Source organism: Chloracidobacterium sp. (assembly GCA_016716305.1).
Lineage (GTDB): Bacteria > Acidobacteriota > Blastocatellia > Pyrinomonadales > Pyrinomonadaceae > OLB17.
Window position 1 is genome coordinate 2,184,290 of sequence record JADJWP010000002.1, and the last position, 57,420, is coordinate 2,241,709.

Genomic DNA, 57,420 nt, shown 5'->3' on the forward strand with positions numbered 1-57,420 from the left:
CCGGTCTTTGGCAACGGGGCATTTGCGATCGGAACACCGGGTGCACCGGGCAATTTCGAGTTCCGTTTTCCCGATTTCCCGAACCTGCCTGGTGAATTGCCTAACGTTCAAGGAATTCCACTTCCCAAAGGCGATGGCGGAGATGTTTTTGTGTTTCGAGGGATGGGCTCACGGCAGATCGGTGTAGGCGTCGTTGGTTTGACCAGGCAGTTAAGTGAATACTTCAACGTAAAGGGCGGTGTTTTGGTGAATAACGTACGCCCCGATTCACCAGCGTTCAAAGCAGGCTTGAAGGCCGGCGACATCATTGTTGAGGTTGACAGAAAAGAGATCTCGAACGATATCGAACTGATCCGTGCTATATCCGAAAAGAAGGATGGAGACGTTGAAGTGACATATGTCCGCGGTGGCAATCGGCAAACGGTCAAAATTACTCCGGAAGAGGTAAAAGGCGGATTCGATCGCATGTGGACCGTTCCTGAAGCTCCGAACTCTCCGGACCGAATGAGACTCGCAAGGCCAGGAAATCCGATTCCGCTGAATCAACTCATGGTTCCCGGTCGGATCCTTTGATTCGGTCGGCACCCATACAAAAAAGGCGGCTTGTCCGCCTTTTTTAGTTCTTTTGCCTACGGACGCTCTCTTTGTACAATTCGTTGGCTTCGCTGCTGTGGTCACGAGCCTTTTCCATCAATTCACGATAACGCTCACTTCGCTGCTCAAAGTCTGTCTTTACGGTTTCGCGGCTCTGGGCGTTTTTCGGATCATAATTATCCCGCAGTGACCTTGCCGCCTGTCGATACTGTTCGAAAGCTTCAAGCTGCTTTTTTATCGCTTCCTCCTTGAGCCGTAAGTATTCCGCGAAATCACTGTTGATCTGCATATCCTGGGCTTCACGGATCTTATCAAGAGCGCTATTACCATCATTTGTACCTTCGTTGATAAGTTGAACCACATCCGCTGAGATCCTCTTAACTTCAACCTCGTTGTTGGCTTCAAGCGCCGCCTTCAATTCCTGGCGCTTTCCCTCATTCGCTTTGTAGAGTACTCGGATCTTATGTAGGTCTTGGTTAGCCGCTTCGATAAGTTTGGCTGCTTCGGCCGTCTCGTCTACCGGCCCAAGCAACCCACCGCCCGAGCTTTTGCACGACGCAGCGAACGTCATCGCGAGGATCGCAAACCAAAGAGCCGTTGTTCTAGTTCCGTGAAACAACCCCATCTAAGCTAATTTACCACAGGCTCGGCTATCGCGACGCCGCCATTTCCTCGTCTCCTCCAGATAAATCCATCAAGGATATAGTGAGTAAGCTGTGGAACGGCCAACAAAGGCACAAACCACATCTTCCACTCGTTCAAATTCCAATTTTCGCCGAAGAGCCATGTCCGTTCGTGCCAAACACCCCGACTCCAAAAAAGCTCTTCGATGTACGCTAAAGCCCAAAGCGTAGCTAGAAACACGATCCAATTACTGGTCAACCCTCGATATAGCGAACCCGACGATGCACGCCTCATCTGTGCATAGACGTAGATCAAAGCGAAATAGGGAACACCGTGGATTATCACGTTGGTAACCGTGAACGCGTAGTCTGAATTAAAGACCACGATGCCAACATACCAGCATATCGCCGTGGTCGCTACGACGATATCTTTGCCAATATTCAAGAAACCGCGATTCAAATATAAGAATATAGATCTAGCGAAGTACAAGGTGAGCGCAAAAACATAGATCGGAAAGAGAATGTCCTCGACAATTACGGGAAGCTGGACAAAGTCGTTCTCAACGAACCAATTAAAATTGCGCGGAAGAGACGTCATCCAAAACGCCAATGGGTAAACGGTCGCCAGATAAACGGCTGACGCGTCGATCCACCATGTCCATTTCTCGGTTTCCCCAAGCTTTCGGCGGTATAACGCAACCCAGCCATATTGCTGCCGGACGAAATGAAACACCGCAATGACGGCAAGTGCCCTCCAGAACGTAAGCTCTCCCTCCGAATACAGTGCCACGCCAACCGCATAACCAAGTATCGGTACCAGCGTGTAAAGCCAAAAACGACGCTTGTATTCCCCAATGTCAAAATAGACCCGAAAGCTTGTCGACCAAACATGAGCAACGTCTATAAGCAAGATCGCGGTGACCCAGGTCCAATCGGGCGAAGCTTCGTCCAAAACACCCAAGCGCCATCCAACCGCCAGAAGCAGCAAAGACACGACGGCACTTCCGAGAAAGACCGACAGATCAATATTTCTCGAAAACAGCCAGATATTTTCTCGCTCAATAGTCGGCTTCATCGGTATACCTGTTGATCGCCGCAAAGAGATCTAGAACTCTAGGCGAACTGCGGTCCAAGAAACTAGCCCTGAAACTATCTTCCATGCCTCGCTCAATGACCATTCCCGCCAGAAAGTCGATGATCGCGGGTCTTCTCTTAGCGTCGATTCCCTCAAGGATGAATTCGAAATCATTCTGGTTATCGAGGCCCCACGAAAGAAAAAGTACGGCTGCTTCTTGTCCCGGTGCACCGTCCACCGTTAATAGCCACGTGCGCAGTTCTTCCGGTCGTCCCGTTAAATCATACTTTTTCAATTTTAATTTGGTTCCTTCCTGACACCATTGAATGCTCCACTTTTTCTCCAAAACAAAGTACTCAGCCTGAACAAATACAGCTGTTGCGCAGAGAAGCATTAACGCACAGAACAGCGATATTCCTATCTTTATAGATTTCATTCCGGAATGGCGTCTGCCGCCCGCAGGCCGTGATAAAACGCTTCTTCGAATAATGCGATGCCGCTTAGATCAGTGTGCGCAAAATGGATATTTCGATACGGTTTTAAGGCCTTTTTGCGTTCACTACCCCAGATAAAGCCGGGCCTCGGGCTGATCATGGCATGTCCCCAGCGCATTATATCAATACGTTCGCAAAGGTCGTATATTTCCGGGTGGGCTCGGGCAACGTCGGTGAGGCAAACGTCCGCAAGTTCACGCCATTCGTAGTTCAATAGTTTTGTCCGGCCATCTTCCTCATGACACATCGGATAATAATACGTCCAAACGGCCCGGCCGTGATCAATTCCCTTTTGGTGGGTCGCGTTAACATATCCGAGGGACGGGCTCTCGTAAAGAACGTTGTCCCAGGCTAGTGGAAAATCGCGAGCGAATCGGGGCCTCGGTCGGTCGTTCAGTTGGAGATTTGCAACGAACCAGGAATTACTTTGGAACGCGGCCGCGTCAAAAGGACGTTCCTCGGCAAATCCTCGAATAACATACGGTGATGAGAATATCGGCGAGGCAAAAATGACGCTCTCGCAATGAAACCCGCGAAGCTCGCCGTCAGCGAGGCAGATCACATCAGCACCTTTATCTTTCGGAAGTATAGAGACTACGGCATGCGAAGGACGCGAGTTTTCCGCTGATTTCTCGGCCAAATGACGCACAAATCGCCCGTTACCCTCCGGAAACGTGATGAACGGCTGTGACTCATTTCCGCCTGCACGGACCCGCGAACAAAAATAAAAAAGGCCTGCCCAAGCGGACGTCTGTTCAAGCTTTAGTCCATAATCGTCACGGCAGGCATAATCGCAATACCAAAACAAACGTTCAGAACTGAAGCCCTTTTGTATCAGCCATTCGCTGAAGTTCAGCTTATCGAGGGCGGTAACCTCGGAATCGTCAGAACATTTGGCAGAAGGAACAACAAATGCGCGCCGCCCGGTACCATCGCGCCAGTTGACCCAATAGTCGATTTGCTTTTCAAATTCTCGAAGATCACGTTTATCATGCTCGCTCTCGCCTACATGAAGATATAGGCCTTCGTACCATCGGCCTTTATAGAACACCCGCTCTTCCGGTTCACGACACAAAAACTGCTCTTTGACGACAAGATCACCCGAGCTGTTGCGGCCGTCTGACAATTCCATTTCATCCAGCAATTCGATCAATTCGCCGTTCTCGCGAAACGGTACGGGCAGATAATGAGCACCCCACGGATAACCGACCGGTTCTCCGGTTCCAGAACGCGACGTCCCACCAAGATCTCTCTCGAGCTCTAAGAGTACAAAGTCCGTAATGTTCCGCTTTCTCAGTTTCCACGCTGCTGCGAGACCTGCGACGCCGGCACCGACGATCGCGACCCGACAATTTTGCCAACTGCCCTCTGGAACTTCGAAGGAACGGCCTTCGCGCAGAATGTGACCAAGCTGCCAATTTGCTCCAACGAACTCGCCGCTTGGAAAGCGCGTTGGCCTTACCGAATCGCGACATGCTGCCATTGCAAGCGGAGCGCCTAGAAAGGTTGCTAGCAATTCGCGCCGCGAGATTCTCACGTTTTATTCGAACCTCCGCCATTCAGACTCGTAATAACGGACCAACGCCTGATTATCAAGACGGTTGATCTCAACCTCACCGTCGGGCATCGTCATATCGAGCGGAAATTCGAACATTGATGAGAATGAGGTCTCGTTGAGAAACTTCAGCTCGATCCCGTCCGGTGGCTTCTTAGGTGTTTCAAAAGGATGGCGTTTCGCCAGTGCATACCCCCAAACTCCGAAACTCGGGACGGTAGTCTGGAATGGCCGTACCGTAAAGCCGGCTGCCTCAAGCGTCTTGATGATCGACCAAAACGAGCGGCGTGCATAAAGCGGAGACGTGCACTGAATGACCACCGCAGCCTCAGGCTGAAGCCTCGCCTGAAGGAGATTGTAGAACCGTGTCGAGTAGAGCTTGCCGAGAGCGAAGTTGTTCGGGTCCGGAAAATCGACGATCGCGATATCAAACTGCGCACTGTCAGTACCATCGGCCCAAACGAATGCATCGGCATTTATCACGCTGACCCGGGGATCATCCATTGAACCGCCGTTGAGTTCGCCAAGGGCCGGAAGTTCTTTAGAGAGCCCCGTCATAAGAGGATCAAGATCGACCAATGTCACGCTCTCGACTGACGGATATTTCAATATTTCTCGAACCGCCAGCCCGTCACCGCCGCCGAGGACCAGAATACGTCGCGGTGATCCGCTAAACGCCGCAAATGCAGGATGCACCAATGCCTCATGATATCGATACTCATCGAACGAGTTGTATTGAAGGTTTCCGTTCAAAAAGAGCGAATGGCCAAGTTTTCCGCGAGTGACGACGATCCTCTGGTACGGCGAGCTTTTCGCATAAATGATCTGATCCGGAAAAAGGGCATCCTCGGCAAGCGTCGTAAGTGTATCAGCCTTTATGAACGCGATGATCAGAACGACCAGGACCACACCGCCCTTTACGCGAAGCATCGTCAATTTTCTCGTAGCGATCAGGGGTTCAAGCAGCCATGTACCCCAGACACCGACGAGCGCGTTTAGCATTCCGAACAAAAGTGAGGTCCTGTTCAGGCCCAGCTTTGGGACAAGAAAGATGGGGAACATCAGAGACGCAACCAGGGCACCAATATAATCAAGAGCTAGCACCCTTGAAACCAGGTCCTTAAAGTCCAATTCGTCTTTCAGGATCCGCATCAATAGCGGGATCTCGAGTCCGACAAGACCGCCGATGATAAAGACCATCGAATATAGGATCAGCCCAAAATAAGAGACGTTGGCGAAGGAAAGAAACAGTAGCGGGGCCGAAAGTCCGCCGATGATCGCAACCGCAAGCTCGATGTCGACGAATTTTTCAGCAAGATTTTTGTCGAGGAACCCAGAAAGCCAGGAGCCAACACCCATCGCGAAAAGATAGATGCCGATTATTAGCGAAAACTGGGTTACCGAATCGCCGAGAACGTAACTGGAAACGGTCGCTGCGAGGAGTTCGTAGATCAAGCCGCAAGTGGCAATGATCACGACGTTGAGGAATAAAAGTGGAACGCGCTTCATATCAACGGAGAATGGAAAAAACTGAATGGAAAAGGAAATCAACTGCGGTCACTTCCCATTCTCCATTGTCCGCCGGAGGAACTCGGAACTAGCCATTGATAGCTGCGGCTACGATCAACGCTATTCCAAGGATCATTGCACCTATTACGATCGCGAGTGCGGTATTGTGATCTTCCTCGATCTCTTTTCGGATCGAGAACGGCGTTACCTTGTCCATTATAAAGAAAGCAATCGCGAAAACGACCAATCCGATCAAAACGAAGATCAGCGTTGTTACGAGAACTTCAAGTAGTTGATCGAGCTTTACGACCGCTGCTAGAACGGGCGCATCAAAGATCTTCATCGACATCTATTTTCCTCCACGAAATCCCGAATAAATGAATGGCACACCCAAACGCGACTTACTGCCGGAATTAGCCAATTCCCAACCAAACCATGCTGATGCGGAATAAAGCACGAGAACGCCCATCCCAAATACAAGATAAAGTTTCTTAATCATAACGATTCGACCTTCAAACTTCTATTCGCTATCATCGTCGCTCGACGTACTGAACATGCTCTCGCTCCATCGCTTCGATTCGAATGAGAATTTACGAAGAAGGCCGAGAACGGGGACGATAAGCAAAAGTACTAACGAGCAACAGAAATTCACCCCGCGATTGACCCCTTGTTCGACCTTGACCGTTACGGGCATCGATTGCTGCCAATTCTGCCATGTTCCTTCAACGCGAAGCGTGTATTTTCCCGACGGAAGCGACGAGATCGTCGCATCCTGAGACTGGCCGCCTTCGGTCCAGGCACCATCGCTATCTGTACCCGAATAATATTCGATAGGAATGTTGACCGATTCGACCTCCTGGCTTTGATCGTTGATCAGGTCGACATCCAGATCGGCCCAAGAGTTATTCACAGGAGCGACCGCAGTAATACGGACATTCCTGTTTGCTTTCAAATCGAACGATTGGCTGAATGACGCCTGCGGCTGCGTAGCATTGAGCATCGGCGGAAGGTCGACTTGCTGCGAAAGCACCGTGTTTGTAATACCGGTGAATGGCAGCATAAATATTGCGAGCACAAGGAGTAGAAATAAAGGAAGCGCGCCCCATGTGTAATAAAACCGGCCAGTGAAAGGCTGATTTGGCGCGACCGACCATGGTTTTGGCAGATCAGTCACCCCGAAGGCCTTTTCGATCTCGGCGTTGGTCATGTAAACGCCCGCCGACCAGTTCATTTCGCCGGCCGTTATTTCCTGCGAAAGCATCAACGGAGCAGATACGTAATCAACCGCCCGGGCAGTTTCGCCCTGCTCGACCCGCCAATAGAATTCACCCTGAACGTAACGCACGACCGCCTGTGCGTCCTGAAATATCTTGAAGGTGCTGCCGTTATACGTGACCTTGGAACCGGCGGCGAACCCCCCGCTCTGCTCGACCTCGGCCGGGTTAACAGGCTCAACGAAATTCCAATGGTTGTCGGAATGCACAAGCCACCGAAATCCGATCATCGGATTGTAAAGCAAATACTCGTGCCAGAAATAGTCGATCCCGTCAACGTTTACGCTCCTTACCATTCGACCGATGATCCGGAATCTCACATCACCTGGAAACACCCCCTCTTGCCCGATCTGCAAAACAAACTGATCCGCCGTCGGTGACGGCGTGAGTGCGTGCAAGTAGCTGAGATTCCCCTGATCGACATTGAGCAGCGAATTGCAGTTCGGACACGTCACGCGTTCGGCCTTATCAGGTGCAACAAGAGCCAGCGGACCTCCGCAATTAGGACAACCCATTGCAGCAGCGGTTGTCCGTTGTGCCTCACGGGTGACGGGACGCGCCGCGGCCAATCCGATCTCTTCGAGCGAGACCATGTTGCCGACAAAGACCCATGGCGGATCGATACTGTAATCGATCGTACCGAACGCGTTGTCCTTGCCGGAAAGGTCGGCGTATCGCGACTGTTCGTTTGGAACAAGTTTGTAAGGTATCTCGCCCTCAGCCGCGACGGATGTTGCCGTCCCCTTCTCGGTGACCATCAACTGCGTCGGGCCGGGTATTTCAGAAACCGCCTGGCCGATCTGAAGTTGTTCGAACGAAGGAAGATGGGTACCGGTCGGGATCGGTTGAAAGAACGTTAGGTAAAATCGGCCCTGAGCTTCAGCGAGCCATCCGACCCACCCGTTTGAGAATGTTGCGTACCATTCATCCCAATAGCCGCCCATTTCGTGGCGTAATTGTGCTCGGCCTGTAAGTTCGAAACGGTTTCCCTTGAATTCGCCTTTTAATCCAAGCTTGAGTGGCGATTGTGAGTCCGCTATCTCGGCTACTTTTCCGAGGTCTTGCAATGCTCTGTCGGTCCTGGCTACCGCCGATCGGCAGTATGGGCAAACTAGTACGATCGTCGAACCTTTTTGAAACTCGATCGGTGCCGCACAGGATGGGCAATTCGCCTTAAGTACGCTCATCCCAAACCTCCGGCGGTACTCGCCTGCGGATCTGCCGGTTCTATTTGACCCCGTTCGATCCGGGTAACCGTCACCAACCGGGCTCCGATCATTTCTCGGAGCTGCTCCGACCAATCCCATTCAGGACGCGTCTGGCAACAATAGAGATTGAAGGTGGCGGTGCCGTATTCTGGATATGTGTGACAAGCGAGATGTGATTCGGTCAGCGCTACTAACCCGGTAACGCCGCCCTCCCCATCAAATTTGTGCCATACGAAGCCGATAGACGTCAGGCCAAGATCATCCATGACCCGATCGAAGACGGTGCGAAGCAGCGCCTCGTCGCGCAATTTGTCCGGATTGCATCCAGCGGCCTCGATCAGCCATTCTGTTCCTACGATCATCTAACAGACCTTGAATACTTACGAAATCACCGATCCGATCGTTCCGAACATCGGCGATTATCAGTGCGTTATAATGAAAGACACGTGAAGTACGTCGATGATGACTATAACCAAAATTTCGGCTTTTGTCATTTTTCTTGCAGGTCTTTGCCTCACTGTCATTTCGTGTCAGAGCGTTTCGCTTGGTTCGAGAGAGACGGCGGTGGTACCAGTTAGACCGGATACATATTTGCCGGCATTTGAAAACGGCCGGATCAACTCGCGCGAGATAACAGAGAGCAGCGGCATCGCTGCTTCAAAGTGTCAGGAGAATGTACTGTGGACGCATAACGACTCCGGTGACGGGCCTTTCATATACGCAATAGATCTGCAGGGCCGTCATCTTGGAACTTGGAAGATACCCAACGTCTCGAACTTTGACTGGGAAGATATCGCAACGTTCAGGAATAAGGATGGTACTTGTTTCATCTATATTGGCGAGATCGGGAACAACAGGCGACGGCGTGCCGAATCCGAGATATTCCGCATTACAGAACCGTTGATCGAAGGTGCGGGCGGGTCGAATCGAAGAAAGCCTGTGATAACGCCGAAAGCTGAGAAACTTAGGTTCGTCTATCCTGATGTTCGTCAGGATGCAGAAGCACTGCTTGTCCATCCAACAAGCGGAGAAATTTACGTGATCTCAAAACTCTTGACCGGTGCGGCAGGCGTTTACAACGTTCAAGCGGATTTTGATTCCCCGAACGCGATCTTGGCCAAGAAGATAGGAGAGCTGTCGCTTCCAGCAGTTCCGAACGGCTTGGTGACCGGTGGCGATATATCACCCGACGGCAGGCGTGTTGTAGTCTCAGACTACTTCTCTGGTTACGAGCTCGTACTGGCCGTTGATGAAGAGAATTTTGACGAGATCTGGAGATCAAAACCCCAACCATTCGATATCGGATCGCGAGAGATCGGGGAAGCCGTCGCTTATGGTGCTGATGGGATGTCGGTTTTTTCGACGAGCGAAAAAAGAATTTCGCCTGTGTACAAAACGTTGCGAAAACCCGAATGAATTTTGCAGAAGAAAAAGGCCGAAGTCTTGCGACCTCGGCCAACTCGAATAGCTGTGCCGGAGTTATTGCACTATCGTGAACTTTCCTTTGTTCTCGATCACCTGTCCGCCCACTCGATCTTTCGTTAACACCTTGATCTCATAATCGCCGGTTTCAAGCGCAGTTGTCGGAAGCAATCGTGCGAGCGTTAAACGTTGGCCCGAGTCGCTTAAACCACTCCAATCTTCGGACTGACGAAGCACTTCCTTGCCGCCTTTGGACAAAACGTACTCAACATCCACCGCCGGCCGGAGCGTCGTTTGATCGATACCGGCATTGTATACCTGAAGATAAACACCGACATCTTGACCACGCTTGTATGTGCCCTCGAGGTTCGGAATGACCTTGGCTCCGCCAATGATGAACATCCCGCCGATATCGCGGTCGTCGGTCGTCCTAAGCGTTGCCGCCAGAACAAGTGACGAGGTCGAAAGCAATTTGTCGTCATATCTCGGAACACTAAATCCCTGATTCACGATCCCCCGGTTTCCCGTACCGACATCGCGGACAACGACATCGACTTTGTAGGTGCCCGGAGTCAATGCGATCGCCTTTTGATAGACCGACTTTCGATCACGAGCTTCGGTAAGCTCCTCGCGTGTCGCATACGTTGTCACTGCGTCTTCAAAAATCCCCGACCGCTTGCCGGATACGGCGGTGATTCTGCCGAAAATGTTTATCTTCGCAGTCTGAAGCCCACCCTCGTCAGCAAACTGAAGTTCTTTGTTTGCCGTCTGAACGGTGAAAGTAACGATCACGCGGTCTTCCGACTGCCGAAAGAAATCGACACGAAGGTCGAAATTGAGCGGATTATTGTCGATGACAGAATCGGAACTCGTTATGCCCGCAAGGTCGCCGAACTTGACTTGCGGCGGACGCGAAAGATTATTGATTATCTCAAGCCGTCTAAAAGGAGTGTCCTGTTCGCGCTGAAATGTGTTGTTAATGTTGACACCAGAAATACGATCAGCCTTGTTTGCGAGTCCAAGCGACTCGGCAAGCGTAAGTCCGCCGCCCGGAACCATCAACAGTGCATCTTTTTCGTTCGCGTTTCGAGCAATGCGATACTCGCCGCTGCCTGTAGGATCGACAAACTCGATCTCGATACCGTCACCGACACCGTCCAAATGTCGGTAAAACCAGATCTCAAATGGATATGTCGACGTGGAGCCGCCGCCTTCGTACGATGGCCTTTCATATGATCCGCCCGCCGGGTGCGACTCGATCGAGTCAGGTTTACCCCAGGCAATGTAGATCCGGCCGCGGTCGGTCCGCCATCCCGGAATACCCGAGGTAAATCGCTCGTTGGCGTACGCTATACGTTCGTAGTACTCTTCGCGAAATTCATTTTCTTCCGTATCAGGATTCGGATCACGACGGCGCCAGAAATTCTCTATGAAATTCTCCCGTTCTTCGTCGGTTTGCAAAGCCATGAACGCCCGTCGCTCTTCTTTGGTGATTATGTAAGCAACGTCTTCGCTTAGCCAACGTTTGTAAGCCTTGTTCAATTCCTCTTTTACCGTACGTGCTTTGTCGGTCGGGTCCTGACTCGGACGGTCTTTATCCTTCTGAGCGACCAAAACCGATGACCCGAAGCTAACGATCAAAGCCGCAAACAATACTCTGCATAGAAAATTCGATTTCAGCATAACTACTCCTGAACAAAATGCCCGGTGTTTTTCGAACCAAGCACGCGGGCACGCTACCCGAAAATTCCGACCATCTCAATACTGTTAAGATTTTAGACAGTTATCCTTAATACTTCAAGATGCAGGGTGTTACAGGTTTGGTTGCTTGTTACCGTTTCAAACAGCCGGCAGATCATTTGATCTACGCTCTTTTCCGAAAAACCAGGCGATAAATATTGAAAAGATGTAGAGAACCATCATCGGTGTCGCAAAGAGCATGAGGTTTGGAATATCGCCGGTCGGAGAAACGATCGCTGCCACAATTAATATTGCAACGAGGGCGATCTTCCAGCTCTTGATGAGTAGGGTAGCCGATATTATGCCGATGCGTGCAAGAACATACGCCACCGCCGGCATCTGAAAGATGATCCCCATAGCGAGCATTATCAGGGTGATAAGGTCGAAGTAATCACTTGCGCGCAAAAGCAAACGGAAGTCCTCACCCAAACCTAACAAGTACCTGACTGCAGGCGGGAAGAGGATATAGTAAGCAAATGCGACCCCGCCAACGAAGGAAACCGACGACAGAAGTATGAAAGGCGTGACGTAGGATCTTTCATGCTTGTAGAGGGCCGGAGAGACAAAGCCCCATATTTGCAGCAATAAGAATGGTATCGAAACTGCGATCGCTGCATACAGCGAAACCGTTACGTACAAGGTGAACGATTCTTGTGCAGTCGTTACGATCAGCCGTTCGTCTGCGCTCGCCTCGACGTTTGCGTCGGGAGCCAGATCTACGGGAAGCCGTACACCGGCGGGAATCACAGCGTTGACGGTAAAGATCGGTTGTTCCGTATACAGTACCGATCGGCCGTCAGCGTCGATGGTTACAACCGCGTCGACCGTCGTGCCCGGCTGAACGACGCTGATCCCAAGCTTTGTTGCTCGGTCAAAGACAAATCTGCCGCGGTCACCCGGCTTGAGTGTTGAGAGCGGGAGTATTTTCTCTTCGCCCGTCCTACCTTCGACCGGGAGATCGCGGCGTTCGGCTTCCGACAGAGCCTGACGGATGGGTACGCTAAGAAAGTTGTAGATCGGTTTTGAGACAAACCAACAGCAAACAAATGCGATAACGACGAAAATCACCGAGTTTACGAGGCGACGTCGCAATTCGTCCAAGTGGTCTAAGAATGACATTTGGACGCCGACCTCCGCTATTTGTTCGTTCTCGATATCCGGCATTCGTTTCAACAATCAGAAATAACGGTGTTTCAAAGCCAACTACCTTTGTCAGACTCGGGTTCAGCAGCGTTCTCGTCAGGTTCGTATGTGCTCAACTCCTCGCCCGGACGCATCGACCCGAACTTTTCTGCATCTAGTTCGCGAACCTCGGGCGCCGGAAAAGGAACAGGCGGTCGGCTTTCGAGAATGCTGTTTTCGCGTGGAACAGGCTTCTCTGCTTCTTCGTCGATCGTTCCAAGTTGCAACGCCTTTGCTTCCTCCTCGAAATTGACCTCCCGTTCCCACGTTGCTTTGAACTCGTTCGTTGTCGAACGGAATTCGTTCATCATTTTTCCGATCTTTCGTGCATACTCGGGCAGCTTTCTCGGTCCGAGAAATATCAACGCCACGATCCCGATAAGGATCAGCTCTTGAGTCCCGATAGATTCGAAAATGAATAAATACAAGCGTCTATACCTTATGTCACCTTGATCAGTTTTGCGTCGAATTCCGTGACCGTGCCTATGACCCGCGCATCTTTGATCGTCGGAAGGAACTCGTCCGCGTTTTCTTCGGCGATGCTTATCAAAAGTCCGCCGGCGGTTTGGGGATCAAACAACGCACTTTGCATTTGTCCCGACACATTGATGTCGATCTCGATTGTATCACCGACGTATACTCGGTTGTTTTTATCTCCGCGCGTGAGCATTCCCTTTGAGATCAGCTCGATCACGTCTGGAAGCAACGGAACCATATTGGACACAATATTTAACGTTACCTGACTCGCTTTTGCCAATTCATATGCATGGCCGATCAATCCGAAGCCGGTGACGTCGGTACACGCATTCGCAGCTAGCTCGACCATTCTTCGTGACGCATTTGCTGCCGATGTTGTCATCGCTGCAATGCAAGCGTTGACCGCGGCCTCGCTGGCGATCCCATTTTTTACCGCTGTGTTGATCGCACCTGTCCCGATCGGCTTTGTAAGGATCAACACATCGCCCGCTTTTGCCCCTGCATTCGTTATTACCTTTTCCGGATGAACAATACCTGTAACCGCGTAACCGAATTTCATCTCCTGATCATCGACAGAATGGCCCCCGATCACAACGACACCCGCTTCGTTCATCGCATTCTGGCCGCCAAGAAGTATCTTGCCGAAAATATCCCAATCGCCTTTTTGCGGATAGCAAACAACCGAAAGAGCGGTGAGCGGTACCGCGCCCATTGCGTAGATATCATTGAGAGAATTTATAGCGGCCACACGGCCATAGATCTCAGGGTCATCGGCGACCGGTGTAAAGAAATCGACCGTTTGAACCAACGCGACGTCATCCGTAAGGCGAAAAACTCCCGCGTCGTCCGAATTCTCAAATCCGACGATCACGTTGTCACCAGGTTGCTTTGGAAGCTTACTCAAAACTTGAGCAAGGTCGCCAGGGGCAAGCTTGGCCACTCAACCAGCGCACGACACCATTTCGGTAAGACGCTTCAGCATCCTCTCGACTCCTCCTATTCAGATCTCATTACCAGCTGAAAGATACGATCCAGATCATCGAGGCTATAAAATTCGACCTCGATCTTTCCACCATTTCCTTTCGGAACGATCTTTACATTCGTACCTAATTTTCTCATCAACTTTGTTTCGGCAGCTCTCACATTTGCATCAATCGGTTTCGCAACTCTATTGTTTACAATATGTTGCGGAGATATTGTGTTCTTCTTGATCGATCTTTCGGTTTCACGGACAGAAAGACCTTTTTCGATTATATTCCTCGCTAGACGCCGTTGGACCGCCCTGTCTTCGACCATCAGGAGTGCCCGACCGTGTCCGGCGGTGAGTTTTTCTTCTTCGATCAGCGTTTGAATATCTTCAGGTAATTTCAGCAAGCGTAACGTTGTTGCAATAAGGGACCTTTCTTTGCCAACCCTTTCGGAGAGCTTCTCCTGCGTAAGTCCAATGTTATCAATGAGTTTGCGATAGGCCTTGGCTTCTTCGATGGGGTTCAACTCTTGCCGTTGAATATTTTCGATCAGGGCAAGTTCAAGCAATTTGTCGTCCGAAACTTGCTTTGTTGCTGCCGGTATTCTGCGCAAACCAGCTCGCTGTGCAGCTCGCCAACGCCTTTCACCGGCGATGATCTGAAATCGCGAACCGATCGGCCGAACGACGATCGGCTGAACAACGCCATTAGCGGCAATCGATTGAGCAAGTTCGTCGAGAGCCTTGTCGGTAAATCGTGTCCGTGGCTGCTCGGGATTTGGATCGATCAGTTCAATATCGATCTCAAATATGCTGTCCTTTTGCTGGCCTGTAGATGTATCTTCACCAAGCAGGGCACTTAGACCTCTACCAAGTGGTGTTCTAGCCATGGTTCATTATCTCCTTCGCGAGCTCTAGATAACTCTCCGCACCGCGGGATCGCGGATCATACAACAATATCGGTTTGCCGAAACTCGGAGCTTCTGCAAGCCGGACATTTCGCGGAATAACGGTCTTAAGGACCTTTGGGCCATAAAAATCACGCAGATCCTTAGCAACAGCGGTCGAAAGGTTCGTCCGTTCATCATACATGGTCAGAAGAAGGCCTTCGATCGCCAGTTCCGGATTCAGTTCCCGCTTTAATCGAGCCAGAGTATCAAACAATTCGGTAACACCCTCGAGCGCGAAATATTCACATTGGATCGGTACGAGTAGCGAATCGGCAGCTGTAAGGCCATTCACAGTCAATATTCCTAGGGACGGCGGACAGTCAATAAAGATGTAGTGAAAATACTCTCGAATCGGGTCAAGTAGTTTCTTCAATACATAAGCTCGGTCGACCGTTTCGGCAAACTCGATCTCAACTCCGGCGAGATTCTTGTCGGAAGGCAGAACCCAAAGCGTTTCAATTTCAGTCGGTAGCACCAATTCTCTAACTGATTCGCCGGTTATCAAGGCATGGTAAAGCGACTTTCGGCCTGAAACCCTCGAAACACCGGCCCCGGAAGTCGCGTTTCCCTGAGGATCGGCGTCCACCAAAAGGACCTTTTTACCCATTTGAGCGATACCAGCGGCAAGATTTATGGCCGTCGTCGTCTTTCCGACGCCGCCCTTTTGGTTGGCGATTGCAATTATTTTGCCCATTCTAGATAACGAAACGAAGAACTAAGTTAGCATAATTGAACTTTGAACTGAAAAACAGAAATGTGGGACGTTCCACAGAGTTGCAGCAATGAAATGTGGAACGTTCCACAATTTGATCTAAGACTAATTGTTTTCGATCGGGCGGGGTTGTCCAGCCGTGAGGTGAACAAGCACCGTGGATAAAGCGGATGGCGTGAGACCAGGGATCGATCGCACCTGGGCAAAGTTCTGAGGTCGCGACCTTTCGAGCCGTTCGACCATCTCATTCGAAAGACCGCTGATCGATCTGAATTGGAAACTATCCGGCACTTTTAACGAATCATGATGGTTGACGCGTTCGGCCGCTTTATCTTGCTTTTCAATGTAACCGGCGTACATCGAATCAGCCAACGCGGTTTCAAGTTCTTCTTCCCGCAGGCCGACCCGAATATCTTCTGGCAGCAACCGCTCGATCAATTCGCGATCAACACCTTGCCGCATTGCCAACTGTGAAAGTGTAAATGCATCGCCGAGATCGGCATTGAGCAATTGCGAAACGCTTGCATATTCGATCGACGAACGCTTGAACCGTGTACCGTCCAAGGCTTCACGAAGACGCGCAAGTATTTCTCGTTTTCGGTTAAATCGATCCCAGGCGCTGTCTCCGACCAATCCGATGCTCATTCCTTTGGGCGTCAACCTTTCATCAGCATTGTCATGCCTGAGCTTCAGCCGAGCTTCTGCCCGCGAAGTAAATAGCCTATACGGCTCGTCAACACCATGCCGAATTAGATCGTCCGTCAATACACCGATATACGCCTCTTCACGCTGCAAAACAAAAGGCCCTCGTTTCTGAACGTGGAAAGCGGCATTTATCCCCGCCATCAACCCCTGACAGGCCGCCTCTTCGTATCCGGTCGTTCCGTTTATCTGGCCTGCAAGGAATAGACCGCCCATTCGAGTTGATTCCATCGTCGGACGTAATTCGCGCGGATCGACAAAGTCATATTCGATCGCGTAACCCGGACGAATGATCTGCACCTTTTCAAAACCAGGTATCATTCGCAACAGTTCTAGTTGGAGCCTCGAAGGCAACGAGGTCGAAAATCCATTTAAGTACACTTCGTTCGTACTTACACCCTCGGGCTCAAGGAACAATTGATGTCGCTCTTTGTCGGCGAACTTTACGACCTTATCTTCGATCGATGGGCAGTATCGGGGACCAATTCCCGTGATCTTTCCTGAATACAAAGGTGATTGGTGCAAATTATCACGGATCGCCTGATGAACACGGTCGCTAGTGTAGCCGATGAAACACTGGATCTGGGGTTGTTCGATCTTCTCGGTCGAAAACGAGAACGCAACTGGTCTTTCGTCCGGCGGTTGGGGCTCAAATGCATCCCAATCTATCGTCCGCCCGTCAAGCCTTGGCGGCGTTCCGGTCTTTAGCCTACCGACCGGAAAGCCTTGTTTCTTAAGAGCTTCCGCCAATTCGATCGACGCCGGTTCACCGGCTCGCCCGGCCGAAAATGTCTCTCTCCCGGTGTGAATCGTTCCGTTTAGAAACGTTCCGGTTGCGACCACGACCGCCTTCGCCCCAAAGCGTCGGGTATCCTGCATCGTGACACCCGTAACCTTATTATTCTCAACAATTAGCTCGACAACAACACCTTGTCTGAGGTGAAGGTTCGGTGTCGCTTCGAGCACCCGACGCATCTCGGAGCGGTAGAGTCCGCGGTCAGCCTGCGCTCGCGGTGATTGTACTGCCGGCCCGCGTGAACGGTTAAGAAGACGAAACTGAATGCCGGTCCGGTCAATGACGCGGCCCATTATTCCCCCGAGTGCGTCTATCTCCCTGACAACATGCCCTTTAGCGATGCCGCCGATGGCCGGGTTGCACGACATTTGCCCGATCAGGTCGAGATTTATCGTCACGAGCGCAGTTTGTGACCCGAGGCGCGCCGAAGCCGACGCGGCTTCACAACCTGCGTGCCCGGCGCCGATCACGATCACATCAAAACTCTCGTCGAACATCGTTCTCCTAAAGCCAAAAATAGCGGGATGTTCCCGCTATCAGGTTCAAAATAGAAAGTGTAAACGAAAATCCGGTCTTTGCCAACGCTATACTTCCGCGTCAACACCACATTCCCTTTAGCGCAGTGTCTGCGATTGACTGGAAACGAGTTAGTTTGACGCGGTCAGAGTTCTTATAGGTGATGAGTGGCATAAAGCCAAAATCCATTAGCTTTTGAAACGCGATATCCGTTAAAAGTACTTCAGAACATGGCTTGTAGACCGTTTCCGTTCCATCCTTGTAAACATGAACAGGTAGACCTTCGATATCTTGTTTTAGGGCGCGGCCCATTTCCCAACCGTAAGCCGCAAAACTCGCAGCTAGCAATTGGCCGACAGCAAAACACGAGTTCGACCAAATGTATTGGTCATGAACCGGTCCGTCAGCAAACTCCTCGAATGCAAACGACTCCAGAGGATCCGTTTCGGCCCCGTATGGGAGTCGGGCGAGAAAGCGCGGTATTACCATTCCTAAATATTCTGCTTCAGCCTGCCCGCGAAGCGCCTTCCAAAGCCTTCCTGATTCTGTATCATCGGACATTTTCCAGTTTGATGGATCAGGATCTTCCGCTAACGAATGCATGCCGAAAACATCAGGCCGCATATGAGAAATGAACGGAGAATTAGCGGCTGCAACCAGCTTCCCGATCCTGATCAGCGATGCAACGTCATCGACATTAGGCTCAAATGAGTAATTCCCCAAGATCACGGCAATGGGCTCGCCGCCCGGGGTTTCGATCGATTCACGGATCAAATGCCGATATACAAGTGTTTCGGAGAGACTACCGGCATTCTTGAGGTCGCCAGACAATTCATCTTTCGAGACATCAAGGAGATGGATCTTGAGTTCGCTCGAGGTTTCGGTCCGGCGCACAAGGAAGAAGAGTCCGCGCCAAGCGGCTTCCAATTCCTGAAATCGCCTATCGTGAAGAATGCCCCGCATAAGTCCGCCGGTCGCAGCATCAACGGCGGCGACCAATTGTGCCTGCTCGTTCTCGTCGACCGAGACCAGATGCGGCCGAACAAGATCGCTGACCAGATCTGAAATATCCCTTGATATTCCCGCTTTAGGGGCCGCAGCTCCCCCGGTTGGTTTGGTAAGTATCGCATCAAGCAAATTGTCGGCCGGTTTTGCATCGCTTTGTTCGGACGAGGGTTGCTCAGGGTCAGAAGATCTCTTGTTCTCTTCGCTTACACCAAAACGATCACGAACCTCACGTGCGGCCGCGTTAAAGCTGCTCTCGTCTTTCAGTCGCCGACGAAGATCGCGGAGTTCTGCAAATATCGGAACTCGCCGAAATATCTGATCGGGGTGAAAATCATCAAGGTCGGCAAACTCCAGAGGAAGGGGGGTGCCGTCGTATTGCAGATCCAAACGAACCCCCATTCGCGCGATCGTCTTATCAAAGTTATCGCGGTCGATCTCGACAAGCTGGCGCTCGGCAAGCGGTCTTTTCTCCGCGTCGCCGCTCCAATCCCCAAGCACGAGCATGTGAAAAGGCGGCTCCTCAACGATACCCGTCTTGGCAGATTCAAGCGTTACTGCAGTATCAAGCTCATCACCTTTGATAGGCATTCACGTAGTCTCCCGAGTCTTAGTTTTTCAAGAGACTATTATCCTTTCAGGCGTGTTTGTCAATCGAACGAGATTGTATGAAGGATGTGATGAAGAGCGATTACAGAAATGGGCCGATTTCAGGCTTCCGGAAGAACGCGTTTCAAAAACTCGAGTTGATCGTCATTGATATTTGTGAACTTCAGTCCGAAACCGAACCCATCAAGGATGTACGCAACTTCACCCGTAAACCGCAGACCTTGGCCATCCGAACTTGTAAGTTCGAACGCGATCGGTTCACCTTCACGATATTGCGTGATCGATTCGACGTAACACCCCCCGAGACTGAGATCGCTTATCCGCGAGGCTCTGCGACCGGCTGACGAATCGAGGATGATCTCAATAACTACAGGAGTTCTTTCGTGGTTTCTTCCCATTCGTGTCTCCGCTGTCCATTGCGACGAATTCCCTACTTCGGAAAGTTCTAACATATTTGGAATCTATTACCTAACGTTGTTCTGGTTCGTTCTTGACGCAACCAAGCGAATCCGACGAGTCTCCGTAACGCGCCTTCGGTGATAAACGCTCAAACGGAAGTAAATTTCGAAAAAAGTTCAGGCGATCCCTGCAAGTTTCAAAACCGCCGGACCTGTTGTGCTAATGATCAGGCAGCCGAGCAGCATGATTATTATGCCGGGCCAGAAGAGATCGGACGAACGAACTCCGCCCTCACCGAACGCCATCGCATTCGGAGGTGTGCTTATAATGAACGGTATACCGAAAGAAGCAGATATAGCGACCAGGATCGCAGTAGAAGGTGAAGGAATAAGTGCGGTAGCAAGCGGGATGAGCATTATCACCGATGCGGTGTTACTCATCAGGGAAGCAAGGACGGCAGTGAACATGCAAACAAGAAAAAGTCCGAATGTCGGGTCAAATGCTTCGAATGGCACGCTCCGCGAAAACGCAAGGATGATGCCCGAGGTCTCAAACAACTTTCCAAGTGTGATCCCGCCGGAAATGAGTATCAGCGTTGACCAGTCGATGCGTTTAAGCGAATCCTTATCAAGGATCCGCGTTAAGAACAACAAAGCACTCGCGCAGATCGAGATTATTGCCGCTGAGATCCCGTGAAGCGGTTCGCTTAGCCAGAGACATATCGTTCCGGCCATGATCCCAAGTAAGACCGACCGGCCTCGGGCAAATGCCGGATCGTCCACTCGATCTCGCCTTGTTGTCTCGAATTTTATGTTGGTAGCCATTTGGACGTCAGTACCGCCGATTCGCCACACCAAAAGAAAGTAACTAAAGAACAACATGCCGATGGTCAATGGAAATGCGAACAACATCCAGCCAATGAACGTGATCGGACCAGTATCTGCAAGCGAGGCTATCGCGACCGCATTAGGGCCTGTCCCGATCGGTGTTGCCATACCACCGAGATCAGCTCCCAGCGCGACGCCTACAAGCAATACTCTACGGAGCAGGTCGCTCTCATCCAGGCTGTTGAAAGCAGGTCGCAGACACGCCAACATAAGTGCGGCAGCTGCGATATTCGACAACCACATCGAAAGAAATGCAGTGATCAAAATAACAAAAAGCAGAAGTTTCTTATATGAGTCACCTGATATGACCAAGGCGTACTCGATCAAATCTTGGTCCAGACCGTAGCGCTTTGCGGCAACGCCAAGAGCAAATCCGCCGAAGAACAAGGCGAGTACCGGATCTGCCGCCCATACCAGTACGGTGGGAAGGCGCATTCGCTCATCAAGTGTCCCTAAAGCGAGTGGTACCAGTGCCCATAGAACCAGGCTTGGAACGAATGGAGGTGTTGCCTCTGTCAGCCATAATAAAAGGCAGACCGAGGCAACACTGATGATCCGTGCGTAAAACTGAGATTCGACCAGCAATTGCGGTATGATGACCGCTATCAGAACACCAGCCGTAATCAGTAACCACCGGCGCATGTCTTTCGTTTTCGCCATTCGAAACAATTACACACCGATGCCGTTGAATGTCAACAACAAGCCAAGCTGAATCAGAGCATCGTTGGGTATCGAAAGCCAACTATGCAGCTTTTACGGCGATCTTTGTCTCTTCTTTTTCGGCGGTCTTTTTGAGCGCGATTGTCAAAATGCCGTCTTTGAGTTGTGCCTTTACATCGTCGATTTTGACCTCACCGGGTAATGCCACCTGTCTACAGAATTTGTTGCTTTTCCACTCGCTGTAATAGGTCGTCTCGTCCTTCTTCTCAGTCTCGCTCTTTGTTTCACCGCTCATAAAGAGCGTTTTGTCCTTGACGCTTAACTCGATCTCTTCAGCCTTGAATCCCGGCACCGCAGCCTTAACGTTGATCATCTTGTCGTTCTCGGTTATTTCGACCGGAGTCGGTCTGAGAATCTCGGATTCTGCCCTGAACCAGTCGTCGAGTTGGTTACCAAAATCACGGCCGCGTTGTTGAAAGAACTCAAAAGCCCGATGCCCGATCTCTCGTGACAGTTCGGATAATCTCTCGAACATCTTCTCGGTTTCAACGAATATCGGCGAAGCGGACGCTTCCGGCCTTTCTTGCTTGATTATTTCCGTTGCTTCCTTTTCCATAATTCACACTCCGTATACGAAGGATTTGACCGCCCGCTATCGGGCCATCATTTGTTCTAAAGCGCAACCCGCGTGCCAGCAATGCGTCTACTGACTTCTCAACGGCTTACGAGACAAATCTGGATATACGACTTTTATGAGGCGAGGTATTCCGCGCGCCGAACACCAAATCTCAGTGAATTACAGGTCGGTGGATAAGGGTCAGTACCTGCAACAGTAAAACGACATTCGGAGAATGCCGCTTCTAAAGGTTCCCAAACAGAAAAGGGATTCGCCGGCCCTGCATGACGGCAAACCCCTTTTCGTTTTGCGGCGAACCAAGGTTCGTCACAATACCCTACCCTTGCTCTCCAGTTGAACTTAGTGCTTTATCAGCGAATCATGCACTGCGGTCGGCAGTACGGAGATCATCCCCATGAAGACCATTCCGAAACAAATGAATCCATAAGCAACTATCATCAACTCGGAAAGGCCGCCGATCAGAAACATCACGACCGCCGAAGTAACTATTATCGCCCAAAGTGCAATGTAGATCTTGGTAAGCATATTATTCCTTGCTCCTGTTTTTCAGTGCCCCCTTTCCTGCGATCATTAAGTGCAAGTCGTGTTCCAAAAGATCATGTCGGTATTTCGCGGGTTCGGACGACGCTGACGCGTAAAATTACCCAAAACCGCACGATCCGGCGCGAACAATTTCACAAGGCAAGGTATAGATCGTTTTGTCGCGAAAGACTTTGGGCGATGTGCCGCACCATTCAAATCTTTCATTGCTAATGGAACGCGTATTGCGTTTGTGCGAGGCATGGTATAGCAATCGAAATCGCAAATCTCAACCGAACGATGCCTAGGAGGACGATATGACAACTGAAATACCCAGAGAAGATTGGAAGGTGTTTTGCGATGAGATCTCAAGAGATCGACTCGACTGGCAGACAACCGTTCAGGTCCTAAGCAGCGAGTCGGGTGCGCAAGTGCTTTCGGAAGGCCTGCCGTTGATCGGCTTGGCACTTGAACGCGAAAACGGATCTGACAAGATCGAACTGATGACTGGCACAGGCTCGAGCATCCACCACACTCACTCGATATTCAACCCGGCCAAACTACTGCTTCAGGCAGACAGCGACAAGGACGGCGGCATTCTTGATATCGAAGACTCTTACGGCACGAAGACGCTGATTTCGTTCATACAACCAACGGCCGTTCCGATGGTCGTTGAGAGAGGCAGAATTACGCAGATCTCTTAGAAGTTCGGAAAGTTCACGACCATTTTAAAGGGCGCTTGAAGCGGGGGCTTCAGGTGCTTTTGATTTTTAGTAGATGCTTGAACGGCTTCGTTCCCCCGCTGCGAGCGGCGCATCAGTATCGCTCTTGGCGATCGTTGCACGGCCGGTCAACATTCGCGGCGTGATCTTCAGTATCACTTCGATGTTTTCGCGAACCCAGCTGTCCATCCATCGGATACTAACGGCCGGACTCAGTGTCGGGTTGACCTCGGCTACAAGCTTTAGCGCCCTCTCTCGTTCGGCGGGATCGCTTACTTGTTCTGCGTCACCAAGTGCGATCACGCTTTTCCAATCCTGGTTGCTTTTTACGTCTTCCACCTGAAGACAAACCTGTGGATTTACCTTTATGATCTCCGACTTTTTGCCCTCGGTCGTGTATACATAGATCAGCGGTTTATCGTAGGCGTAATGAACGGGGACGACGTACGGTTGGTTATTTCTAGCGGTCGCAAGATGGCCGTAACCGACCGTTTTTAACAGTTCCTCGATCTCATTCGTTCGCATTTCTTCGATCTCGATCATATTATTGTCTCCGGTTCTTCTTCGAGGAGTCGACCAGGTCTTTGTACCTTCGAATATACCACGCCCAATCAGTTCCATCGGCAATCGCCGTGCCGTATGTGACCTCGCTGCCTTCTAACTTATTTGCTTCAAAGTCATTATTTCCAGGTGAGATGTTCAACTGGCGATTGCCGATGACGGCGCGGTATTTTTCGCATATACGCCCCAATGCTGCTCGCGCTTTCAATCTTGTCTCCAGTGTTTTACTGGCGGTCACGCCCAAGCAGCGAGGCACGAGCTTTGCGAGTGAAGATGTAGGAATGGCGGTCAAGTTGAGTCCTAAAATCTAAAATCGTTGGCCAGCGCGTTCAAATGGAGTTGAAATCGATGAAAATAATACTAGGGACAGACGGTTCAGAGTTTAGCGATGCGGCTGCTGACAAATGCAGCGAGATGTTTGGTTCGATCGACGGAGCACAGATCCGTGTGGTCTGCGCTTTCGAGGAGGTTCAGGTGATCGCTGCCGAGCCATTTGCACTTTCGCCGGAATACTATCAAGCAATGGCGGATGCGGCTCGAAAACAGGCCGAGCACTTTGCACAAACCACGGTCGAACGAATGAAGGATCGCTGCGAGAAAGCAAGTGTTTCTCCTGAGGTTCTCACCGGCAAACCGGCAAATTGCATCGTCGAATTTGCTAAGGAATGGAACGCTGACCTGATCGTTGTTGGCTCGCATGGTAGAGGCTTCTGGGGGCGAATGTTGGGGTCGGTCTCAAACGGAGTTGTTAATCATGCGCCCTGCTCGGTCATTGTTGTTCGAAAAAGTGCGGAATGAGCGCAACATCTAAGGTCTTCCTACGCGCGACCGTCGTTTGGATCGTGATAATTCTCGCCGAAACGGTTCATGGAATCGCTCGGATACAGATCCTGGAGCCATCCGTGGGTGAATTTCGCGCACGTCAGATGGCGGTCTTCAGCGGCGCGGCTATCATATTTTTGGTAACTCGATCTTTGATACGGTGGATCGGCGCCAATGGGCCTTTTGCCCTTGTCGCAATCGGTTTATTTTGGATGGTTTTGACGATCGCTTTCGAGCTGTTGATCGGCCGATTTGTTTTCGGTTTTTCATGGCAACGGATCGCTGCCGAATATGACATTACAAGCGGTTCACTAATGCCGCTCGGATTGGTTTTTCTTGTTTTCTGCCCGCTTCTAGCTTCTATTTCCCGCAAGTCGAGCGATCCTATTTGAGGATATCGCTGACTGCGTTCAAAAGTTCTTCCGCCGTGAACGGTTTTGGTAATCGCATCTTCACATTCAGTTCGGTCAGTTCCGCGGCTTGATCGGCGCTTATAAGGCCACTCATTGCGATCACCCGCACATTCGGATCGATCTTTCTTGCTGCGCGGATCATCGCGATACCATCCATAAACGGCATCGCCATATCGGTTAATATCACTGCGATCTCGTCGTGTCGTTGTGCGAAGATCGAGATCGCCTCCGTTCCGTCGTTCGCAGTCGCCACAACGTAACCTGATGACTCGAGCGCAGCTTGTGTGACCTGACGAATATTCTCTTCGTCATCGACCAAAAGTATCATTTCGCCTTTGCCGCTTGGCATCACCGGTACGGTCTCGTCGTTTGCACCCATGTCGCTCGTCGGATCCGCAGGGAAGTATACGGAAAATTGTGTGCCTTTTTGAGGCTCACTGTATACGTTGATGAATCCGCCATGACTCTTTACGATCGTGATCGCGGTCGAGAGCCCCAGGCCTGTTCCTTTGCCGATCTCTTTGGTCGTGAAAAACGGATCGAATATTCGCTTTTGCACGTCATTCGTCATACCGCCGCCGGTGTCGTTTACGGTCACGAGCACATATCGGCCCGGTTCTGCATCGATATTCATTCGCGAATAATTTTCGTCTATCGTCACGTTCATTGCCGACAGTGTCAGGGAACCGCCGCTTGGCATTGCATCGCGGGCGTTGATGCAAAGGTTCATCAGCACCTGATGCAACTGCGTCGGGTCGGCGGATATTACCCAAAGTTCTGGATCGACATTCTGTTTGACCGTGATCGATTTTGGCAGTGTCTCGTCGAGCACTTTTATCAGATCCTTGATAATGTGTTTGAGTTGGACAGAGACACGATCGCCTGACATCCCACGAGCGAACGTCAGAACCTGCTGCACAAGCGAGGCCCCGCGTTCCGAACTTTGTCGGATCAACTCCAACCACCTGATCATCTCAGGATCCCTAGTCTTTGCCTGAAGCATCCCTACTGACATCAGGATCGGCGAAAGGATGTTGTTAAAATCATGAGCGATGCCGCCCGCAAGAGTCCCTATGGATTCCATCCTTTGGGCTCTGAGCAGTTGCTCTTCGGTACGGTGTTTCTCGGTGATGTCCGTATTAATGATCAGAATGTAATCAGGTTGGTGTTGGTCATTTCTGACCAGTGTCCAGCGGCTTTCAGCAAAGATCTTTTCGCCCGACTTGTTAATGTGTTTTTCTTGTGCACGCCACTCACTGCTTGCCTCGAGCGAGGCTTTGATCGCGGCCTGTCGTTTCTCAAGCCCGTTTTCGTAGATCAGCAAAACCGACTTCCCGAGTACCTCTCCGATCTTCCATCCATAGATGCGCTCGGCTCCGTTATTCCAGTAAAGGACCTTATAGTTTAGGTCACAGACGATTATCGCGTCTTGCGATTTTTCAAGTAGTGATGCCTGCTGGCGAATGCGCTCTTCCGCCGCCTTGCGTTCCGTGATCTCGTAACGGATCGCAATGTATTGCAGCGGCTTTCCGTCATTGTCGAGGAACGGGACGATTGTCGTATCGACCCAATAAATACTGCCGTCCTTGGCTCGATTTCTGATCTCGCCATGCCAGACACCCCCATTTGCAATGGTCTTCCATAAGCCTCTGATAAACTCCGGCGGGTGAAATGCCGAGTTGATTATCCTGTGATCCTGCCCGACCAGTTCTGCCCTTGAGTACTTTGAGATCTCGCAAAACTTGTCGTTCACATAAGTAATTTTCCCGGTCTGATCTGTGATCGCAACGATCGCAGATTGATCGATAGCGAACTTCAGATCTGACAGTTCCTTTAAAAGGTCACGATCGCTGTCTGTGACTGCAGCTTTCCCGACAGAGGTTTTTGTCCTGATCATTTATTCTTGCTTTGCGGCTGTTTCGTAATCACCTGATTTTCTTAGTTTGTATCTAAGTTGGTCGCGCGATATATCGAGCAGTTTTGCCGCTCGCGTAAGATTGCCGCCGGTTCGTTCGACGGCCTGCCGTGCAAGCTCAGCTTCGACCGACTCAAGCGGTATGCCGTTGGGCGGGAGGTTAATGCCTGTCATGTTCTCAGTTCGTTGTGAAGCACCTGATAGCAGCAGCATGTCATTTGGCAAATGGGTCGTCGAGACTATATCGCCGTCCTCGAGTATTGCTGACCGCTCAATGACATTCCTTAGTTCCCTGACATTGCCGGCCCAATCGTAACCGTAAAAGATCGCTTTCACGTCAGGCGCAAGGCCTTTGAGTTTTGGGCCTTTACGTTTTTGATTTGCAGCCTCGATGTAATACATCGCAAGCATAACGATGTCGTCACCCCGAAGACGAAGCGGTGGAATATCGATCTGAATGACCGAAAGTCTGAAATAAAGGTCGAGCCGGAAAGTCCCAGCTTCTCCGGCCTTTTTCAAGTTCTGGTTCGAAGCCGCAATGATTCTTACATCAAGAGGTATATCCTTAAGTCCTCCGACCCTGCGAAAGACACCATTTTCGAGAACTCGCAAGAGCTTTGCCTGCAGAGCGAGTTCCATCTCACCGATCTCATCGAGAAAGATCGTCCCGCCCTGCGCTTGTTCGAATAACCCTTCCTTTCGTTGTTTCGCATCGGTAAATGCCCCTTTTTCGTAGCCGAACAATTCTGATTCGATAAGCGTCGCGGGCAACGCAGCGCAGTTGATAGCAAGGTAAGGAGCGCTCGCACGTTCAGATGCATAGTGAATAGCCTTTGCAAATAGATCCTTACCGGTCCCTGTCTCACCTTGCAGCAAGATCGACGAAACATCAGACCTCGCGATACGTAATGCCAGGTCTTTGGCCTTTTGCATTACCGCCGATTCACCGATGATCTGATCGAAACCGAACTTGCCGGATCGCTCTCGTCTTACGCTTTCAACTTCGCGACGCAGTGCCCTTGTTTCAAAAGCGTTTCGCAGTGTTACTTCCAGTTCCTCCAGCTTCACGGGCTTTCCGATAAAATCGTGAGCTCCGCCGCGAAGCGCAGCGACCGTATTTTCGACATCAACGTTGCCGGTGATCATCACCGCAATAGTACCTGGCCGTTTTTCTTTTATCGTCTTGAGCACGTCCAAGCCAGAACCATCGGGAAGATCGATATCAAGCAGAACGACCGCCGGTTCTTCAGCTTCAAACCTTTCAAGCGCAGCAGCAACACTATCAGCTTCGATGGTATCGTATTCCCAGGAGCGTAGTGCTTCCGTAAGCGCCATCCGTATGAATCGCTCGTCGTCGACTATAAGTACCTTTTCCTGGTTTTTTTTCATTGTTGGTTTGAGAACGTGATCTGTCCCGACTTGGTCAGGCGCTAATAAAATCGTCAAATCTTCGTGACAGTTCCATTTTAGAGCCGTCTGCGTGACATTCAAAAGCCAGGCGCGGATTTTCTCGCACCGTTCAGCGTTTGAAGAGTTCATTTGTCCAGTTCGCGGCATTCTTGATTCCCATTAATGGCACATGCATTGCGTGTTCCCGGATTGCTTGTTGTAAAATCGAAGCAAGGGATAAACGGATGAGAATTTTAGTTGCTTACGACGGGTCGAGGTGTTCTGAAGCGGCGATCGATGACCTAAAACGCGCAGGTCTGCCGGAATCGGGCGAGGCGTCGATCATTTCCGTCGCCGAAGTTTGGTTGCCGCCGCCAAATGGGAATCAGGATATTCACGTAACTGACGATCCATACATCGTGAGCTTGGTTCAGCGTCACCGGGAAAAAGGCGAACGAGCGCTGACCGAGACCAAAACCTTCGCTGCGCATGCCGAAACACGTCTCCGGACAATGATCCCCAGTTGGAATATCACATCGTCGGCGACGTACGGTTCACCTGCTTGGGAGATTCTTTCCATGGCCGATAACTTCAAGCCCGACCTTATCGTGATCGGATCTCACGGGCAATCAGCGATCAGTCGGTTTTTTCTCGGCAGCATTTCGCAAAAGGTTCTCACCGAGGCCCACTGTTCGGTGCGGGTGGCCAGGGGTCGCATCGAAGTCGATGCGTCGCCGATCCGGATAGTCGTTGGATTCGATAGTTCGAAGGGTGCACAAGCTGCTGTAGAGGCCGTTTCCGCTCGATCGTGGCCTGCCGAGACTGCGGTGAGGTTGATCGCGGTGACCGATCCGGTGAAACCGACCGCGATCGGACGCTTCGTCCCGCCGATCGCGAGTGCGATCGACGATGTGAACGACGCTGAAAGGGAATGGCTTGAGCAGCTAGCTCAGCCGGAATTGAGAAAACTGGAAGCAGTCGGGCTAAAGGCCTCGCTGCATATCGTTTCCGGAAACCCGAAAACGGTCTTGGTCGAAGAATCCGAGCATTGGAATGCAGATACGATATTCGTTGGCGCAAACGCCTTTGGAAGCAGGCTCGAGAGATTTTTGATCGGTAGCACTTCGGCTGCAGTAGCCGGCAGGGCCCATTGCTCTGTAGAGGTCGTTCGAACGCAAGCCTGATAGCACCGAACTGAATCCTACTTTCCGATGCAAAAAGTCGAGAATATTCGGGTCAGCATGTCCTCGTTTGTGGTCTCGCCGGTGATCTGTCCCAAAAATCTGAGCGCGTTATGAAGGCCGACCAGAACGATCTCCTCGCTTAGGCCTTTGTCCATTTCAAGGATCGAGTTTTCGACCTCCTTGTGAGCGCGATTCAGCAGATCGAAGTGGCGTGCATCCGAAACAAGAAAACCTGAAACGTCCCTGTCATCGATTCCTATTGGTTCGATCAAGGCATTCTTCAGGTCATCGAGGCCCATGCCCGTCTTTGCCGATATCTTTATTGCGTCACCCGGCACCGTCGGGTCAACGGCACTCCAGACAGAGCTTTTACCGTTCATCTCGATCTTGTCGATCTTGTTAAGAACGACAAGGTGATCTAATTCCTTTACGCTCTCGATAATTTCACGATCTTCAGGACCTATCGGTTCAGAAGCGTCAAGCAAGACTACAACGAGGTCCGCATCTGCCATTGTCTTTCTCGATCGCGCAACCCCGATACTCTCCACTGTGTCGGCCGTTTCGCGTAACCCTGCGGTGTCTATCAATGAGATCGGAATGTCGTTGATGGTAAACCGCTCAAGAAGTTGGTCGCGGGTCGTTCCGGCTATCTCTGTAACGATGGCCCGGTCGGTGCCAAGTAACGCGTTGAACAGGCTGGATTTGCCCACGTTCGGCCGGCCGACCAACGCGACGCTAATCCCCTCTCGAAGCAGTTTGCCCGCTTGATATGTCGAGGCAATTTGAGCGATCTCTACCGAGATCCTTGTCATGCCGGCTCGTATTCTCGAAGCCTGAAACTCCGGCAGATCATCCTCAACAAATTCGAGTGCTGATTCGAGAACCACGATCACATTCAATAGTTCGTCTTTTATCGGCGTTAGCTGGTTTGAAAATTCGCCCTCTAATTGTCGGATCGCTTGTCGTGCGGTCGCTTTCGTCTGAGCATCGATCAGGTCTCGGATCGCTTCCGCCTCGGCGAGGTTCATTCGTCCATTTGCGAGTGCACGCAAAGAGAATTCGCCGGGGTCAGCCATTCGCGCTCCTAAAGAAAGACAAATGTCGATCACGTGTCGCAAGACGATCGGAGATCCGTGACAGCTGATCTCAATTACGTCCTCGCCCGTGAAGGAATTCGGTGCTTTGAAATATGTAATGATCGCCTCATCGATAACCTCATCGGTTGCAGGATCGAAAAGCGTTCTAAGAGAAGAAGTTCTAGGTCGAGGTGAGAATTCCGGGTTTCCCGAAAGTGCTCTCGCCAACAAAAGCGAGTCTGCGCCGCTCAAACGGATCATGCCGATCCCGCTTCGGCCAAGTGGTGTTGCAAGTGCGACGATCGTATCGCGCATAACTTGGTGCTGAATTTCGTGACGAAGGTCTCAGAGACCTGAACACCGTTGCTGAGGCTAACGACGAACTAGCAAAGGTCATTTCAGCCTGACCTGCAACCGGCGGTCACGGCCAGAGCCCACCGATTCGGTCACAAGATCTTCTTCGAGTTGTAAGGTTAGATGGATGACGCGGCGCTCAGTAGAATTCAGAACTCCGAAAGTGAACGGCCTGCCTTGCTTTCTCACCTGATCGCCAGCAAATCGTGCCATTGCCTGGAGTTCAGCCTTTCGTGAACGACGAAATCCTTCTGCGTCACAAATGATCCGGTGTTCACGGTCGAGTTCGCGGCCGAACATTTGGAACAATAGCACCTCAAGCGCGTCAAGCATTTCGGCATTTTCCGAAAGAGCCAATCCGGAATCCGGACCGCTGAGGTCAAGTAGGCAGCCTTCTTCGGTCCATTGTGCAGATACGCTCAGTTCGAATCCAAGATCGTTGATGATCTCAGACAAAAATGCCTCCGCCTTTTGACATGTTTCGTTCATACAAATGAGTTTACACAAAAAGACCAGCGTCGCAGAACTAAGATGTTGCCGGCTTCGCCTTTACTCTCTTTGCATTTTTTGGGATCGTTTCGACTACTTCAGCTGCCGGCGGCTCCGTCGGCTTATTGTAATGATTGATGATCATTTGCTGTCCGAAACTGACGATATTGCCAAAGAACCAATAGAGAAGAAGTCCAGACGGAGCTGACCACATGATCCAAAGCATCATTACGGGCATCAGGTAGGTCATCATCTTCTGCTGCATTTGCTGTTCGGGCGTTACAGCCGGCCCTGTTGGTGTGAACTTCATTGCCAGCACCATCGAGATCGCAAAGCCGAATTCCAACAAATGCCAAGGATCGCCGGACGAAAGGTCGGGGATCCATGCAAAGCTCGCCATGCGAGCCTGAAGTGAGATCGTGATCGCGGTATAGAAGGCAATCAGTAAAGGAAACTGCAGCAGCATCGGCAGGCATCCGCCGATCGGGAGAGCATCTTTGGTCAGCTTTAACTGATCCATCTGAAGCTGCCGCATCCGCGGATCGTCGCTCGGCACCCCTTTCTTCTGAAGCTCCTTCATTTTGTCTTGAAGCTCCTTCATCTTCGGCGCATTGCCGGCCGCTTTTTTGAAGGATTTCGACTGTTTCCATCTAAGCGGAAATAGGAGCGAATAGAACAGAAATGTGAAGATAATGATCGCAACACCATAGTTATGGGTGATCCCATTGAAAAAATGGAGTGCATACAGGATCGGGATAGAGAGCGGCTTAACGATCGCTCGAATGATGCTGTAATTACTAAAGTTGATCAGGTCGACGATGTCTACTTCACGACCTGCTGCCTGTGAGATCGGGGCGTCGAGCGTATTCAAAAGAAAATAGTCTTTCGAACCGGCAAATACCTGTGTCACCGTTCCGTCGCTGGTTATCGGAACGTGCGCGGTCACCAGATGGCGCGTTTCCTTGGTCTCGGCGTTTCTGATTACCCATTGGAAAATACTGCTGAAAAATGGTTCTGTCTGAACCTCGTATTTCGAAGCACGCAATTCAAGGCCTTGTGATCGAACCGCCGGGATCGCAGCCATCGCAAAATAAGCGTCGCCTACGCCTGCCCAATTCACCGATCCGGGAACTACCAATGAAGCTGTATTATTCGCGTTATATTCGAATGAGTAGTATCCCTGGTGCCGAACGATGTCATCATCGACGGCCGCGACGGCCTCAGACTCGATCTGGTAAAACGTATGGTGATTGATGGCGTGATCGCCGATGCTTGCACCGATGAGCAATTTCGTGTTCGGAACGGGCAGACCGCCGCGTTTGAGATCGACAGAGACGTCCGATAAATAACTATCCGCCCGAAATACAAACCTCTTCTTAACATCGATACCGCTGGCATCAGTCAGCGAAAACTCGATGGCTTTTTCTTCACCAGAACCAAGGTTGATCGCGTCCTCAGTTACAGATACCGCATAGTTTCGTTCATTGAGGATCGCATTCAGATTGGCGTCATCCGTGGAGAGTCGGAACGGCACCTCACGCGGTGACGATGTAAGGGCCTTCTCGGATATCAACTGCAGCGGCTTTGTTATGGTCCCATTCGAGCCGGCACCATATAATTCGTCGTCGCCTTTCTCTGTCCGGTTTCTCAAAAGGATCCAGCTCGTCGCGACACCGCCTTTTGAGTCGAGCTTCACTTCGTACAATGGAGATCTTATCGTGATGGTTCGATTCGGAGCCGTGTCGGGCGCGGCGGTTGTCGATTCGGGAACTGTGGCCGGCGTCGGTGCTGGCTGGAGTGGGTTTGTGTTTGACTCAGCGGTATTCGCCGCAGTGTTTGCGTTTTCAGCAGGTGGTTTTGGCGGCGGATTGAAATAAGACCAACCGAAAAGCACGAGCATTGAAAGAACTGCCGCGGTCAGGAAGCGATATTGGTTTTGATTATTACTTGTATCCATTATTTCGATCGCGAACCAGAAGATCTTGGTCTAAGATCACTCGACCGGGTCATGGCCGCCTTTACAGAATGGCTGACATCGTAAGATACGCTTGATACCCATCCATGTTCCCTTTAGCGCTCCATATCTGGCAACCGCCTCTCGGGCGTATTCCGAACACGTCGGCTCGAACCTGCAGGCAGGTGGCAAAAATGGCGAAACTACCGCCTTATAGATGCCGAGCAGATCGAGAACAAGAAACTTCATCCTAATCGCCTTACCTATCCAGACCAATACAATGAGCGTAACGCCTTGCCAGACCTATTTGTCAGTATTCTCTAAATGCTTCACGTGCCGCCGTCGATCCAGCTGAAAAGACCGTTCGCCGCCGGCCACTCGGTTCACGATCGATCGAAACTCAGCAAGCGGCTTTTCGAGCTTCACAAGCAAAATGCTCCGGCGTGCATTTATCACCCAATCGAACTTTGTCTCCACTGTGTCCAATTCGGCCCGGCTGAGCCTGAAAGATTCTCTGAGAAGTCTCTTTGCTCGATTCCTGTCATGCGCTTTGCCGATAGCCTTCTTAGTTGCGGTGACACCGACCCGCTGCAACATGCGATTCGACGGCAATATGAAAACCGTCATATAACGCCCTTCGATTCGCGAACCTTGCTCGTAAACACGCAGAAACTCGGCACGCTTAGCGAGCCGAGCCTCTTTCGGTAAACCAAAACTTAATAGTGATGAACCGTCAAACGCTTGCGGCCCTTCGCGCGGCGGCGTTTCAGAACGGCGCGTCCGTTCTTGGTCGCCATCCTCGCCCTGAACCCGTGCTTTTTCGCGCGACGGCGGTTGTTTGGTTGATACGTTCTCTTCGGCATAATTGCTCTCCATTAAATTCACCCGAAAGTGAAAACCTAGAGTTTAAGGGAAAATAAGGGATATTGTCAAAGCGGGGACGGGGCGGTCGTTTGTTCTTGGCAAAAGGATCAACCGGAAAAAACAGTCCGACTGCCTTCGATCCGCAATCGCCCGCTTGCTATTTTTTTGACAGCTTCGACATAGGCGATATGTTCGCGATCAAGTATTCTCGCCGCAAGCGTTTCAGCTGAATCGTCGTCCCTGACCTCGACCGCTTGCTGCACTATGATGGCTCCGTTATCCAAGAATTCGTCAACAACATGCACTGTGCAGCCTGAGATCTTTACGCCTTGGTCGATCGCCTGCTGCTGCGCATCGAGGCCGGGAAAAGACGGCAGAAGGCTCGGGTGAATATTCACGATGCGCGCAGGAAAAGCGTTGACGAATTCCGGCGAGAGCAGACGCATATATCCCGCAAGGCAAACCAGGTCGACCTCTCGCTCTCTTAATGCGGACACTATCTCAAGATCGTGATCTTCCCGCGAACGGCCTTTCCGTTCAATCACAAGAGCCTCAACGCCGCGGTCGCGGGCCTTCGACAAACCGGCAGCGTCCGGATTATCACTGATCACAACAACAACCTCCGAATCAGGTATCTCGTCGCTTTTCGCAGCGTCAACCAGCGCAACCATATTCGACCCGCGTCCTGAGATTAGTATTCCGATCTTCATTGTGTTGCGCGTCTTTGGGCCGAAAGGCCGCCGAGATAGGCTGCGGCAAATTTCGTTACAAATGAAATAATGAAAAGGAGTGCAATGTCGAGCAATGCTCCGGCGGCGACAATTACGGCAAGATCGATGAGGAAATACACCAGCCAAACGAACAACGCCGCTTTGACGCTATTGTTCTTAGGAAACTTGCTGCCGATCCAACGCCCGGCTAGAAACATCAGCGGTATCCCCGCGATGATGCTCGAATACGGAGCGCTCGTTTGGGCATACGCCTGATAATATGCCTCGTCCTGTCCCGGATTGATGAACATACTGTAAACGGCCACCCACAGGACGCTGATCAAAACGTTCACGATCATCACGCCAAGAGCGAATGGAATAGCTAGCCACCAGCGGTTTTTTTCCATATTTTTAGAGGATCGAGCCAAAAGGCGGAAACACGAGCGGTAGCGAGTGTGCCCCGTCGGTTCAGAAGTCAAATACAGGACAAACGTAAGCGCGACCTCGACCATCGACGATATGTCCCTCGACGGCCATTTGTTTGTTAGATTTTAAGTAGATCTCGGTGCGAAATTCTCGAATTGCAACGATATCCGAACCCATGTCTGCTACAAATTTCGGGAGGTTCCTTTTGTAATACTCGATGCTTCGTAGTATGCGTTGAGTCAATTGCGGAATTTGCGGATGTTCTAGGACCCACCACATGCAGATTTTTTCACCTTCGGCTTTTCTAACAATCTGTTTCAAATCATCTATGACGAAGCCGTCGTCTACGTAGTTGGTGTAGCTAACGAACGAATGGCTGTAGTTATGAGCGATCGATTTTAATGCTTTGTATTTCACAACTTTTTCTGGGCACACTCGCTACCGCTCGTGTTTCCGCCTATGTGATTGAAACCGCTCCGTTTCCATCATCAATTTTTCCGATTTCATAATACACACCGAGCTGTTCTTTCAGAATCTCTTTCCTTTCTTCGGCGCAGACAACAATCATCCCGATCCCCATGTTGAAAGTCCGGAACATTTCCGTATCAGAAACATTTCCTAGGTTTTGCATCAAACCGAATATCGGTAACTCTGGCCAGGTGCCGCGGTTTATTTCTACGGAGACGCCGTCGGGCAGGATGCGCGGAATGTTTTCGAGGAATCCGCCGCCGGTGATGTGTGCGAGGCCTTTGATCATGCCGCTGTCGAGCAGGGGACCGATCTGCGGGAGAAAACTTTGGTGCGTTGCGAGTAAGGCTTCGCCGACGGTCGTGCCGAGTTCGTCAACGTACGAATCAGCCTTGTAGCCGCCGACTTCGAAAAATAGTTTGCGTGCGAGCGAATAGCCATTCGTCTGCAAGCCGTTTGAGGGAATGCCGAGAACGACATCACCGGGCTCGATTGATTTTCCATCGATCACTTTCGCTTTATCGACAACGCCGACGATGAAACCTGCGAGATCGTATTCGCCCGGCGGATAAAAATCCGGCATCTCGGCCGTCTCACCGCCAAGCAGAACGCAGCCGTTCTCTTTGCACGCGCGGGCCATGCCTTCGACAACAGAGGCGGTAACGTCGGGTTCGAGGATTCCTGTTGCGAAGTAATCGAGAAAGAACAGCGGCCGCGCGCCTTGAACCAAAATGTCGTTGACGCAATGATTTACAAGATCGGCACCGACGCTGTTATGTATACCCGTTTCAAAGGCGATCTTAAGTTTTGTACCGACGCCGTCGGCCGATGCGACGAGGATCGGCTCCGCCATGTCCGGAAAGGCGCCTGAAAACATTCCGCCAAAACTGCCGATCTCCGACAGGGTCCGCTCATTGAAGGTCGCCCTTGCATACTCGCGGATCTTCTTAACTGCTTTATTTGCGTTATCTATCGAAACGCCGGCGTCGGCATATGAGATTGATCGGGACATTGATGACTATTATAGCTTTACGATATTGAATTCGTCAGCGAGCAACTGTTCAAATTCGGCACTGGTCTCCACTGCGATCTCGGTCTTGCTTTTACCGGTCGTAACGATGAACTTGTTGTCTGTCAGGGTTTTGCGCCCGCTCGATGTAAGGATCGAACAGATCTTGCTCTTTCTAAAATGCGATTCCGGTGAATATTGCTGAAATTCGCACATTTGTTCAAAATCCGATAGCTCAAAGGCAATGTCCTTAAACATGTATTGGCTTGTCCATTTGTCGCCCTCTTGCTTTGCCACTTCCAGATGATCGGAGCCGTGTTTTCTGATCACGAAGTTGCCATTCCGATCGGCCTGCACCTCGCCCAAAACAAACTTGAGGGGCTCAGCAGTAAAATCTCCGAAGCCGACATCGGCAAGAAATTCGTCTCCGCCGATTCGTACGATGATCGCGGCGTGGTCAAACTCAGGCCCAAAGTCATTTCCGTTAAATACGCGAGCAGAGATCAGCCGTGTGCGAAATCCTAGTTCCTTTAGTAGTTCGATGAAAAGTCCGTTTAGTTCGTAGCAGAAACCGCCTCGATTCTCAATAACGATCTTTTCGTAAATTCGCTTCTTATCCAAAACGATCGGGCGCGACCAATGGATATCGAGATTTTCGAACGGCACCGTCGTAAGATGTGCCAACTGCAGTTTTCTCAGCGTATCGGCATCTGGCTTCAGGCGTTCGCCTTCAAGCCCGATCCGAGAAAGATATGCGGCCGTATCCAGTATCATAGAGTGACGATATTAACCGAGCTGGGTCAGCGTTGACTATTCGGAGACCTAACGATTAGCATTCGAAGTGGAACGACTTTATCGATCTCACATTTTCTAACGCGGCCAGAGGGCCTATCATACAATTACATCATGAGCTTTACACTGCACGACATGGGTTCGGAGAACTTCGAATTCTCAGCAAACGTATGGAACTGGAAAGCGGCGCTCGAGGTTATCAAAAGCCTCGACGTCATCAGCGAGGGTAAGGTCCGCCAGATGGCCTATAACGCCATGGGGGTGAAGATCGATATCGACGATGCTCATCTCATCGGCCAAAAGATAAATGAGGTTGTTTTGCCAAGACTCAAGCCCAACAAACGCATTTATGCCGACGGCAGCATTACCGATCAACCCGACGACGGAACGATCTATCGTGACGACGATGAACAATGGAAGAATTATAGCGTGAGCCACGACTGGTTAAAGGACTTTTCGGAGTTTTGCTTGCGGTCGAAGGGTTTTCAGATATTTTGAATCGCCAAGCGCTTTCTATTTCGAAGGCGTTGAATTATCCGCAGAACATCCACCGTCTAGGTCAGATTTCCGCCAATAATGGAAGTATTCAACCAAATCGCAGATACCGTATCGCCCTGGCTCAACAGTGTCTGGGTTCAAATGCTGCTTTTGGTTTTCGTCGCGACTTTTCACGGTTACGGTGCGGCATGGCTGGCCGTGCGAATGCTTTTTCGGCCCCGGCAGCCATTTAAGGTGTTGGGCATCACCTTGTTCCCCCAAGGCATGATCCCCCGTCACAGAGACCGGTTGGCGAACGCTATCGGCAAAGCAGTCGGAGAAGAACTCGTTTCGCAGGAAACGATAATGGAGGAGCTTTTGGGGAAGGACTTCCTTCGCCGCAAGATCCGCGGTGTGATCGATTCGTACACTGAAGAATTTCTTTCGCAGAGCTATCCGTCGCTCATCGATGCGTTGCCGCAAAGCCTACGCGAACCTGTATTGGATTCGATAACATCGCTTCAGTTCAAGGTCGCAGAACATATCGAAGATGTTCTTCAGAGCGAACAGTCGCTAGAAACGATCAGCGGTTTTGTCGAACGCCGCGTTGACGAGGTGTTGTCAAGGCGTGTTTCGGATGTTGTCGATGATGATTCGTTCGAAAAGGTCGTCGGATTTCTCGAGGATAGGACGCGTTCGGCACTGTGTTCGAAGGCACTGGAACAAAAGGTTCGTGATTTCGTTGACAAGCGCATCGATGATCTCGCAAATGCTGAAACTCCCTTGGGCGAGATGTTCACTCCGGACGCCGTAAAGCTCCTTAAGGAGAAAGCAAACGAACAGATCGCTCCGATGACACACCACCTGACCGAGATCGCGGCTGCGGAAAAGACTCGCAACCAGATCGGGGCCTTGATCAAAAAAGAGGTTCACGCCTATTACGAAGCGTTGCCTTTTTTCAAGAAGATTTTTGTTTCGCGTGAAAACCTGCTTAGCGAAGTCGATGATCTGGTAAACGAAAGCCTTCCAAAAAGGATCGAAGAGACTCTAAAAGGCGATTTTTTTGCCGATGAGGCCAGAAACTTCATCGACACAAGCATCGAAAATGCGCTGACACGGCCGTTGCCGGAATTGGTCGGTACGATCAATCCGGAACAGCTCGGTAGGCTAAAAGAGCAAGTTTCCACATCGGTCCTTTCCTTGCTGCGAGGCGATGCAATGATGACGCAGGTTTCAGCTTATCTCACTGACACCTTGGAGCAGTTCAGACCGCATAGCATCGATTCGATCCTCAGGACTATTCATCCGGAATCCGAAGCGAAATTGAAAAACATGCTTTCGAAGGGCCTCTTGAGCGTGATCGCCCGCCCTGATACATCACGGATAATAAACGAGATGCTTGCCAAACAGATCGATACCTTGCTATCGGCACCCATCGGCCAATTATCTGATCATATTTCAGAAGAGAAACTGAGGGCCGCGAGCGAATCGGTATCTGAAACGATCATTACGGCGATCCGTGAAAAACTGCCGGAAGCAATTCGGGAATTCGATGTTGGTGGCGTAGTAAGAGAAAAGATAATGAACTATCCGGCCGAGAAGCTGGAAGCTCTTGTCATGTCCGTCGCTAAGGAGCATCTCAGGACGATCGAACTATTTGGCGCTGCTATGGGTTTTCTGATCGGCGTCGGGCAGGCTGCACTGCACTACTACACAAAGTAGCGATCTGGTCCGAGTTGGTTTCGATCAATGATCGGTTTTCTGACGTCATGTAGCTCTATTTCCATATAAGATGGAGCTTACTCACAAGACACTTACTCGGTGTCAGTCAAAACTACAGGAGTTTTTGCCGTTGATCGCCTCGCCCTTGGGCCTACAGGGTCAGCGACCACTCGTCCCGTGAGACAAATGTAGGAAATTTTGATCCTACGGTCACGTTCCCGACCGGCTTCAAGATCCGCATATTCATAACTGAAAGAGAATTCGTAATGCCCGGTCGAGAGGCGCTTGCATACGTCCTCAGGAAGATGAAACGTAAATGCGTCGGCATAATGCCCGTGCGATTCGTCAACGTACCCGAGCATCTCGCCTTCGGCGTTATCCAGGTAGACCGGAACATTCACGATCGCATCGCATTTGGCATAAAGATCGCCAAGTACGTGGCGTCGCGAGATGGTTAACGGACTGTATGACATTTATTGACTTTATCACGTTTAGTGGGTTTTGTCGTGAAAACAAAAAGTGCCCCCGACTTTCGTCGAGAGCACTTTCAGCGAATTGATCAGCAATTTGCTGGATTACCAGCGGTTTCGTCCGCCGCCATAACCACCGCCGCCGCCACTGCCGCCGCGATTGCCGCCACCGCCGCCGCCGTAACCGCCACGTCCGCCGCCGCCACCGCGGCTTTCCTGCGGTTTAGCTTCGTTCACTTTGAGTTCGCGGCCGTCGACTTCTTTGCCGTTAAGCTGAGCGATAGCGTTCTCGCCTTCCGACTGTGACGCCATTTCTACGAAGCCGAATCCGCGCGAGCGGCCGGTTTCGCGGTCTTCGATGATATTGGCCGATTCGACCGTTCCGATTGTTCCAAAAAGATCGCTGAGATCCTGATTCGACGTGTTGAAGGAAAGATTTCCTACGTATAGTTTCATTGACATTAATTTTTTTACCTTTTCCCCATGGGGAATTCTAAAGAAGCGCGAACCTGATCAGCTATTGAAAGGAACTTTCTAAAGGAAAGATCTGGTTTCGGATACTCAAAAAACTTCGAGAGCTACTTCTAACTTTCTAACCGATGCCTGCTCTCATACTTATCCAAAAACCGTTAAAGACGAAGCGCGTCTGTAGGACAGAACGCGAGAGAAGGATTACTCATCTACTATGCACGGTTATCTGTACAAAGGCAAACACTATTTTGACTTGTTTCCGGTGGCGTCCCTTACGTTGAACAGATACATCAGACAATCGGAAAATAACCCTGCAAGAAATTAATGGTCGCGCGTTCTTTCGGACGCGACCAGTCGATACAAGTACGGCGGAGCGAAACGAGTCGGAGTATTCCTACTTGCTGAGTTCGAGAAAGACGCCGTTATTGACCACTGGCGCCGTGGGCGATCAGCCCGCAAAACCGCCGGCCGCAAGCCGGATTATTGACCGTCTCGATTACAGACGACCCAAAATAAGGAAAAAACAATGAGAAGATCATTAATGTTCGCTACACTTGCAGTTGCTATAAGTTTTGGCTTGGCAGCCTGCACCACCACACCAGAAACGAAGCCGACCGCTGCACCGAATACATCGGCGAGCCCGGCGTCTTCGCCAACAGCGTCGCCGGCTGCATCACCAACCATCGACGGCAAAAAGGCCGATGTTAAAGTTCCTGACGGCAACATCAAACCGAGTGTTTCCCCCGACGTGAAGAAGGCGGACGGAGCAAACACCAATAAAGCCGTTGAGAGCAAACCGGCCGGTTCGCCAGCCGCAAAATAGTCACTTCGGCATCTAGCACGATCAGGCGGGTCTTCGGGCCCGCCTTTTTCTGATTCTTGATAGTGTCGTGCGTCAGGCGAAAAAAACTCCGAACTTTCGCATGGCTTTGAGCGTTTCCTCAATTCAGCTAGGTAATTTGCTCGGAGGCATAAATGAAAAAAATCGGAATCATTATTTTTGCGGTCGCGATCCTGATCGGTGTCGTATTTGCTAATTTTCTTTCGTTCGGCAAGGTCGAAACGTCTAATTTTTTCAATTTCTCGTTCAAACGCGGAGTCAAAGGATCGGGGAACATCATTACTGAGAACCGTGACATCAGAGGCTTCAGAGCGATCGACGTTAGCGGTGTTTTCCAGGTCGAGATCACTGCACAAAAGGAGTTTTCGGTTCAGGTCGAGGCCGACGACAACCTCGTGCCTCTGATCAAGACCGAAGTGAACGACGGTGTGCTTGAGATCTCAACCGAAAAGCGCGTTCGTTCAAGCAAAAAGCTCGTTGTGCGAATTACGGCTCCCGATATCGACCGGATCGAAGCCTCAGGAGCAACAACTGTTAGGTTGGCTGACGTAAAGAACTCCGCTCTTGCGATCGATACAAGCGGAGCGTCGAAGGTCGGGATCGCGGGCGTGACCGAAAAATTGACGGTCGAGGTCAGCGGCGCGAGCAAGATCGACGCCTCCGAATTGAACGCCGTTGATGCTTCGGTCGATGCGAGCGGTGCAAGCAATGTGACGGTTAGTGTTTCAGGTGAATTGAAGGCGGACGCTTCCGGCGCAAGCAAAGTGACCTATAGCGGTTCACCCAAAAACGTCGACAAACGTTCCTCCGGTGCGAGCAAGATCAGCGGAAACTGACCTTTCGGCGTTTAGCCGAGGTTGAAATTAAGCTCATGCGAATGCCGAATAGATTTGGCCGTCGCATGGGCTTTTCAGCTCAAGGGCTTTAGGTTAGCATTCTCGGATGTGGTCTGGTGGTCGTCAATATCTCTGGTTTTGGGTTCGGATCTTTGTGGTCGTTGGTCTCGTTTTGTTCATTATCCAACTGCTTCGTGTTAACCGCCCCGAAAAGACTTCGACCACTCCTTTCGCCGAGATCTACACTTCAGGCATCGTCGTCGACGGCGAGATTGTCGTAATGGCCGGCTCATTCAGGACCTTCCCGATAAATCTAAATCGCCGTGCTAGATTAAGCGGAACCTTCAGCTCGTCCGGACAGAACCACACGATCCGGTGTATTGTCCTGAAAAAAGAAGAGTTTGAAAAATTGTCGGCCGGCGCCGAACATTCAGCTGTTTCGAAGACGGGGGACGTTCCGGGCGGTAAGATCGATGTTATGCTGCAGCCGGGTGAATATTATTTAATTCTTGATAATCGGCATTCGCTTCACGGCGACGCAATTGTCGCCGCCGATTTCGCGATAAAGTAGGTCCGAAAGGGACTATGTTTCGACGGCCTTCATTTTGACTCCGCAGATCAACCCATCGGGATCGACGCCGGCAACAAAAATATCGATCCTGATCCGTCCGATCTTATAAACTCGAATATCTTTAAGATTTTCGAATAACACCTTTTGGAGCCGTGCAAATCTGCGAACATTATTCTTTTCCTCTTCTGATTGCCAACTCTTTGTCTTGGTCAGTCGTTCAAAAAAGGCTGACGCGTCAACTTCTTCGCAGTATTTTTCGTCGGGCCGGCCAATAGCCTGAAGAAAGAATTTCAGATCAAACTCCCTTGTTGGTTTAGCGGCGAAATACTCAACAAGCGAATCGGTCTCGCTAATATATGAAATTCCGTTGCAGGCGTTGCGGATCTTCCGCTCGATCTCAATTCTTTCTGACGTGTCTGACATATTGTATCGAAAAAATTTGTTCGAAATTAGGTTGTCCGAACACATTTCCAAGGGTGAATTTTATCGGTGTTTTGACCACAAATCGTTGTAGAAAAAAGCATTTACAATCAAATTTTACTGCCAAAAAAATCTGTGGATTTCTGTTTGCAAAGGCATTGTCTGTATGTTAATCTGACTCCCGTTTTTGAATGTAGAGTGCTTGTAAACTATTGAAAATAAATAACTTAAGGTTTAACTTTAAGTGTTGGTGTTTAATCCACACGGTTGTGGAAAACTTTGTGGAAAAACCCTGATGGTGACCTTCTTCCACCAGCATCGAAACGGCCCCAAACAATAGAATAACAAGGAATTAGTGAGAACACGTCTTCTCATCAATTCGTTAGCTCTGCAGCTTTACGATGATCGAATTTTTACTATCGACTGAGATCGCGGAGATCACGAGTGGACGCCCTGATAGAAAGAACTGACGTTTGGAACGACATACTCAAACTCGTCGAACAACACCTCAATAAGCACATTTACGATTCCTGGTTCAGACAGGTATGCTTCGATGGTTTTGACGACGAAAGAAATGTTGTTCGTCTCCGCGCCGGCCAGATCACAAAGGACTGGGTCTCGCTATATTACACTGAGCTCTTGAAGAAGTGTCTTGAGGCCGTTGGGCGATCTGAATACAAGATCGAATGGACCATCGATGCAGCTGAGAATTCGAACAGTCAGTTTGCCGATGCCGAGACCTCGTTTGTACACTCGACAATCTCTGCCGAAGGCGACGATGGAACTTATGAATTGATCGATGAGGCATTCACACAGAAAAGACCGTCTTACAATCGAACTTCGACAACGACATTCGTGGATATCGAGCCGGTCGAAAACTCGCTGAACCCGAAATATACGTTCGAAAAGTTCGTTGTTGGAAGCTGCAATCAGTTCGCTCACGCAGCGTCGCTGGGGGCCGCTGAGACTCCGGGAAAATCGTATAACCCTCTTTTTATTTACGGCGGCACCGGACTCGGAAAGACACATTTGATGCATGCGATCGGCCACTCGATAAAACAGAGTAACCGGCATTTGCGCGTTTCGTATATCACGTCTGAGAAGTTCATGAACGAACTTATCAATGCGATCCGCTACGACAAGACTCAAAGCTTTCGTGAAAAATACCGATCGATCGACGTTCTTTTGATGGACGACGTGCAGTTCTTTGCCGGAAAGGAGCGGACGCAGGAAGAGTTCTTTCACACCTTCAATGCTCTTCATAACAGCCAAAAGCAAATAGTGATCTCGTCGGATTGCCCGCCTCGCGAGATACCTACGCTCGAAGAGCGTCTCCATTCGCGGTTCGAGTGGGGATTGATCGCAGATATCGAGCCGCCCGATCTCGAAACAAAGGTCGCGATCTTGAAACGTAAGGCCGACCTCGACGGAATTGCATTGCCTCACGATATTGCTATCTTCATAGCCTCAAAGATAAAGAGCAACGTACGTGAACTCGAGGGTTCTCTCGTCCGGCTTGTTGCTATCTCATCTTTGCGTGGCATCCCTATTTCGAAGATGCTCGCTCAAGACGCGATGAAGAATATTATCGACAGTGAGCGTCCGGAAGGATTGACGATGGAGCGCATTGCAAGGTCGGTCGCCGCGCGGTATAAATTGACCGTTGACGAAATGAAGTCGAAAAACAACAGCCGAGCGATCGCGCTGCCGCGACAGATTGCGATGTATCTCTGTAAACGATTGACCAATCATAGCTTCCCCGAGATCGGCCGGGAGTTTGGCGGTAAACACCACACGACTGTCATGCATTCATGCGACAAGATCGAACGCCTGACAAAGGACGACCGTGTTTTCCACAATACGATCAGCGAGTTAATTGATAGTCTTTGCAGCTAATTAGAGGAATTATGAGTCGCGATCATCAAAAGTTTTTCAACAAGCGTTTCCGTGATGTTGCGTCTGTATCTTTAATATTTGCAGCACTTGAGAAACGTTTTCCACTTTCCCACAGGCAGCCGGATCTTTTAGCTGTGGACAATCGTGGAAAAGTCGACACTGAACGGGCGTTCAACATTTTACGAGAATTTTCCACAGGTTTTCCACACACGGTTGTGGAACGCGAACGTCAGTAAAGATGGTCATTTAAGTCGATTTTACACATTTACACAGGCCCTATTACTACTACTAAAGATAAAATTGTATTTAGAATATTAGTAAGAGAAGGCAGGTCGACAACAATATCTGGCTAGAACGTAATCGAGAATTCAGGAGCTTTTTGAAATGGAATTCACCATCAAACAAAACGTCCTCAAAGAGGAACTTGGGTACATCCAGGGGGTCGTTGAAAAGAAATCGACGATTCCGGTACTTTCTAATATTTTGATCGAATCGCTAGGCGAGGGGTCGATCCGGATCGTCGGTACCGACCTTGATGTAACTATTCGTTGTGACGCCGAGGCGGACATCAAAACGCCTGGTGCAATGTGCATTCAGGCCCGAAAGCTTTTTGACATTGTTCGGACCCTTGACGGCGGTGATGTGCATTTCAAAAAAGAAGATAACGAATGGGTGAGAATGAAGGCCGGACGAGCCAATTTCCGCCTTGCCGGTGTCAACCGTGAACAGTACCCCGAGATACCTATCTTTAAGTCTGCACCGCTGCGTCTTTCGGCCGAAGTTTTTAACTATTTCATCATGAACACTTCGTTCGCTATCACGACCGAGCAAAGCCGATTTACGCTGTCGGGTGCAAAATTCATGCTTGCCGACGGCAAGGCCAGAATGGTAACGACCGATGGGCATCGACTCGCTTTCGTCGAAAAACAACTCGACGAAACTATCGATGGGTCGATGGACGCTCTGATACCAAAAAAGGCCCTTCTCGAATTAGTGAAGATCTCTCGGGGGTTTGACGGCGACGTTCAATTCGGTGAAGACCAGAATCATATTTATTTTGAGACCGAAGGTCGGCTGCTTATAACCCGCAAACTCACCGGTAACTTTCCTAATTACGAGATGGTGATGCCAAAAGACAATGATAAGACCGTCGTCTTTGACCTTGCCGATATGAAAGCGGCGGTAAGGCGCGTCTCTCTGATGGCTGATGAGCGTAATAGGTCGATCAGGATGACGGTACGCGAAGGTGAGGTCGAGGTGACCGCACAATCATCCGAAGAAGGCGAGGGACAGGAATTTGTACCGGCTGATTATAAGGGCGACGAAGTCACACTCGGTTTTAACTGGCAGTATTTGCAGGAGTTTTTGAACAACGCCGGTGTGGCTGAAAATACTCTCGCCGATACCGGTGTTGACACCGACGAGCGCGAAGACTCGGCATCGGACGGAACAAACGCCGGGACAGTTCGGGCGAAGGAATCTAAAACACCAACGCGTATCTCGTTCGAATTCAAGGACGGAAACGCGGCAACGCAAATGAGGATCGCAGGCGAGGCAAACTATGATTACAAATACATAGTAATGCCGCTAAGGATATGATTCCCGAGATACTGACATTCTGCACTGTATGACTTTTGCAGAACCGATCGAATTCGATGACGGAGTAACGGCTGGTTGCTCCGTTTTTTCCTTTCCAGACCACGTCAGTATGATTTATGAAAGAGGCTCGAAACGTGTTTTAATTTAGCTATGGGGACCGCACCAACAGACACCAATATGCTCGCGAGATCGAATCCGAACTTTTTGATCCCCTACTTTGCGTGGATCATCGCACTGATCGGAACGGCGGGTAGTCTCTTTTTGAGCGAGGTGATGGAACTCCCTCCTTGTGCCTTGTGCTGGTATCAAAGGATAGCACTCTATCCGTTGGTCGTTATCATCGGCATCGGCATTGCGACGGGCGATAATGGATGGAAGAAGTATGCGGTGTGGCTTACATACATCGGTCTTGCGATCGCCGTTTACCACAACCTTCTGTACTATGGCGTGATCCCTGAGGCAATAACACCATGCAGCGAGGGTGTTCCATGTAATGCTCGTCAGCTTGAATTGCTCGGATTTATTACGATCCCGCTGATGTCGCTCATGACCTTTGCGATGATCGCAATACTGCTTTTTATATATAGACCCGAAAACAGATCATGAAAAAAGAAGTAAGAATACTGTTGGCCATTTTAGTAGTTGTAGTGATCGGAGGCATTATCGGTTCGATGGTCTATCGGCAATCGCAACAAAGCCCTCCGCCGAAGGCTCAGAATAAAGTCGAAGCACTTGTTCGGCCCGACAGCCCGGCTCTTGGACCTGCCGACGCAAAGGTCACATTGGTCGAGTTTCTCGATCCTGAATGTGAAGCATGCGCGGCGTTTGCACCTACGGTCAAAAAGATACTCAAAGAGAATGAAGGCAAGATTCGTTTCGTTGTACGCTATATGCCGTTCCATCCTAATTCGAGGCTGGCTGCGGCATATATGGAGGCAGCCGGCGAGCAGGGCAAATATTGGGAGATGCAGGAAAAGATGTTCGCAAACCAATCCGAATGGGGCGAGATCCATGGAGGCGGCCCCCGGCCAGCTCGTCCGGCTCCGAACACGCTTTTCGAGAAATGGGCCGGTGAACTCGGCCTTAACGTTGAACAGTTGAAAGCGTCGGCCGCCGAAAAAAAGCATCGTGACAAGGTCGAACGCGATTTTGCCGACGGCCGGAGTCTTGCTGTTACAAAAACACCTTCGTTTTTCGTCAATGGGCGAATGCTTGCACGGTTCAGCGAGGCAGATCTGAGGGCCCTTATTGCTGAAGAACTGAAAAAGTAGAGGCGGCCAGGACCATGAAAAGGTGCCCAAAGTGCGGTACGACTTATACCGACGAAACCCTTCGCTATTGCCTTGCGGACGGAACCGGGCTGACTGCCTTGCAGACCGAGGAACCGACGCTGGTGTCGAGCCATCGCGAAGGAGTTCGTGTCGATATCACCGAATCTGTTCCGGCGACGTCGCCATCTATCGGCGTTACGGATAGTAACAAAAGCGGCGTCATATTTAAGATCCTTATTGCAGTCGCTCTTCTTGGTGTGTTGGGCATCGCTATTCTCGGCGTCGCAGGTGCGATATTTTTCTATACCTCCGGCCTTTCAGGGGCGGATCAAACGAATGTTCGGCAAACGTCTCCGACGCCGGTCTCAACCACCCCGGACCGAGAAAAGGAGAAGCTGCAAAAAGAACTCGCGGACCTTCAAAAGAAACTCGAAGAGCAAAACAATTCAACGTCGAACAGCGATACTTTCTCAGAAGACGAACTTGGTTCTCCAGTTACAGCAACGGTCAATTCTCCAAAGGACGGATTTCTTGCATTGCGAAATCTACCTACTCATGAATTCGGCGAACGGATCGCCAAAATACCCCATGGCGACCAGGTTGAGATCCTTGGCTGTGATGACGAATATGTTGTTATCGCTGAACGTCGCGGGCGCTGGTGCCTTGCTACCTGGAAAACCCAAGCCGGGTGGGTCTTTGACGCGTGGCTGACCTATTGAGCATGATGTCCCGGCCCTTCATGCTTTTCGACCGATCAAGTAATTAGAGTTTTGCAGTGATCCAATATGTTCAGCAGCTTTACGAAGCCGCGTCGCGTTGTCATTACCGGTTTCGGTTGCGTTACGCCGATCGGGATCGGCCGAAGAGCCTTTTGGGCTTCTTTGATGTCCGGCGCGAGCGGGATCAGATATATCGAGAGTTTTGATGCATCCGAGTTTAGGGTCAAGATCGCGGGCGAGGTAAAGGATTTCGATTGGGAATCAGAGGTTGATTACCAGGATCGACGCCACGTCGCACGCACCGTACCGCTTGCTCTTGCGGCAGCGCGTCAGGCCGTCAGTGATGCCGGCATAGATACGAACGCGTTGTCTTTGGAAAAAAAGCGTCGATTCGGGGTTGTGTTGGGTACCGGTGGAGGAGGGCTTTCATTCACTGAGAAGCAGTTCGGATATTGGTTTTCAGGTAATGAGCGTAAGGGCAGCATATACACGATACCTTCATCGACTCATGGTGGACTTTCGTCCGAGCTCTCGATGGTTTTTGGCCTTCACGGTCTTTCGCATGTTGTTTCAACCGGTTGTACGTCATCGACGGATGCTATCTTCTATGCGGCCCAGCACATCGCAATCGGCAAGCAGGATGTAATGCTGGCTGGCGGTGCCGATTCCCCCATCGCTCCCGGTATAATGCGCGGTTTCGAGGTGATGACGGTCGTTACAGACAAATGGAACGATCAACCGGAACGTGCTTCACGTCCGTTCTCGAAAGACAGGTCTGGGATCGTCATCAGTGAAGGCTCGTGGATATATGTCCTCGAAACGCTCGATTCCGCTCTCGAACGCGGTGCCAGGATCTACGCCGAGATCTCAGGTTACGGGGCGAGCTGCGATGCATATCATCGGGTCCGGCTTGAGGAGAACGGTGTTGAGCCAGCACGAGCGATGAGCCTCGCGATGGAGGACGCCGGGATCGCGCCAAGTGAGATCGACTATATAAACCTCCACGGCACATCAACTCAATTGAACGACCGGATAGAAACGCAAGCGGTAAAACTGGCTTTCGGCAAAACTGCGTACTCGATCCCAATGTCCGCCACTAAGTCGCAGATCGGGCACCCGCAGGGTGCTGCCGGAGCAGCCGGGATCGGAGCGGCACTTATGGCAATGCATGAGAACATGATTCCGCCGACGATCAATCTCGACGAGCCAGACCCGGCTTGCGATCTCGACTATGTCCCCGATCGTGCTCGCCCTGGTTCGGTTCAGACGGCGCTGTGCAACTGCATAGGTTTTGGGTCAAAGAACTCAGCCCTGATCATCAAGAAGTACCCATCGGAATGAAGAATGCGGCTTTTTTGGCAAGCCGCATTCGGAAGGAAAATAAGGTAGATAATAGGACAGGGAATTAGGTGATCTGACATACATTGTCAGGCTTCACCGTTGGAGGGTAATAAAAAGGCCCCGAAGTTTCGAAACGTTCGGTATTGAACTCTCTTCGCGCGCCACACTCGAGACACGAGCGATATGACAAATTCTTTCGTGTGATCGGACGCCCTAAACGTTTATGCCAGCAGCCGAACAATTTACCGACAAAACCGATCTTTGTCCCGAGCGAAGATTCCGCCCGATCAAAAGAAGTATCTACCAGATCTTGTTCTAAAACTCCTTGCATACGATCTCTTGCTCCCTATTCACGTAAAAACCGATGTTACCTATTCACAACTACTAGAACGTTCGAGGGGGAAAGTTTTGCATCATTAAGATGACCGGTGATGCAAAAAAGTTGGTCTTTTCCTTTCTCAGATCGTTACTTTCTCTCGATCAATATATTCGATAGAATCTTCCCAAAAGATTCAGGAGCAATAAATGCGAAAACAATTGGCAAAAACCCTTTTGGCTGCGATATTTGCCGCCATTATGTTTCAACCGGCATTGGCATGGGACGATGTTGGCCACAAGATCACAGGCTACATCGCATGGCAGCGGATGTCGCCAACCGCACGCGAGAACGTCATCAAACTCCTGAGGGCGGCGCCTGAGGATTCGCATCTCTCAGCGTTCTACATGAATTACGGACCGCAGCCGGAAAGCGCTCGCCATCTCGACTATTTCATGCTGGTCCCAACATGGGCCGATATTGTTCGTGACCGCGCATTTGCGACCCGATATTCCAAATATCACAAATCCACCTGGCATTATTCCGATACGTTTTGGCGGCAGGTCGACGGCCGAGCGGAGTTGATCACTGACAAGGAGCCCGGAGGCCAGGGTGTGGTCAAACTCTTTGAGTTTGATAAGGTCATTCGTGATACCGCTGCTGCCGATACAGATAAGGCGATCGCACTCGCATGGATATTGCATATCGGCGGCGATCTGCATCAGCCGCTTCACACATCAGGAAGGCATACTGACCGTGAACCGAACGGCGATCAGGGCGGAAACTTCTTCCTTCTTACGCCTGAAGGCACAAAGCGCGAAGAACAAGTGAACCTTCATTGGTTCTGGGATTCGATCGTCGGTCGGAACATCCCATACCTTTCCGATGATTGCGAACCGCATTACATTATCCGGACCGCCGAATCGATGATGAGGAAACATCCGTTCAGCAGCTCGTCATCCGCATTGAAGCTTAGAAAATATGATGAATGGCAGAAGGAGAGCTTCGCCCTGGCGAATACCGAGGTCTTCCGATCGGACCTGAAACGATTTGAAACACCGAGCGACGAATATCGTCGAAATGCGTTTCGTGTCGCCGAGCAGCGGCTCACATTGGCCGGATATCGGCTTGGTGAAACACTAAACGAAGTATTTGGAAAATAGGGCGCAGCCGGCAAGTCTCGACAAAAATGACCTCACAACAGCTCCTGAAATATTTCGAATCACGACTCGATCATATGATCGCTTCGATGACCGAGATCGTTGAGATCGAATCTCCATCATTAAATGTCGCCGGAAACAAGGCTGTTGTCGGGTGGATCGAATCAGAACTGGCAAAGATCGGCGGCGATCTCAGCTTTGAGAAAAAAAAAGCAGATGGTTTTGGCGAGCATATAATCATCAGGGCCTTTTCGTCAGATCTAACACCTACACTGCTTCTTGGCCATACCGATACGGTTCACCCGGTCGGGGCGAAAAATGATAATCCAACACGCATTGAGAACGGCCGGCTCTACGGCTGCGGCGTTTTCGATATGAAGGCCAACATCGTCGTCATGCTTGAGGCTCTCCGATTCTGCGAGGTCACAAAACAAAGGCCGGAGCGGCCGATAAATGTGTTGCTTTCGTGTGACGAGGAAGTAGGCAGCCCAACAGGTCGATTGCTTGTCGAGCGAGAAGCCGCAAATGCCGAACGCTGTTTTGTTTTCGAACCGTCATTCAACGGCAGCGTAAAGACAAGCCGCAAAGGCACCGCGATGTACACTCTCCATGCTCACGGAATTCCTTCGCACGCTGGGCTCGAACCTGAGAAAGGAGCCAACGCGATCCTCGAACTAGCACGCCATTTCGAACACCTCGACGCACTGAACGAACCGGAACTCGGCACGACCGTCAATGTCTGCACGATGAAAGGAGGAACAACGTCAAACGTGATCCCTGAGTTTGCAGAGTGTGAGATCGATGTCCGGTTCTCTACGATGGACGAGGCAAAAAGGGTCGAGAATGCTATCAGGTCGATCAGAGCGATCGACGAACGCGTAAACATCGAGATCACGGGCGAGATAAATCGTCCGCCAATGGAACGAACGAATGCAGTTGTTGCCCTATACGAGCAAGCTCGCGAGACGGCAGCCTCGTTCGATTATGAACTAGGAGAAAAGCAGGTGGGCGGAGCTTCGGACGGGAATTTTGTCGCCGCGCTTGGCGTTCCGGTTCTTGACGGCCTCGGCATTACCGGCGACGGCGCTCACACGCTTCATGAGTACATCGATATCAGCGATATCGTAAAACGAGCAACGCTCGTGACAAAAATGTTGTGTCGATAGATAGACGCGGGTGACGGCCAATTGGCTGATCAGGACAATTGGCTGCGGCCGCTAAGTTGACACCACCTTCGGAGGCGCATCCTGTCCGGTGATGGGCGCGGTCTTCAAAACCGTCTGCGGGTGCGCGAGAGCGTGCCTGGGTGGGTTCGACTCCCACACGCCTCCGCCATTTTGTAGAACTGATGAAAGAGTGGATCGCCTTGAATATGACGCCCGGTGTCGGACCTCGGGCCGCGACCAAATTGCTGGAGCGGTTCGGATCGGCAAAAGCGGTATTTCAGGCGCGCCGGCCGGAGCTCGAACAGTTACGGATCAAGCCCGAAACGATCGAGAGCATCATGAAGCGAGAGTTTGAGTCGGTGGCCGACGACGAACTCGCAAACGTGAAGGCCCTGGGTGGCGATGTACTCGTCCTTGATGATGGTAGTTACCCTTCGCTGCTTCGCGAAATACCCGATCCGCCGATCACATTATACGTACAAGGTAACTGGCAGGAATGTCTTGATCTGCCATGTGTGGCCGTAATTGGTTCGCGCAATTGCTCGACTTACGGGCAAAATGCTTCTGAGATGCTGTCGCGTGATCTTGCATCGCGAGGGATCTGTATCATTTCGGGCCTTGCACGCGGCATCGATTCGGCCGCACATCGTGGAGCAATAAAAGCCGGCGGCCGAACTATCGCAGTTCTTGGAACGGGGCTCGACAGCATCTATCCCAAAGAGAACACGAAACTGGCCGCCGAAATAATCGATTCAGGTGGTGCCGTCGTTTCTCAATTTCCGCTCGGAACCCCGCCGCTCAAAGATAACTTTCCGTATCGCAACCGGATCATCAGCGGGTTGAGTCTCGGTGTTCTGATCGTTGAAGCGTCGGAACGGAGCGGTTCGCTAATTACGGCACGGCTTGCGATGGAGCAAAATCGTGAAGTAATGGCAGTGCCGGGCAACATCACATCGGGGAATTCATTCGGCACCAATTATTTGATAAAAGCCGGGGCCAAGCTCGTCCAGCAATGGCAGGATGTCGTCGCGGAATTGCCCGCTGCGGTATCTACTGCCATCCTTCCGCCGAAGATCGAACGGCATATCGAAGAGAACGATAATTCTCAACCCGAATTGACACCGTCCGGAATGAATGAGACCGAACAAAGGGTTTGGTCGTTGCTTACGGCAGATCAACCGTCTCATATCGATCAATTGCTCGAGGAAAGTCAATTGTCTTTTGGCGAACTGAACGCGGCGCTTGTCAGCCTCGATGTTCGCGACCTGATCCGTGTTCTGCCGGGCAAGTATTATGCGCGCCGACTGTAGAGTAAGAAATGAAAGCCAACGAACTAGTACAGATAACGAGGACCAATCGTTTGTCAGAGGGTGAATTTTATTCCGCTGTAAACGGGATGTTCGAGTCGATCTGGACCAAACTCCATCCGCCGCAGGTCCTGCTCGAGGAACTTTCGAATACGGTTCGCGGGAACGTGATCACACCGGCCGATACTGAGATTCCTGAATGCCTGTCGTGCGGTGCATGCTGCGCATCGTTGATCTGCGTCGGCGTGCGGCCGGGCGAGGATGGCGATCGTAGTGATCAATGGGAAATAGTTTCTGATTCTGACGAAGGCCTCGTTGTTGATGTATTCTTGAAACGAGATCACGAGACGCTGGCATGTACTGCGCTGGACGGTGTCGTCGGTGAGACGGTCGCGTGCAGGATCTATGAATCGCGTCCATCTATGTGCCATCATTTCGAGGCAGGAAGCGATCGTTGTCACGCGATCCGTCGGGCATACGGCCTCGAACCCTTCATGTCTTTGGCCGAGATGTCGGCCGCGGTGCAGAAGTTAAAGGCAGTTCCTGAGCGGATATCGGCATCCAAGATCATTCGGAATGCGAAGATAGAACGGGACGCTGAAAACGGTAAGTTGTTAATATCAGCATTAGCGAAAGACGGCACTATTTTCCCTATCCACAGTTACGATCCTGACGCCGAAACCTGGCGACAGTTCGAGTTCGACGGCCTCACCGTAGAAGAAGCGGACGAACTGATTCGAACGCGATCGAAAAAGTCAGAATAGGCATCGGTCACGGCCGTTTCTTACCGGTCTTTATCTCATTGCTTATTGACATCGATAAGCAACAGGTGTTAGAAGTCAGAATGTCAGAGCGTGTTTTGCGCATCTGACTATTTTTTTCCAATGGGCAAAAGTTTAGTAATCGTCGAATCGCCGGCAAAAGCGAGAACAATAAATAAGTATCTTGGCCAGGACTACACCGTTCTTGCGTCGATAGGGCATATTAAGGACCTTCCGATGAAAGACCTTGGGGTGGACGTCGACAACAACTTCGAGACGACGTACGAGGTCATACCTGATACCAAGAAACGCAATAATAAAAAGATAGTCACCGATCTTAAGAAAGCCGCTAAAGCGAGCGACGCGATCTTCCTTGCGGCGGACCCTGATCGCGAAGGCGAGGCGATCTGTCAGCATTTGGCCGAGGAGATCGTCCCGAAGAAGAACGAACGTCCGGTTTTTCGGGTGATGTTCAACGAAATAACGCGGAACGCTATCAAGGATGCGTTCAAAGAACCGAAGCAGATAAATAAAAATCTGGTCGATGCTCAACAGGCTCGACGCGTGCTCGATCGTCTCGTCGGTTATAAGGTCTCACCGATACTTTGGAAGACAATAGGCGGTAAGCTTTCGGCCGGCCGCGTGCAGACCGTTGCCGTCAGACTTGTTGTTGAACGCGAGCGTGAGATCGAAGCTTTTCGTAAGACGGAATATTGGACCATCGTTGCGAATCTTGCTGCCGCTCTTCCGCCGAATTTTGATGCGAAGCTGAACCGGATCGAGGACAGATCGGTAAAGACCGGGAAATTTGACGAAGATGTTAAGCCGAACGAAGTCCACATCAAGGACGAAAAGCACTCGGCCGAGATCGTCGCTGAAGCTGAAAAACAGCAATTTGTCGTCGAATCGGTCGTGACAAAGGAGCGTAAACGAAACGCGACACCTCCGTTCATTACATCCAAACTGCAGCAAGAAGCGGCTCGTAAACTCGGTTTTTCGGTCAAGAAGACGATGGCGACGGCACAGCGTCTTTACGAGGGTATAGACCTTGGCCTCGAAGGGCTTGTCGGACTTATTACGTACATGCGAACCGATTCGACACGTGTTTCGGAAGCTGCGATCTCGAATGTCCGCAACTACATTGGCTCGGAATACGGAGAGAAATATCTTCCGGCAAAACCCAATGCCTATCGTTCTAAAAAAGATGCACAGGACGCTCACGAAGCGATAAGGCCAACGGACGCGGGCCGAACTCCTGAGAGTCTGAGCGCATTGCTCGGTGCAGACGAACTGAAACTTTATCGTCTGATATGGCAGAGATTCGTTGCTTCACAAATGATGCCGGCGATCTTCGATCAAACGACGATCGATATAAATGCGGGACGATTTACGTTCAGGGCGACAGGTTCGGTTCAAAAGTTCGACGGATTTCTTAAGGTCTATCAAGAGGGCCGCGACGACACACCTGCCGACGGCGAAGACGACGACGAGGAGCGAAACCTTCCGCTCGTACGAAAGGGTGAAACGCTCAAACTCGATTCGATTTCGCCGGAGCAGCATTTTACCGAACCGCCGCCGCGATATTCTGAGGCCACGCTTGTTAAGGCACTAGAAGAACAAGGCATTGGCCGGCCGTCGACCTATGCGGCGATCATGACAACGATCCAGGATCGAGAATATGTCGAAAAGGTCGAAGGCAGGTTTCACCCGACTCCGCTCGGGACGACCGTAAACGACCTGTTGATCGCCAGTTTTGATGACATTTTCAATACCGAGTATACGGCTCGGATGGAAGTTGCGTTGGACGAGATCGAGGACGGAAAACTCGATTGGCGAAACGCCTTGCGCGGATTCTACGATAAGTTCTCAAAGGATCTTGAAACCGCAATCGAGACCATCAAGAACAAAAAGATGACGTCGATCCCGACCGACGAGATCTGTGAAAAGTGCGGTGCGGGAATGGTGATCAAGTTTGGACGATTCGGGCAATTCCTTGCGTGTTCAAACTATCCTGAGTGCAAGAACACAAGAGAGGTCGGAAGCAAGAAGGCGGCCTCGGCCGAAGGCGAAAACGGTTCGTCCGAATCCGAAGAGATCCCGGTTTGCGAACTCTGCGGAAAAGAAATGGCTCTGAAAAAAGGCCGTTTTGGTACGTTTTACGGGTGTACGGGATATCCTGAATGCAAGAACATCCGGAAGATCGCCAAAGGCGACACAAAGCCGGCCGCACCGCCGGTGCCGCTCGACGAGATGTGTCCGAAGGACGGCGTGAATCTGGTTCGAAGGCAGGGCCGGTTCGGCGAGTTCGTTTCGTGTTCGAACTATCCGAAATGCGATTACGTAAAGCGTGAAACGGTCGGGATCCCGTGTCCGAAATGCGGCGGTGATATCGCGGTAAAGAAATCAAAACGCGGAA

Annotated in this window: 60 protein-coding genes and 1 tRNA gene (2 of these 61 only partly in view); 24 read left to right on the forward strand and 37 right to left on the reverse strand. The window is 50.8% G+C overall.

The annotated features are described in order from the left end of the window. On the forward strand, nt 1–573 hold the 3' portion of the coding sequence (locus IPM28_11845) for a PDZ domain-containing protein (GenBank protein ID MBK9173671.1). It extends 426 nt beyond the left edge of the window; the window shows 573 of its 999 coding nt (coding positions 427–999); its start codon lies beyond the left edge, outside the window; the stop codon is at nt 571–573. Nucleotides 574–616: 43 nt separating this feature from the next. On the opposite strand, the gene IPM28_11850 is transcribed toward IPM28_11845, so the two are convergent. The 9 genes from IPM28_11850 to speD form a co-directional block, all read right to left on the reverse strand. After that, complete coding sequence (locus tag IPM28_11850; GenBank protein MBK9173672.1) at nt 617–1,219, reverse strand: hypothetical protein; 603 nt, start codon at nt 1,217–1,219, stop codon at nt 617–619. A gap of 5 nt (nt 1,220–1,224) precedes the next feature. Next, nucleotides 1,225–2,292, reverse strand: a complete 1,068-nt coding sequence (locus tag IPM28_11855; GenBank protein MBK9173673.1) for a hypothetical protein — start codon at nt 2,290–2,292, stop codon at nt 1,225–1,227. Further along, nucleotides 2,276–2,728 (reverse strand): hypothetical protein, encoded by a 453-nt coding sequence (locus IPM28_11860; protein ID MBK9173674.1) that lies wholly within the window; start codon nt 2,726–2,728, stop codon nt 2,276–2,278. The genes IPM28_11855 and IPM28_11860 overlap by 17 nt, the downstream gene beginning before the upstream one ends. Continuing rightward, nucleotides 2,725–4,269 carry an NAD(P)-binding protein gene (locus tag IPM28_11865; protein MBK9173675.1) on the reverse strand — a complete coding sequence of 515 codons (1,545 nt, stop codon included), beginning with the start codon at nt 4,267–4,269 and terminating at the stop codon, nt 2,725–2,727. Before IPM28_11865 ends, IPM28_11860 begins: the two co-directional genes overlap by 4 nt. A gap of 57 nt (nt 4,270–4,326) precedes the next feature. Further along, on the reverse strand, nt 4,327–5,850 hold the full coding sequence (locus tag IPM28_11870) for a polyamine aminopropyltransferase (protein ID MBK9173676.1): 1,524 nt from the start codon (nt 5,848–5,850) through the stop codon (nt 4,327–4,329). Nucleotides 5,851–5,938: 88 nt separating this feature from the next. Beyond that, nucleotides 5,939–6,193 (reverse strand): DUF350 domain-containing protein, encoded by a 255-nt coding sequence (locus IPM28_11875; GenBank protein MBK9173677.1) that lies wholly within the window; start codon nt 6,191–6,193, stop codon nt 5,939–5,941. Nucleotides 6,194–6,199: 6 nt separating this feature from the next. After that, on the reverse strand, nt 6,200–6,349 hold the full coding sequence (locus tag IPM28_11880; protein ID MBK9173678.1) for a hypothetical protein: 150 nt from the start codon (nt 6,347–6,349) through the stop codon (nt 6,200–6,202). Nucleotides 6,350–6,370: 21 nt separating this feature from the next. Then, nucleotides 6,371–8,311 carry a DUF4178 domain-containing protein gene (locus IPM28_11885; GenBank protein MBK9173679.1) on the reverse strand — a complete coding sequence of 647 codons (1,941 nt, stop codon included), beginning with the start codon at nt 8,309–8,311 and terminating at the stop codon, nt 6,371–6,373. Further along, the gene (gene speD / locus IPM28_11890) at nt 8,308–8,694 is read right to left on the reverse strand and encodes an adenosylmethionine decarboxylase (protein ID MBK9173680.1); all 387 of its coding nucleotides are present in this window, start codon (nt 8,692–8,694) and stop codon (nt 8,308–8,310) included. Before speD ends, IPM28_11885 begins: the two co-directional genes overlap by 4 nt. 202 nt (nt 8,695–8,896) lie before the next feature. Between speD and IPM28_11895 the strand changes: the two genes are divergently transcribed. Further along, a complete protein-coding gene (locus tag IPM28_11895) occupies nt 8,897–9,748 on the forward strand; it encodes a hypothetical protein (GenBank protein MBK9173681.1) in 852 nt (283 codons plus the stop codon). Between the two features lie 63 nt (nt 9,749–9,811). On the opposite strand, the gene IPM28_11900 is transcribed toward IPM28_11895, so the two are convergent. From IPM28_11900 to IPM28_11955, 12 genes are all read right to left on the reverse strand, one after another. Then, nucleotides 9,812–11,437, reverse strand: coding sequence for a GWxTD domain-containing protein (locus IPM28_11900; protein MBK9173682.1), 1,626 nt, complete (start codon nt 11,435–11,437; stop codon nt 9,812–9,814). A gap of 156 nt (nt 11,438–11,593) precedes the next feature. Next, nucleotides 11,594–12,613, reverse strand: a complete 1,020-nt coding sequence (gene tatC / locus IPM28_11905) for a twin-arginine translocase subunit TatC (protein MBK9173683.1) — start codon at nt 12,611–12,613, stop codon at nt 11,594–11,596. A 74-nt stretch (nt 12,614–12,687) separates the two neighbouring features. Beyond that, entirely contained in the window at nt 12,688–13,104 is a 417-nt protein-coding gene (gene tatB / locus IPM28_11910) for a twin-arginine translocase subunit TatB (GenBank protein MBK9173684.1), read from the reverse strand. Nucleotides 13,105–13,115: 11 nt separating this feature from the next. Continuing rightward, a complete protein-coding gene (gene selD, locus IPM28_11915; GenBank protein MBK9173685.1) occupies nt 13,116–14,093 on the reverse strand; it encodes a selenide, water dikinase SelD in 978 nt (325 codons plus the stop codon). 56 nt (nt 14,094–14,149) lie between these two features. Continuing rightward, complete coding sequence (locus IPM28_11920) at nt 14,150–15,010, reverse strand: ParB/RepB/Spo0J family partition protein (protein MBK9173686.1); 861 nt, start codon at nt 15,008–15,010, stop codon at nt 14,150–14,152. Then, entirely contained in the window at nt 15,003–15,764 is a 762-nt protein-coding gene (locus IPM28_11925; GenBank protein ID MBK9173687.1) for a ParA family protein, read from the reverse strand. Before IPM28_11925 ends, IPM28_11920 begins: the two co-directional genes overlap by 8 nt. Before the next feature lie 123 nt (nt 15,765–15,887). Continuing rightward, nucleotides 15,888–17,777 carry a tRNA uridine-5-carboxymethylaminomethyl(34) synthesis enzyme MnmG gene (gene mnmG, locus IPM28_11930; protein MBK9173688.1) on the reverse strand — a complete coding sequence of 630 codons (1,890 nt, stop codon included), beginning with the start codon at nt 17,775–17,777 and terminating at the stop codon, nt 15,888–15,890. A 100-nt stretch (nt 17,778–17,877) separates the two neighbouring features. Beyond that, complete coding sequence (locus tag IPM28_11935; protein MBK9173689.1) at nt 17,878–19,392, reverse strand: type VI secretion system contractile sheath large subunit; 1,515 nt, start codon at nt 19,390–19,392, stop codon at nt 17,878–17,880. A 119-nt stretch (nt 19,393–19,511) separates the two neighbouring features. After that, nucleotides 19,512–19,808, reverse strand: a complete 297-nt coding sequence (locus IPM28_11940) for a PilZ domain-containing protein (GenBank protein MBK9173690.1) — start codon at nt 19,806–19,808, stop codon at nt 19,512–19,514. Nucleotides 19,809–19,985: 177 nt separating this feature from the next. After that, nucleotides 19,986–21,356, reverse strand: a complete 1,371-nt coding sequence (locus IPM28_11945; protein ID MBK9173691.1) for a DASS family sodium-coupled anion symporter — start codon at nt 21,354–21,356, stop codon at nt 19,986–19,988. Nucleotides 21,357–21,438: 82 nt separating this feature from the next. Further along, a complete protein-coding gene (locus IPM28_11950) occupies nt 21,439–21,972 on the reverse strand; it encodes an Hsp20/alpha crystallin family protein (protein ID MBK9173692.1) in 534 nt (177 codons plus the stop codon). Nucleotides 21,973–22,332: 360 nt separating this feature from the next. Then, entirely contained in the window at nt 22,333–22,518 is a 186-nt protein-coding gene (locus IPM28_11955) for a hypothetical protein (protein MBK9173693.1), read from the reverse strand. A 311-nt stretch (nt 22,519–22,829) separates the two neighbouring features. On the opposite strand from IPM28_11955, the gene IPM28_11960 reads away from it, so the two are divergent. After that, on the forward strand, nt 22,830–23,216 hold the full coding sequence (locus IPM28_11960; protein MBK9173694.1) for a DUF5335 family protein: 387 nt from the start codon (nt 22,830–22,832) through the stop codon (nt 23,214–23,216). A 66-nt stretch (nt 23,217–23,282) separates the two neighbouring features. Here IPM28_11960 and IPM28_11965 read toward each other — a convergent pair whose 3' ends face one another. Both IPM28_11965 and IPM28_11970 read right to left on the reverse strand, forming a co-directional pair. Further along, nucleotides 23,283–23,777, reverse strand: coding sequence for a pyridoxamine 5'-phosphate oxidase family protein (locus IPM28_11965; protein ID MBK9173695.1), 495 nt, complete (start codon nt 23,775–23,777; stop codon nt 23,283–23,285). A 1-nt stretch (nt 23,778) separates the two neighbouring features. Beyond that, the gene (locus tag IPM28_11970) at nt 23,779–24,003 is read right to left on the reverse strand and encodes a hypothetical protein (protein ID MBK9173696.1); all 225 of its coding nucleotides are present in this window, start codon (nt 24,001–24,003) and stop codon (nt 23,779–23,781) included. A 140-nt stretch (nt 24,004–24,143) separates the two neighbouring features. Between IPM28_11970 and IPM28_11975 the strand changes: the two genes are divergently transcribed. Both IPM28_11975 and IPM28_11980 read left to right on the forward strand, forming a co-directional pair. After that, entirely contained in the window at nt 24,144–24,593 is a 450-nt protein-coding gene (locus IPM28_11975) for a universal stress protein (GenBank protein MBK9173697.1), read from the forward strand. Then, nucleotides 24,590–25,009 carry a hypothetical protein gene (locus tag IPM28_11980; GenBank protein MBK9173698.1) on the forward strand — a complete coding sequence of 140 codons (420 nt, stop codon included), beginning with the start codon at nt 24,590–24,592 and terminating at the stop codon, nt 25,007–25,009. The genes IPM28_11975 and IPM28_11980 overlap by 4 nt, the downstream gene beginning before the upstream one ends. On the opposite strand, the gene IPM28_11985 is transcribed toward IPM28_11980, so the two are convergent. Both IPM28_11985 and IPM28_11990 read right to left on the reverse strand, forming a co-directional pair. Next, nucleotides 25,002–26,927, reverse strand: coding sequence for a PAS domain S-box protein (locus tag IPM28_11985; GenBank protein MBK9173699.1), 1,926 nt, complete (start codon nt 26,925–26,927; stop codon nt 25,002–25,004). The genes IPM28_11980 and IPM28_11985 overlap by 8 nt on opposite strands. Beyond that, complete coding sequence (locus IPM28_11990; protein MBK9173700.1) at nt 26,928–28,334, reverse strand: sigma-54-dependent Fis family transcriptional regulator; 1,407 nt, start codon at nt 28,332–28,334, stop codon at nt 26,928–26,930. A gap of 245 nt (nt 28,335–28,579) precedes the next feature. On the opposite strand from IPM28_11990, the gene IPM28_11995 reads away from it, so the two are divergent. Next, on the forward strand, nt 28,580–29,518 hold the full coding sequence (locus IPM28_11995; protein MBK9173701.1) for a universal stress protein: 939 nt from the start codon (nt 28,580–28,582) through the stop codon (nt 29,516–29,518). Between the two features lie 17 nt (nt 29,519–29,535). On the opposite strand, the gene mnmE is transcribed toward IPM28_11995, so the two are convergent. From mnmE to IPM28_12040, 9 genes are all read right to left on the reverse strand, one after another. After that, on the reverse strand, nt 29,536–30,909 hold the full coding sequence (mnmE, locus tag IPM28_12000) for a tRNA uridine-5-carboxymethylaminomethyl(34) synthesis GTPase MnmE (protein MBK9173702.1): 1,374 nt from the start codon (nt 30,907–30,909) through the stop codon (nt 29,536–29,538). 78 nt (nt 30,910–30,987) lie between these two features. After that, nucleotides 30,988–31,437 carry a hypothetical protein gene (locus tag IPM28_12005; GenBank protein MBK9173703.1) on the reverse strand — a complete coding sequence of 150 codons (450 nt, stop codon included), beginning with the start codon at nt 31,435–31,437 and terminating at the stop codon, nt 30,988–30,990. A gap of 37 nt (nt 31,438–31,474) precedes the next feature. Next, nucleotides 31,475–33,394 (reverse strand): membrane protein insertase YidC, encoded by a 1,920-nt coding sequence (gene yidC, locus IPM28_12010; GenBank protein ID MBK9173704.1) that lies wholly within the window; start codon nt 33,392–33,394, stop codon nt 31,475–31,477. Nucleotides 33,395–33,430: 36 nt separating this feature from the next. Next, a complete protein-coding gene (gene yidD / locus IPM28_12015) occupies nt 33,431–33,640 on the reverse strand; it encodes a membrane protein insertion efficiency factor YidD (GenBank protein ID MBK9173705.1) in 210 nt (69 codons plus the stop codon). A gap of 467 nt (nt 33,641–34,107) precedes the next feature. Further along, complete coding sequence (rpmH, locus tag IPM28_12020; GenBank protein ID MBK9173706.1) at nt 34,108–34,254, reverse strand: 50S ribosomal protein L34; 147 nt, start codon at nt 34,252–34,254, stop codon at nt 34,108–34,110. 108 nt (nt 34,255–34,362) lie between these two features. Then, nucleotides 34,363–34,965 (reverse strand): phosphoribosylglycinamide formyltransferase, encoded by a 603-nt coding sequence (locus IPM28_12025; GenBank protein MBK9173707.1) that lies wholly within the window; start codon nt 34,963–34,965, stop codon nt 34,363–34,365. Further along, on the reverse strand, nt 34,962–35,372 hold the full coding sequence (locus IPM28_12030; GenBank protein MBK9173708.1) for a hypothetical protein: 411 nt from the start codon (nt 35,370–35,372) through the stop codon (nt 34,962–34,964). Before IPM28_12030 ends, IPM28_12025 begins: the two co-directional genes overlap by 4 nt. A gap of 476 nt (nt 35,373–35,848) precedes the next feature. Then, on the reverse strand, nt 35,849–36,871 hold the full coding sequence (locus tag IPM28_12035; GenBank protein ID MBK9173709.1) for a phosphoribosylformylglycinamidine cyclo-ligase: 1,023 nt from the start codon (nt 36,869–36,871) through the stop codon (nt 35,849–35,851). Nucleotides 36,872–36,880: 9 nt separating this feature from the next. Further along, nucleotides 36,881–37,642 carry an arylamine N-acetyltransferase gene (locus IPM28_12040; GenBank protein MBK9173710.1) on the reverse strand — a complete coding sequence of 254 codons (762 nt, stop codon included), beginning with the start codon at nt 37,640–37,642 and terminating at the stop codon, nt 36,881–36,883. Between the two features lie 132 nt (nt 37,643–37,774). Between IPM28_12040 and IPM28_12045 the strand changes: the two genes are divergently transcribed. Then, a complete protein-coding gene (locus tag IPM28_12045) occupies nt 37,775–38,158 on the forward strand; it encodes a hypothetical protein (protein ID MBK9173711.1) in 384 nt (127 codons plus the stop codon). A 78-nt stretch (nt 38,159–38,236) separates the two neighbouring features. Continuing rightward, complete coding sequence (locus tag IPM28_12050) at nt 38,237–39,859, forward strand: DUF445 family protein (protein MBK9173712.1); 1,623 nt, start codon at nt 38,237–38,239, stop codon at nt 39,857–39,859. Between the two features lie 92 nt (nt 39,860–39,951). Here IPM28_12050 and IPM28_12055 read toward each other — a convergent pair whose 3' ends face one another. Both IPM28_12055 and IPM28_12060 read right to left on the reverse strand, forming a co-directional pair. Then, nucleotides 39,952–40,332 carry a hypothetical protein gene (locus IPM28_12055; protein MBK9173713.1) on the reverse strand — a complete coding sequence of 127 codons (381 nt, stop codon included), beginning with the start codon at nt 40,330–40,332 and terminating at the stop codon, nt 39,952–39,954. Nucleotides 40,333–40,434: 102 nt separating this feature from the next. Next, nucleotides 40,435–40,791, reverse strand: a complete 357-nt coding sequence (locus IPM28_12060) for an RNA-binding protein (GenBank protein MBK9173714.1) — start codon at nt 40,789–40,791, stop codon at nt 40,435–40,437. 535 nt (nt 40,792–41,326) lie between these two features. Between IPM28_12060 and IPM28_12065 the strand changes: the two genes are divergently transcribed. The 3 genes from IPM28_12065 to IPM28_12075 all read left to right on the forward strand — a co-directional run bounded on the left by IPM28_12065 (nt 41,327) and on the right by IPM28_12075 (nt 43,048). After that, nucleotides 41,327–41,623, forward strand: coding sequence for a hypothetical protein (locus tag IPM28_12065; protein MBK9173715.1), 297 nt, complete (start codon nt 41,327–41,329; stop codon nt 41,621–41,623). Between the two features lie 152 nt (nt 41,624–41,775). Further along, on the forward strand, nt 41,776–42,477 hold the full coding sequence (locus IPM28_12070) for a DUF2807 domain-containing protein (GenBank protein ID MBK9173716.1): 702 nt from the start codon (nt 41,776–41,778) through the stop codon (nt 42,475–42,477). A gap of 106 nt (nt 42,478–42,583) precedes the next feature. Then, on the forward strand, nt 42,584–43,048 hold the full coding sequence (locus IPM28_12075; protein MBK9173717.1) for a hypothetical protein: 465 nt from the start codon (nt 42,584–42,586) through the stop codon (nt 43,046–43,048). Between the two features lie 12 nt (nt 43,049–43,060). On the opposite strand, the gene IPM28_12080 is transcribed toward IPM28_12075, so the two are convergent. Further along, nucleotides 43,061–43,471, reverse strand: a complete 411-nt coding sequence (locus IPM28_12080) for a hypothetical protein (GenBank protein MBK9173718.1) — start codon at nt 43,469–43,471, stop codon at nt 43,061–43,063. A 453-nt stretch (nt 43,472–43,924) separates the two neighbouring features. On the opposite strand from IPM28_12080, the gene dnaA reads away from it, so the two are divergent. From dnaA to topA, 13 genes are all read left to right on the forward strand, one after another. Continuing rightward, entirely contained in the window at nt 43,925–45,364 is a 1,440-nt protein-coding gene (gene dnaA / locus IPM28_12085) for a chromosomal replication initiator protein DnaA (GenBank protein ID MBK9173719.1), read from the forward strand. Between the two features lie 11 nt (nt 45,365–45,375). Next, entirely contained in the window at nt 45,376–45,600 is a 225-nt protein-coding gene (locus tag IPM28_12090) for a hypothetical protein (protein ID MBK9173720.1), read from the forward strand. 148 nt (nt 45,601–45,748) lie between these two features. Further along, nucleotides 45,749–46,963, forward strand: a complete 1,215-nt coding sequence (gene dnaN / locus IPM28_12095) for a DNA polymerase III subunit beta (protein MBK9173721.1) — start codon at nt 45,749–45,751, stop codon at nt 46,961–46,963. Between the two features lie 177 nt (nt 46,964–47,140). Further along, complete coding sequence (locus IPM28_12100; GenBank protein ID MBK9173722.1) at nt 47,141–47,569, forward strand: disulfide bond formation protein B; 429 nt, start codon at nt 47,141–47,143, stop codon at nt 47,567–47,569. Next, nucleotides 47,566–48,234: a thioredoxin domain-containing protein gene (locus tag IPM28_12105; GenBank protein ID MBK9173723.1), complete on the forward strand. Its 669-nt coding sequence runs from the start codon at nt 47,566–47,568 to the stop codon at nt 48,232–48,234. The genes IPM28_12100 and IPM28_12105 overlap by 4 nt, the downstream gene beginning before the upstream one ends. Nucleotides 48,235–48,248: 14 nt before the next feature. After that, the gene (locus IPM28_12110) at nt 48,249–48,953 is read left to right on the forward strand and encodes a hypothetical protein (protein MBK9173724.1); all 705 of its coding nucleotides are present in this window, start codon (nt 48,249–48,251) and stop codon (nt 48,951–48,953) included. Between the two features lie 66 nt (nt 48,954–49,019). After that, nucleotides 49,020–50,294, forward strand: a complete 1,275-nt coding sequence (locus tag IPM28_12115; protein ID MBK9173725.1) for a beta-ketoacyl-[acyl-carrier-protein] synthase family protein — start codon at nt 49,020–49,022, stop codon at nt 50,292–50,294. A gap of 525 nt (nt 50,295–50,819) precedes the next feature. After that, nucleotides 50,820–51,773, forward strand: a complete 954-nt coding sequence (locus tag IPM28_12120) for a S1/P1 nuclease (protein ID MBK9173726.1) — start codon at nt 50,820–50,822, stop codon at nt 51,771–51,773. Nucleotides 51,774–51,799: 26 nt separating this feature from the next. Beyond that, a complete protein-coding gene (locus IPM28_12125; protein ID MBK9173727.1) occupies nt 51,800–52,936 on the forward strand; it encodes a M20 family metallopeptidase in 1,137 nt (378 codons plus the stop codon). 70 nt (nt 52,937–53,006) lie between these two features. Next, nucleotides 53,007–53,105: transfer RNA gene (locus IPM28_12130), tRNA-Sec, on the forward strand. A gap of 13 nt (nt 53,106–53,118) precedes the next feature. Further along, nucleotides 53,119–54,246: a DNA-protecting protein DprA gene (gene dprA, locus IPM28_12135; protein MBK9173728.1), complete on the forward strand. Its 1,128-nt coding sequence runs from the start codon at nt 53,119–53,121 to the stop codon at nt 54,244–54,246. An 8-nt stretch (nt 54,247–54,254) separates the two neighbouring features. After that, entirely contained in the window at nt 54,255–55,007 is a 753-nt protein-coding gene (locus IPM28_12140; GenBank protein ID MBK9173729.1) for a YkgJ family cysteine cluster protein, read from the forward strand. A gap of 120 nt (nt 55,008–55,127) precedes the next feature. Continuing rightward, nucleotides 55,128–57,420 carry the 5' portion of a type I DNA topoisomerase gene (gene topA / locus IPM28_12145; GenBank protein ID MBK9173730.1) on the forward strand. Its footprint extends 230 nt past the window's final position, so only the first 2,293 of its 2,523 coding nucleotides appear in the window; it begins with the start codon at nt 55,128–55,130; its stop codon lies off the right edge, out of view.

Coding starts and splice junctions, on each gene's coding strand:
- IPM28_12075 (MBK9173717.1), top strand. CDS start 42,584: ATGTGGTCTGGTGGTCGTCAATATCTCTGGTTTTGGGTTCGGATCTTT.
- rpmH (MBK9173706.1), bottom strand. CDS start 34,254: ATGCCGAAGAGAACGTATCAACCAAACAACCGCCGTCGCGCGAAAAAG.
- IPM28_11980 (MBK9173698.1), top strand. CDS start 24,590: ATGAGCGCAACATCTAAGGTCTTCCTACGCGCGACCGTCGTTTGGATC.
- IPM28_11950 (MBK9173692.1), bottom strand. CDS start 21,972: ATGGAAAAGGAAGCAACGGAAATAATCAAGCAAGAAAGGCCGGAAGCG.
- IPM28_11945 (MBK9173691.1), bottom strand. CDS start 21,356: ATGGCGAAAACGAAAGACATGCGCCGGTGGTTACTGATTACGGCTGGT.
- IPM28_12115 (MBK9173725.1), top strand. CDS start 49,020: ATGTTCAGCAGCTTTACGAAGCCGCGTCGCGTTGTCATTACCGGTTTC.
- IPM28_11880 (MBK9173678.1), bottom strand. CDS start 6,349: ATGATTAAGAAACTTTATCTTGTATTTGGGATGGGCGTTCTCGTGCTT.
- dprA (MBK9173728.1), top strand. CDS start 53,119: ATGAAAGAGTGGATCGCCTTGAATATGACGCCCGGTGTCGGACCTCGG.
- IPM28_12035 (MBK9173709.1), bottom strand. CDS start 36,871: ATGTCCCGATCAATCTCATATGCCGACGCCGGCGTTTCGATAGATAAC.
- IPM28_11935 (MBK9173689.1), bottom strand. CDS start 19,392: ATGCCTATCAAAGGTGATGAGCTTGATACTGCAGTAACGCTTGAATCT.
- IPM28_12030 (MBK9173708.1), bottom strand. CDS start 35,372: ATGGAAAAAAACCGCTGGTGGCTAGCTATTCCATTCGCTCTTGGCGTG.
- mnmE (MBK9173702.1), bottom strand. CDS start 30,909: ATGCGCGATACGATCGTCGCACTTGCAACACCACTTGGCCGAAGCGGG.
- IPM28_11975 (MBK9173697.1), top strand. CDS start 24,144: ATGAAAATAATACTAGGGACAGACGGTTCAGAGTTTAGCGATGCGGCT.
- IPM28_11940 (MBK9173690.1), bottom strand. CDS start 19,808: ATGGGAAGAAACCACGAAAGAACTCCTGTAGTTATTGAGATCATCCTC.
- IPM28_11900 (MBK9173682.1), bottom strand. CDS start 11,437: ATGCTGAAATCGAATTTTCTATGCAGAGTATTGTTTGCGGCTTTGATC.
- IPM28_11920 (MBK9173686.1), bottom strand. CDS start 15,010: ATGGCTAGAACACCACTTGGTAGAGGTCTAAGTGCCCTGCTTGGTGAA.
- IPM28_12025 (MBK9173707.1), bottom strand. CDS start 34,965: ATGAAGATCGGAATACTAATCTCAGGACGCGGGTCGAATATGGTTGCG.
- IPM28_11860 (MBK9173674.1), bottom strand. CDS start 2,728: ATGAAATCTATAAAGATAGGAATATCGCTGTTCTGTGCGTTAATGCTT.
- dnaN (MBK9173721.1), top strand. CDS start 45,749: ATGGAATTCACCATCAAACAAAACGTCCTCAAAGAGGAACTTGGGTAC.
- mnmG (MBK9173688.1), bottom strand. CDS start 17,777: ATGTTCGACGAGAGTTTTGATGTGATCGTGATCGGCGCCGGGCACGCA.
- IPM28_12045 (MBK9173711.1), top strand. CDS start 37,775: ATGAGCTTTACACTGCACGACATGGGTTCGGAGAACTTCGAATTCTCA.
- IPM28_11875 (MBK9173677.1), bottom strand. CDS start 6,193: ATGAAGATCTTTGATGCGCCCGTTCTAGCAGCGGTCGTAAAGCTCGAT.
- IPM28_12120 (MBK9173726.1), top strand. CDS start 50,820: ATGCGAAAACAATTGGCAAAAACCCTTTTGGCTGCGATATTTGCCGCC.
- IPM28_12125 (MBK9173727.1), top strand. CDS start 51,800: ATGACCTCACAACAGCTCCTGAAATATTTCGAATCACGACTCGATCAT.
- IPM28_12055 (MBK9173713.1), bottom strand. CDS start 40,332: ATGTCATACAGTCCGTTAACCATCTCGCGACGCCACGTACTTGGCGAT.
- IPM28_11885 (MBK9173679.1), bottom strand. CDS start 8,311: ATGAGCGTACTTAAGGCGAATTGCCCATCCTGTGCGGCACCGATCGAG.
- IPM28_12005 (MBK9173703.1), bottom strand. CDS start 31,437: ATGAACGAAACATGTCAAAAGGCGGAGGCATTTTTGTCTGAGATCATC.
- IPM28_11955 (MBK9173693.1), bottom strand. CDS start 22,518: ATGCTTACCAAGATCTACATTGCACTTTGGGCGATAATAGTTACTTCG.
- IPM28_11855 (MBK9173673.1), bottom strand. CDS start 2,292: ATGAAGCCGACTATTGAGCGAGAAAATATCTGGCTGTTTTCGAGAAAT.
- IPM28_12140 (MBK9173729.1), top strand. CDS start 54,255: ATGAAAGCCAACGAACTAGTACAGATAACGAGGACCAATCGTTTGTCA.
- IPM28_11965 (MBK9173695.1), bottom strand. CDS start 23,777: ATGATCGAGATCGAAGAAATGCGAACGAATGAGATCGAGGAACTGTTA.
- IPM28_12065 (MBK9173715.1), top strand. CDS start 41,327: ATGAGAAGATCATTAATGTTCGCTACACTTGCAGTTGCTATAAGTTTT.
- IPM28_11995 (MBK9173701.1), top strand. CDS start 28,580: ATGAGAATTTTAGTTGCTTACGACGGGTCGAGGTGTTCTGAAGCGGCG.
- IPM28_12040 (MBK9173710.1), bottom strand. CDS start 37,642: ATGATACTGGATACGGCCGCATATCTTTCTCGGATCGGGCTTGAAGGC.
- yidC (MBK9173704.1), bottom strand. CDS start 33,394: ATGGATACAAGTAATAATCAAAACCAATATCGCTTCCTGACCGCGGCA.
- yidD (MBK9173705.1), bottom strand. CDS start 33,640: ATGAAGTTTCTTGTTCTCGATCTGCTCGGCATCTATAAGGCGGTAGTT.
- IPM28_11850 (MBK9173672.1), bottom strand. CDS start 1,219: ATGGGGTTGTTTCACGGAACTAGAACAACGGCTCTTTGGTTTGCGATC.
- IPM28_12090 (MBK9173720.1), top strand. CDS start 45,376: ATGAGTCGCGATCATCAAAAGTTTTTCAACAAGCGTTTCCGTGATGTT.
- IPM28_12110 (MBK9173724.1), top strand. CDS start 48,249: ATGAAAAGGTGCCCAAAGTGCGGTACGACTTATACCGACGAAACCCTT.
- IPM28_12105 (MBK9173723.1), top strand. CDS start 47,566: ATGAAAAAAGAAGTAAGAATACTGTTGGCCATTTTAGTAGTTGTAGTG.
- IPM28_11870 (MBK9173676.1), bottom strand. CDS start 5,850: ATGAAGCGCGTTCCACTTTTATTCCTCAACGTCGTGATCATTGCCACT.
- IPM28_12080 (MBK9173718.1), bottom strand. CDS start 43,471: ATGTCAGACACGTCAGAAAGAATTGAGATCGAGCGGAAGATCCGCAAC.
- IPM28_11990 (MBK9173700.1), bottom strand. CDS start 28,334: ATGAAAAAAAACCAGGAAAAGGTACTTATAGTCGACGACGAGCGATTC.
- IPM28_12100 (MBK9173722.1), top strand. CDS start 47,141: ATGCTCGCGAGATCGAATCCGAACTTTTTGATCCCCTACTTTGCGTGG.
- IPM28_12060 (MBK9173714.1), bottom strand. CDS start 40,791: ATGTCAATGAAACTATACGTAGGAAATCTTTCCTTCAACACGTCGAAT.
- IPM28_11960 (MBK9173694.1), top strand. CDS start 22,830: ATGACAACTGAAATACCCAGAGAAGATTGGAAGGTGTTTTGCGATGAG.
- IPM28_11985 (MBK9173699.1), bottom strand. CDS start 26,927: ATGATCAGGACAAAAACCTCTGTCGGGAAAGCTGCAGTCACAGACAGC.
- tatC (MBK9173683.1), bottom strand. CDS start 12,613: ATGTCATTCTTAGACCACTTGGACGAATTGCGACGTCGCCTCGTAAAC.
- speD (MBK9173680.1), bottom strand. CDS start 8,694: ATGATCGTAGGAACAGAATGGCTGATCGAGGCCGCTGGATGCAATCCG.
- IPM28_12070 (MBK9173716.1), top strand. CDS start 41,776: ATGAAAAAAATCGGAATCATTATTTTTGCGGTCGCGATCCTGATCGGT.
- IPM28_12050 (MBK9173712.1), top strand. CDS start 38,237: ATGGAAGTATTCAACCAAATCGCAGATACCGTATCGCCCTGGCTCAAC.
- IPM28_11865 (MBK9173675.1), bottom strand. CDS start 4,269: ATGGCAGCATGTCGCGATTCGGTAAGGCCAACGCGCTTTCCAAGCGGC.
- IPM28_11925 (MBK9173687.1), bottom strand. CDS start 15,764: ATGGGCAAAATAATTGCAATCGCCAACCAAAAGGGCGGCGTCGGAAAG.